Annotated in this window: 46 protein-coding genes (2 of these 46 only partly in view); 24 read left to right on the top strand and 22 right to left on the bottom strand. The window is 72.3% G+C overall.

The annotated features are described in order from the left end of the window. On the bottom strand, positions 1-21 hold the 5' portion of the coding sequence (locus DEJ47_RS16510; RefSeq protein ID WP_150169124.1) for a flavin-containing monooxygenase. Its footprint begins 1,137 nt before the window's first position; the window shows 21 of its 1,158 coding nt (coding positions 1-21); its start codon is at positions 19-21; the stop codon falls past the left edge of the window. A gap of 255 nt (positions 22-276) precedes the next feature. Between DEJ47_RS16510 and DEJ47_RS16505 the strand changes: the two genes are divergently transcribed. Together DEJ47_RS16505 and DEJ47_RS16500 are read left to right on the top strand one after the other, a co-directional pair. Next, positions 277-726 carry a Zn-ribbon domain-containing OB-fold protein gene (locus DEJ47_RS16505; protein WP_150169122.1) on the top strand — a complete coding sequence of 150 codons (450 nt, stop codon included), beginning with the start codon at positions 277-279 and terminating at the stop codon, positions 724-726. Then, positions 717-1,628 (top strand): GNAT family N-acetyltransferase, encoded by a 912-nt coding sequence (locus tag DEJ47_RS16500; protein ID WP_150169120.1) that lies wholly within the window; start codon positions 717-719, stop codon positions 1,626-1,628. The genes DEJ47_RS16505 and DEJ47_RS16500 overlap by 10 nt, the downstream gene beginning before the upstream one ends. Here DEJ47_RS16500 and DEJ47_RS16495 read toward each other — a convergent pair. Both DEJ47_RS16495 and DEJ47_RS16490 read right to left on the bottom strand, forming a co-directional pair. After that, entirely contained in the window at positions 1,606-2,298 is a 693-nt protein-coding gene (locus DEJ47_RS16495) for a pyridoxal 5'-phosphate synthase (protein WP_150169118.1), read from the bottom strand. The genes DEJ47_RS16500 and DEJ47_RS16495 overlap by 23 nt on opposite strands. Positions 2,299-2,350: 52 nt before the next feature. Then, the gene (locus DEJ47_RS16490; protein WP_150169116.1) at positions 2,351-2,758 is read right to left on the bottom strand and encodes a hypothetical protein; all 408 of its coding nucleotides are present in this window, start codon (positions 2,756-2,758) and stop codon (positions 2,351-2,353) included. Between the two features lie 89 nt (positions 2,759-2,847). Between DEJ47_RS16490 and DEJ47_RS16485 the strand changes: the two genes are divergently transcribed. Further along, on the top strand, positions 2,848-3,687 hold the full coding sequence (locus tag DEJ47_RS16485; protein ID WP_202456804.1) for a helix-turn-helix transcriptional regulator: 840 nt from the start codon (positions 2,848-2,850) through the stop codon (positions 3,685-3,687). After that, positions 3,684-3,941: a DUF397 domain-containing protein gene (locus DEJ47_RS16480; RefSeq protein WP_150169114.1), complete on the top strand. Its 258-nt coding sequence runs from the start codon at positions 3,684-3,686 to the stop codon at positions 3,939-3,941. Before DEJ47_RS16485 ends, DEJ47_RS16480 begins: the two co-directional genes overlap by 4 nt. Here DEJ47_RS16480 and DEJ47_RS16475 read toward each other — a convergent pair. Further along, positions 3,915-5,096, bottom strand: coding sequence for a thiolase C-terminal domain-containing protein (locus DEJ47_RS16475; RefSeq protein WP_150169112.1), 1,182 nt, complete (start codon positions 5,094-5,096; stop codon positions 3,915-3,917). The genes DEJ47_RS16480 and DEJ47_RS16475 overlap by 27 nt on opposite strands. Before the next feature lie 151 nt (positions 5,097-5,247). Between DEJ47_RS16475 and DEJ47_RS16470 the strand changes: the two genes are divergently transcribed. Further along, positions 5,248-6,477, top strand: coding sequence for an acyl-CoA dehydrogenase family protein (locus DEJ47_RS16470; protein WP_150169110.1), 1,230 nt, complete (start codon positions 5,248-5,250; stop codon positions 6,475-6,477). After that, positions 6,477-6,956, top strand: coding sequence for a nitroreductase family deazaflavin-dependent oxidoreductase (locus tag DEJ47_RS16465; RefSeq protein ID WP_150169108.1), 480 nt, complete (start codon positions 6,477-6,479; stop codon positions 6,954-6,956). Before DEJ47_RS16470 ends, DEJ47_RS16465 begins: the two co-directional genes overlap by 1 nt. A 91-nt stretch (positions 6,957-7,047) precedes the next feature. Here DEJ47_RS16465 and DEJ47_RS16460 read toward each other — a convergent pair whose 3' ends face one another. Further along, positions 7,048-7,695 (bottom strand): TetR family transcriptional regulator, encoded by a 648-nt coding sequence (locus tag DEJ47_RS16460; protein WP_150169106.1) that lies wholly within the window; start codon positions 7,693-7,695, stop codon positions 7,048-7,050. Between the two features lie 155 nt (positions 7,696-7,850). Between DEJ47_RS16460 and DEJ47_RS16455 the strand changes: the two genes are divergently transcribed. Both DEJ47_RS16455 and DEJ47_RS16450 read left to right on the top strand, forming a co-directional pair. Continuing rightward, positions 7,851-8,675 (top strand): VOC family protein, encoded by an 825-nt coding sequence (locus DEJ47_RS16455; RefSeq protein ID WP_150169104.1) that lies wholly within the window; start codon positions 7,851-7,853, stop codon positions 8,673-8,675. Between the two features lie 182 nt (positions 8,676-8,857). Beyond that, positions 8,858-11,242 carry a PQQ-binding-like beta-propeller repeat protein gene (locus tag DEJ47_RS16450; protein ID WP_150169102.1) on the top strand — a complete coding sequence of 795 codons (2,385 nt, stop codon included), beginning with the start codon at positions 8,858-8,860 and terminating at the stop codon, positions 11,240-11,242. 38 nt (positions 11,243-11,280) lie between these two features. On the opposite strand, the gene DEJ47_RS16445 is transcribed toward DEJ47_RS16450, so the two are convergent. The 3 genes from DEJ47_RS16445 to DEJ47_RS16435 form a co-directional block, all read right to left on the bottom strand. Further along, the gene (locus DEJ47_RS16445) at positions 11,281-12,072 is read right to left on the bottom strand and encodes an enoyl-CoA hydratase/isomerase family protein (RefSeq protein WP_150169100.1); all 792 of its coding nucleotides are present in this window, start codon (positions 12,070-12,072) and stop codon (positions 11,281-11,283) included. Beyond that, positions 12,069-12,524 (bottom strand): Zn-ribbon domain-containing OB-fold protein, encoded by a 456-nt coding sequence (locus DEJ47_RS16440; RefSeq protein ID WP_150169098.1) that lies wholly within the window; start codon positions 12,522-12,524, stop codon positions 12,069-12,071. The genes DEJ47_RS16445 and DEJ47_RS16440 overlap by 4 nt, the downstream gene beginning before the upstream one ends. Positions 12,525-12,612: 88 nt before the next feature. Then, positions 12,613-13,761: a lipid-transfer protein gene (locus DEJ47_RS16435; RefSeq protein WP_150169096.1), complete on the bottom strand. Its 1,149-nt coding sequence runs from the start codon at positions 13,759-13,761 to the stop codon at positions 12,613-12,615. A gap of 104 nt (positions 13,762-13,865) precedes the next feature. Between DEJ47_RS16435 and DEJ47_RS16430 the strand changes: the two genes are divergently transcribed. Continuing rightward, complete coding sequence (locus tag DEJ47_RS16430; protein WP_150169094.1) at positions 13,866-15,473, top strand: FadD3 family acyl-CoA ligase; 1,608 nt, start codon at positions 13,866-13,868, stop codon at positions 15,471-15,473. On the opposite strand, the gene DEJ47_RS16425 is transcribed toward DEJ47_RS16430, so the two are convergent. From DEJ47_RS16425 to DEJ47_RS16410, 4 genes are all read right to left on the bottom strand, one after another. Beyond that, positions 15,470-15,865: a VOC family protein gene (locus DEJ47_RS16425; RefSeq protein WP_150169092.1), complete on the bottom strand. Its 396-nt coding sequence runs from the start codon at positions 15,863-15,865 to the stop codon at positions 15,470-15,472. The genes DEJ47_RS16430 and DEJ47_RS16425 overlap by 4 nt on opposite strands. Before the next feature lie 537 nt (positions 15,866-16,402). Continuing rightward, positions 16,403-16,606: a hypothetical protein gene (locus DEJ47_RS16420; RefSeq protein ID WP_150169090.1), complete on the bottom strand. Its 204-nt coding sequence runs from the start codon at positions 16,604-16,606 to the stop codon at positions 16,403-16,405. A 181-nt stretch (positions 16,607-16,787) separates the two neighbouring features. Next, positions 16,788-16,967, bottom strand: coding sequence for a sigma-like protein (locus tag DEJ47_RS16415; RefSeq protein WP_150169088.1), 180 nt, complete (start codon positions 16,965-16,967; stop codon positions 16,788-16,790). Between the two features lie 203 nt (positions 16,968-17,170). Further along, positions 17,171-20,149, bottom strand: a complete 2,979-nt coding sequence (locus tag DEJ47_RS16410; RefSeq protein ID WP_150169087.1) for an AfsR/SARP family transcriptional regulator — start codon at positions 20,147-20,149, stop codon at positions 17,171-17,173. A 259-nt stretch (positions 20,150-20,408) separates the two neighbouring features. Here DEJ47_RS16410 and DEJ47_RS16405 point away from each other — a divergent pair, with 259 nt between their 5' ends. The 6 genes from DEJ47_RS16405 (at position 20,409) to DEJ47_RS16380 (ending at position 28,369) form a co-directional block, all read left to right on the top strand. Beyond that, positions 20,409-21,647 carry an amidohydrolase family protein gene (locus DEJ47_RS16405; RefSeq protein ID WP_150169085.1) on the top strand — a complete coding sequence of 413 codons (1,239 nt, stop codon included), beginning with the start codon at positions 20,409-20,411 and terminating at the stop codon, positions 21,645-21,647. Positions 21,648-21,949: 302 nt separating this feature from the next. Then, positions 21,950-22,864, top strand: coding sequence for a TIGR03619 family F420-dependent LLM class oxidoreductase (locus DEJ47_RS16400; RefSeq protein WP_150169083.1), 915 nt, complete (start codon positions 21,950-21,952; stop codon positions 22,862-22,864). Between the two features lie 27 nt (positions 22,865-22,891). Further along, positions 22,892-23,677 (top strand): SDR family NAD(P)-dependent oxidoreductase, encoded by a 786-nt coding sequence (locus DEJ47_RS16395; RefSeq protein ID WP_150169081.1) that lies wholly within the window; start codon positions 22,892-22,894, stop codon positions 23,675-23,677. 140 nt (positions 23,678-23,817) lie between these two features. Next, positions 23,818-24,945, top strand: a complete 1,128-nt coding sequence (locus tag DEJ47_RS16390; protein ID WP_150169079.1) for an LLM class flavin-dependent oxidoreductase — start codon at positions 23,818-23,820, stop codon at positions 24,943-24,945. A gap of 209 nt (positions 24,946-25,154) precedes the next feature. After that, positions 25,155-26,894 (top strand): N-acyl-D-amino-acid deacylase family protein, encoded by a 1,740-nt coding sequence (locus tag DEJ47_RS16385; RefSeq protein ID WP_150169077.1) that lies wholly within the window; start codon positions 25,155-25,157, stop codon positions 26,892-26,894. Then, entirely contained in the window at positions 26,891-28,369 is a 1,479-nt protein-coding gene (locus tag DEJ47_RS16380) for an aldehyde dehydrogenase family protein (protein ID WP_150169075.1), read from the top strand. The genes DEJ47_RS16385 and DEJ47_RS16380 overlap by 4 nt, the downstream gene beginning before the upstream one ends. Positions 28,370-28,420: 51 nt before the next feature. Here the strand turns inward: DEJ47_RS16380 and DEJ47_RS16375 are convergent, their stop codons facing one another. Continuing rightward, positions 28,421-29,962, bottom strand: coding sequence for a CehA/McbA family metallohydrolase (locus DEJ47_RS16375; protein WP_150169073.1), 1,542 nt, complete (start codon positions 29,960-29,962; stop codon positions 28,421-28,423). A gap of 134 nt (positions 29,963-30,096) precedes the next feature. Next, entirely contained in the window at positions 30,097-30,549 is a 453-nt protein-coding gene (locus tag DEJ47_RS16370) for an ankyrin repeat domain-containing protein (protein WP_150169071.1), read from the bottom strand. A 112-nt stretch (positions 30,550-30,661) separates the two neighbouring features. On the opposite strand from DEJ47_RS16370, the gene DEJ47_RS16365 reads away from it, so the two are divergent. Beyond that, positions 30,662-31,525 (top strand): TIGR03619 family F420-dependent LLM class oxidoreductase, encoded by an 864-nt coding sequence (locus DEJ47_RS16365; protein WP_150169069.1) that lies wholly within the window; start codon positions 30,662-30,664, stop codon positions 31,523-31,525. An 82-nt stretch (positions 31,526-31,607) separates the two neighbouring features. Further along, entirely contained in the window at positions 31,608-34,202 is a 2,595-nt protein-coding gene (locus DEJ47_RS16360; RefSeq protein ID WP_150169067.1) for a bifunctional FO biosynthesis protein CofGH, read from the top strand. Between the two features lie 63 nt (positions 34,203-34,265). Here DEJ47_RS16360 and DEJ47_RS16355 read toward each other — a convergent pair whose 3' ends face one another. Next, positions 34,266-35,675, bottom strand: a complete 1,410-nt coding sequence (locus DEJ47_RS16355; RefSeq protein ID WP_150169063.1) for an FG-GAP-like repeat-containing protein — start codon at positions 35,673-35,675, stop codon at positions 34,266-34,268. Between the two features lie 202 nt (positions 35,676-35,877). On the opposite strand from DEJ47_RS16355, the gene DEJ47_RS16350 reads away from it, so the two are divergent. From DEJ47_RS16350 to DEJ47_RS16340, 3 genes are all read left to right on the top strand, one after another. Beyond that, positions 35,878-38,283 (top strand): tetratricopeptide repeat protein, encoded by a 2,406-nt coding sequence (locus DEJ47_RS16350; RefSeq protein WP_223828382.1) that lies wholly within the window; start codon positions 35,878-35,880, stop codon positions 38,281-38,283. Positions 38,284-38,303: 20 nt separating this feature from the next. Beyond that, positions 38,304-41,675 (top strand): tetratricopeptide repeat protein, encoded by a 3,372-nt coding sequence (locus tag DEJ47_RS16345; RefSeq protein ID WP_150169061.1) that lies wholly within the window; start codon positions 38,304-38,306, stop codon positions 41,673-41,675. Positions 41,676-41,847: 172 nt separating this feature from the next. Next, complete coding sequence (locus DEJ47_RS16340; protein WP_223828381.1) at positions 41,848-42,966, top strand: ADP-ribosylglycohydrolase family protein; 1,119 nt, start codon at positions 41,848-41,850, stop codon at positions 42,964-42,966. 30 nt (positions 42,967-42,996) lie between these two features. Here DEJ47_RS16340 and DEJ47_RS16335 read toward each other — a convergent pair whose 3' ends face one another. Beyond that, positions 42,997-43,440, bottom strand: coding sequence for a MarR family winged helix-turn-helix transcriptional regulator (locus DEJ47_RS16335; RefSeq protein WP_223828380.1), 444 nt, complete (start codon positions 43,438-43,440; stop codon positions 42,997-42,999). Between the two features lie 139 nt (positions 43,441-43,579). Between DEJ47_RS16335 and DEJ47_RS16330 the strand changes: the two genes are divergently transcribed. After that, positions 43,580-45,067, top strand: a complete 1,488-nt coding sequence (locus DEJ47_RS16330; protein ID WP_150169059.1) for an MFS transporter — start codon at positions 43,580-43,582, stop codon at positions 45,065-45,067. A gap of 21 nt (positions 45,068-45,088) precedes the next feature. On the opposite strand, the gene DEJ47_RS16325 is transcribed toward DEJ47_RS16330, so the two are convergent. Then, positions 45,089-46,648, bottom strand: coding sequence for a sodium:solute symporter family protein (locus DEJ47_RS16325; protein WP_150169058.1), 1,560 nt, complete (start codon positions 46,646-46,648; stop codon positions 45,089-45,091). A gap of 244 nt (positions 46,649-46,892) precedes the next feature. After that, entirely contained in the window at positions 46,893-47,687 is a 795-nt protein-coding gene (locus DEJ47_RS16320; RefSeq protein WP_150169056.1) for an SDR family oxidoreductase, read from the bottom strand. 80 nt (positions 47,688-47,767) lie between these two features. Between DEJ47_RS16320 and DEJ47_RS16315 the strand changes: the two genes are divergently transcribed. Further along, a complete protein-coding gene (locus DEJ47_RS16315; protein ID WP_398337515.1) occupies positions 47,768-48,655 on the top strand; it encodes a hypothetical protein in 888 nt (295 codons plus the stop codon). Positions 48,656-48,784: 129 nt separating this feature from the next. Here the strand turns inward: DEJ47_RS16315 and DEJ47_RS16310 are convergent, their stop codons facing one another. The 3 genes from DEJ47_RS16310 to DEJ47_RS16300 all read right to left on the bottom strand — a co-directional run bounded on the left by DEJ47_RS16310 (position 48,785) and on the right by DEJ47_RS16300 (position 51,129). After that, positions 48,785-48,994: a DUF397 domain-containing protein gene (locus DEJ47_RS16310; RefSeq protein WP_150169054.1), complete on the bottom strand. Its 210-nt coding sequence runs from the start codon at positions 48,992-48,994 to the stop codon at positions 48,785-48,787. A gap of 167 nt (positions 48,995-49,161) precedes the next feature. After that, positions 49,162-50,019 carry a helix-turn-helix domain-containing protein gene (locus DEJ47_RS16305; protein ID WP_150169052.1) on the bottom strand — a complete coding sequence of 286 codons (858 nt, stop codon included), beginning with the start codon at positions 50,017-50,019 and terminating at the stop codon, positions 49,162-49,164. A 345-nt stretch (positions 50,020-50,364) separates the two neighbouring features. Further along, entirely contained in the window at positions 50,365-51,129 is a 765-nt protein-coding gene (locus DEJ47_RS16300) for a GOLPH3/VPS74 family protein (protein ID WP_150169050.1), read from the bottom strand. Positions 51,130-51,349: 220 nt separating this feature from the next. Between DEJ47_RS16300 and DEJ47_RS16295 the strand changes: the two genes are divergently transcribed. Both DEJ47_RS16295 and DEJ47_RS16290 read left to right on the top strand, forming a co-directional pair. After that, positions 51,350-53,968, top strand: a complete 2,619-nt coding sequence (locus DEJ47_RS16295; protein ID WP_202457480.1) for a D-alanyl-D-alanine carboxypeptidase — start codon at positions 51,350-51,352, stop codon at positions 53,966-53,968. A gap of 112 nt (positions 53,969-54,080) precedes the next feature. Then, the gene (locus tag DEJ47_RS16290) at positions 54,081-55,931 is read left to right on the top strand and encodes a DMT family transporter (RefSeq protein WP_150169048.1); all 1,851 of its coding nucleotides are present in this window, start codon (positions 54,081-54,083) and stop codon (positions 55,929-55,931) included. 24 nt (positions 55,932-55,955) lie between these two features. Here the strand turns inward: DEJ47_RS16290 and DEJ47_RS16285 are convergent, their stop codons facing one another. Then, positions 55,956-56,931: the 3' portion of an alpha-glucoside ABC transporter substrate-binding protein gene (locus DEJ47_RS16285; protein WP_150169046.1), read on the bottom strand. The gene runs 275 nt beyond the window's last position; only the last 976 of its 1,251 coding nucleotides appear in the window; the start codon falls outside the window, past its right edge; its stop codon occupies positions 55,956-55,958.

Below are 56,931 nucleotides of genomic sequence, written 5' to 3'. Positions count from 1 at the left end.
CGGAGGGGTCGAGTCGGCCATGACTGGAGAGTAACCGCGTGATTACTTGATGGGTGACGGTCAAGTCCGAAAGCGATTGCGAATTGATCACGGAGGTGCGGGATGTGTGCGCGGGGTGGTGTGCGGCTCTTGCGGACTTGGTGCCCGGTACGTTGAACTGACGTCCCGTCAGTTCGTGTCCCGGGTGTCACCCCTGGCGCCCCCTGGCGCCGGGCACGCCTTTGGCCGATTCTCTTTCCCCGCCCTCTTCCCCCCTTCCGCGATCGGACTCTTCTTATGGGCACGGAGAAGCTGAGTACGCCGCGCTTCGATCTTCCCGAGGTCGACGCCTTCACGCGGCCCTACTGGGACGCCGCAGCCCAGGCGCGGTTGCTGATTCGCCGGTGCGGGGCGTGCGGGTCGGCCCACCACTATCCGCGCGAGTTCTGTCCGCGCTGCTGGAGCGAGGACGTCTCCTGGGAGGAGGCGAGCGGCGACGCCACGCTCTACACGTGGTCGGTCGTGCACCGCAACGACCTCCCGCCGTTCGGCAGCCGCGTCCCGTACGTCGCCGCGGTCGTCGACCTCGCAGAGGGCCCACGGATGATGACGGAGGTGGTCGACTGCGAGGAAGGGGCGCTGCGGATCGGGATGCCGCTGCGCGTGACGTTCCGGGAAGCGTCGGAGGGGGTGGCGGTCGCCCTGTTCCGGCCTGTGGATGCCGTGGATACTGGCGCATGCGCATAGAGAGCACAGGCAGCACCGAGACGACCGGACCCGCCGCCGGCTGGCGGACGACCACCGACCTCGACGGGTTCCGCGCCCGCGCCGAGGGGTTCCTGCACTCCGCGCCCGCCCCGCACACCGTGCTGCTCAGCGTCACGGAGACGCTGCGGGAACGCGGGCTCCAGGCGTACGGCGACGGGGTGCCCCTCTTCGGTACGTACACGGATTCCGACGGCACCGTCCGCGGCGCCTTCCTCCGGACGCCCCCGCACCGCGTCGCCCTCGGCCCCGTCGCCCCCGAGGCCGCCGAAGCCCTGGCCCGGCAGTTCGCCGACGCCGACCCGGATCTGCCCGGCGTCACCTCCGAGAGGGCGGCGGCGGAGGCGTTCGCCCGCGCCTGGGAGAAGCACACCGGGGCCTCCGTCGCCCTCGGCATGCGCCAGCGCCTGTACCGGCTCGGCACCTTCACGCCGCCCGAGCCCGCCCCGCCCGGCCGCGCCCGTGTGGCCACGGCGGCGGACCGGGACCTGCTGGCGCGCTGGTACGAGGAGTACGGCCGGGCCGTCGGCGAACACCCCGCGATGGTGCCGCACGCGTGGGCCGACTCCCGTGTCGCCTACGGGGGCGCCACCCTCTGGGAAACCCCCGACGGCACGCCGGTCGCCATGGCCGGCGCCACTCCCCGCATCGCGGGCCAGGTCCGCGTCGCCCCCGTCTACACCCCCGCCGACCTGCGGGGACGCGGATACGGAGGCGCCGCCGCCGCGGCGGTCACCCGCGCCGCGCTCGACGCGGGCGCGGCGCAGGTCCTGCTCTTCACGGACCTCGCCAACCCGACGAGCAACCGCCTCTACCAGCGTCTCGGGTACCGGCCGGTCGCGGACTTCGCCCAGTGGGACTTCACGGCCACAGCAACTCCTTGATCCAGCCGTCGCCCTCCTCGTCCCTCCGGTACCGCAGCCGGAGGTGGCGGCGGCGCGCGTCGCCCTGGAAGAACTCCGCCTCCACGGGGTCCAGGACGTACAGCGTCCACGTCGGCGCGTCCGCGTCCGGCTCCGCCCGCGCGCGCTCCCACGCGGTGGCGGACGACGCCTTCAGCTCCTCGTACGAGGCGAGGACCTCGCTCTGGCGGCCCACGAGGGCCGCCGCCAGCGCGCCGGTGGACCGGGCGTGCAGGTCGGCGAGGCTCTCGGCGTGCGGCGCCGTCGTGACGCGGCCCCTGACCCGGACCTGCCGTCCCTGCGTCGCCCAGTAGAAGTGCAGGGCGGCCTCCGGGCGGGCCGCGAGCTGGCGGCCCTTCGCGCTGCTCGCGTGCGTGGCGAAGTGCCAGCCGTGCTCGTCCGCGTCGTGCAGCATCACGGTCCGTACGTCGGGGCCGCCGGCCTCCGCGACCGTCGCCAGCTGCATGGTGTGCGGCTCGGGCTGCCCGGCGTCCACCGCCTCGGCGAACCACGTGTGGAAGAGGGGGAGCGGCTCGGCAGGGGCGAGTGACGGGTCGTGTGCCGCGTCGAAGGCCGGGAGTTCGGTGTCCCAGACCTTCTGCGAGCGGAGCAGCGAACGGAAGGTCTCCTGCTGAGGCGCGGGTGAAGTCATGGGTCGATTGTGGCGCGGTCCGCCGACTGTTCCGCTCGCTCCGGTATCTCGTTCACTCCGGTTCTCCGACGAGCTGCGCCATCAGTACGCCGTGCAGCAGCTCGCCGTCCACGAACACCCCCTGCCGTGGCGGCCCGCACCGCCAGCTCAGGGGAAAGGTGTTGCCGTACGGCGCCGGGACGCCGACGTACTGGTCGCGTGCGGCGGGCCCGAAACAGGTGGCCCCCGGTGGCCAGTCGAAGTCCTTGCTCGTCCCCGGCGCGAGGAGGAAGTAGTTCCAGCGGCCTCCGGACAGTTCGCGGATGACGGGGCCGGGGTCGCCCTCCGTGAGCGTGGCGAGGTGGTGCAGGACGGCTTCCCCGCGTACGCCTCTGACCCGGATGGCATCGAAGTGCACGCCGGTGAGACGAAGTTGGAGGCCGAAGGCGGGTACCCAATCAGGGGTGTGTTCGCTCGTCATGACTACGAGATTCGGGGCGACTGCGTAGCGTGACCAGAGGCGCAGGGGACACATCGGTAAGGAGTGGAGAGGGCGGTGGCGTTGTGGTGATGGGTGAGAAGACGACGACCGAGCGGGCGGACACGGCTGTCCCCTCCCCGGCGCGGAGGCTGGTGGGAGGCCTGCTCAGGAACTTCCGCGAGCGGTCCGGGATGTCCCGTAAGGACGTCGCCGCGCGACTGCTGGTGTCGGAGTCCCTGGCGGGCGCGTACGAGCGGGCCGAGCGCATCCCGACGTCCACCTACTTGGACGACGCGGACTCGGTGCTGGATGCGCGGGGCGCGCTGAAGTCCTGCATCCCGCTGATGGAGGAGGAGAAGTATCCGCCTACGTTTGTGGGGTGGGTGCGGCTGGAGAAGTCGGCGGCGAGTATCAGCGCGTACGAGACCATGGTCTTTCCGGGCCTGTTGCAGACGGAGGACTACATCCGCGCGTTGTACGCGGAGCGGGTGCCTCAGCTGACTGAGGAGCGCATCGAGAAGGACGTGATGGGACGTCTGGAACGGCAGACGCTGCTGACCCGCACGCCGCCACCGATGGTCGGATATGTCATCGAGGAGTCGGTGCTCGGGCGGCCCATCGGCGGACGGGAGGTGTGGCGGAAGCAGTTGCTGCATGTGCTGGAGTGTGTGCGTGCAATGCGCCACCTGAGGGTGCAGGTCATGCCGACGGAGACGCGCGAGCATGCGGGGCTGCAAGGGACGACCTATCTGCTGAGCACTGCCGAAGGCCGTAACTTCGCTTACGACGACGGCCAGATCAGCGGTAGGTTGATCTCGAATCCACTAGAGGTCAATCAACTCATCGACCGCTTCGGCGCCTTGCGGGCGCAGGCACTTACACCACGAGCGTCTGCGGAACTGATCGAGAGAATGGCGGGACAGCTATGAATGCCGAGCTGGCGTGGTTCAAGAGCAGCTACAGCGGCAATGAAGGCACCAATTGCGTCGAAGTCGCCTACACCTGGCGCAAGTCGAGCTACAGCAGCAATGTGGGTGACGAGTGCGTAGAGGTAGCCACCTGCCCCCACGCCATCCACATCCGCGACTCCAAGACCGCCCACGACGGCGGCCCCGCCTTCACGGTCTCGCCCACCGCGTGGACCGCGTTCCTCCGGTCAGCGCCCCAGTACGACCGTCCCTGACGAGCAGAACCATCCGCCCGTCCCTGACGCCACCGCCAGCTCAGGCAGGGTGCCGTCAGGGCGGCGGACCTGGCCGTCGCCCGCCTGCCCCCTGAGCTGACGTACCGCCTCGACCAGCAGGAACAGGCCACGCATGCCGGGGTGCTGCGCGGAGAGGCCGCCGCCGTCCGTGTTCGTCGGCAGGCCACCGTCCCGGAGCAGGCGGCCCTTCTCCACGAAGGGACCCCCCTCGCCCTTCTCGCAGAAGCCGAGGTCCTCCAGGGTCACCAAGGTCATGTACGTGAAGGCGTCATAGATCTCGGCCACGTCGATCTCGTCCGGCGTGACCCCCGCCCGCTCGAACGCGAGGCGACCGCTGACCGCCGCCGGGGACACCGTGAAGTCGTCCCACTCGGACATCGTCGTGTGCGAGACGTGCTCGCCCGCGCCGAGTACCCACACGGGCTCGGACGCGCAGTCCGCCACGTACTCCTCGGCCACGAGCAGCACCGCCGCGCCGCCGTCGGACCGAATGCAGCAGTGCAGCTTGGTGAAGGGGTCGGCGATCATCGGTCCTTCCAGGACCTCGTCGACCGTGATCGGGGCGCGGAACATCGCGTCGGGGTTGGTCGCCGCGTTCGCCCGCGCCTGGACGGCGACGGAGGCGAGCTGTTCCAGTGTCGTGCCGTACTCGTGCATGTGGCGGCGCGCGGCCATCGCGTACTTGGCGATCAGGGAGTGCCCGTACGGGACCTCGAACTGGAGCGGGCCGCGCGCGCCGAAGGAGAGGTTCGACGTACGCCGCTTCGCCTTGATGTCGGCGCGGGCCGTCGAGCCGTAGACGAGGAGGACGGCGTTGGCGTGGCCCGCCGCTATCGCGTCCGTCGCGTGCGCGGCCATGACCTCCCAGGTGGCGCCGCCGACCGAGGTCGAGTCCACCCAGCGGGGGCGGAGACCCAGGTACTCGGCGACCTCCACCGGGGCCAGCGTGCCGAGGCCCGCCGACGCGATGCCGTCGATGACGTCGCGGGACAGGCCGGAGTCGGCGAGGGCGCGGCGGGCCGCCTGGGCGTGCAGGGCGTAGGGCGTCGCGTCGTCGACGCGGCCACAGTCCGAGAGGGCGACACCGGCGACGGCGACCTTGCGGGCGGAGCCGGAACGGGTGGCAGAAGACATGGAAACTGACGGTACATCAGATGCCCGTCGCCGGAGGAGGGGTGCGGGCGCGGTCCACACTCTGTGCATATCGTCGCCACCGCCCTAACATGACGGACCGTCAGATCTGGAGCCGGGCCGCTGCGCCTGGGCCCCGGGGAGGAGCCTGCCGATGGACGCCGCCTTCAGCGCTGAGCAGGGCGAGATCCGCCGCACCCTGCGCGAAGTGATCTCCAAGCGGTGCGGTCCCGACGAGGTCAGGGCCGCCGTACGGACGCCGGAGGGCCACGACACCGCCCTGTGGGCCGCCCTCGCCGAACAGCTCGGCCTGCCCGGCCTCGCTCTGCCCGAGGCCTGCGGCGGCGTGGGCTGCACGGCCGCGGAGCTCGCCCTCGGCGTCGAGGAGCTGGGACGCGCCCTGGCGCCGACCCCGCTCCTCGCCACCGCCGTCCTCGCCGCCCCGCTGATCCTCGCCCTCGGCACCGCCGAGCAGCGCGCCGCCCACCTGCCCCGCATCGCCGCGGGTGAGCTGACCGCCGCCCTCGCCGTGCCCGGCACCGCGCTCGCCACGGCCCTCGGGCTCACCGGGGACAACCGCGGCGACTGGGCGGGCGGCGGCCGGGCGGGCGGTATGCAGGCGCGGCCCGCCGACGGGGCGTGGCGGCTGTACGGACAGGCCGAGCAGGTCGTCGACGGGCACAGCGCGGGACTGCTCGTGGTCGCCGCGCACGCGGGCGGCTTCGCCCGGTCCCGTACGCTCCTCTTCCTCGTACGGGAGGGGGCGCCCGGCATGGTGCGGGCGCGGCAGACCTCCCTCGACGAGACCCGTACGCAGGCTCGCGTCGAACTGCGCGATGTGGAGGCCGAGTTGTTGGGCGGCGGCGACGCCGATGTGCCCGCCGCGCTCGCCGCCGTGGGGGACGTCGCGGCCACCGTCGTCGCCGCCGAGGCCGTCGGGGCGGCCGAACGCGCTCTGGAGCGCACCGTCGAGTACGTGCGGCAGCGGGAGCAGTTCGGGCGCGCGATCGGGTCCTTCCAGGCGGTCAAGCACCGTCTCGCCGACGTGTACGTACAGGTGCAGGCGGCGCGGTCCGCCGCCTACTACGCGGCGTGGGCCGCGGGCGCGGAGGCCGCCGGGTTCGGTGGGCAGGGCGCCGAGCGGGCCGGCGGGCTCGCGCTGGCGCAGGCGCTCGACGCGCTGCGGACCGCCGCGTCGGAAGCGGTACAGCTTCACGGCGGCATCGGCTTCACCTGGGAGCACGAGGCGCACCTGTACTTCAAGCGGGCGTCCGGTGACGAGCTGCTCTTCGGTCCCGTGCACCGGCTGCGGGCACGGGCGGCGGAGCGGGCCGGTCTCTTCGAGCCCACCCGAGCCGAAGCCGAAGCCGAGGAGGTCGTGTGATGGCGGGGGCCGGGCTTCGGCTCGTGCAGAAGGTGTCGGCCACCCGCGTCTTCGCCAGAGTCGCGCCGCACTTCATTCCCGCCATGGACCGGGCCGTGCACCGGCTGACCCGCGGCAAGGTGCTGCCCAGCGCGCGGATGCTGCCCGGCGTCATCCTGACCGCGCGCGGCGCGAAGAGCGGGTTGCCGAGACGTACGCCGCTCGCCTGCATGCCGGAGGAGGGCGGGAAGAGCTGGGTGCTGGTCGGGTCCAACTTCGGACGCCCGGGGCATCCCGCGTGGACCGCCAATCTGCTGGCCAACCCCGATGCCGAGGTGAACTGGCGGGGCGCCGACGTGCCCGTGCGGGCGCGGCTGCTCACGGGGGAGGAGCGGGCGGCGGTGTGGGAGGCGGCGCTGGGATTCTGGCCGCCGTACGCCGCGTACCAGGCGCGGGTGGAGCGGGAGATCCGGCTGTTCCGGCTGGAACGCAGGGGGTGAACGCGGGTCCCGACCACAACGGCGGATCACCGAGGTGATCCGCCGTCGGGCTGACAGGACCGGTAGGGGGCTCGGGAAGGAGCCCTTTGGGCTACTTCGTCGGCTTCTTGCCCGTTACGCCCAGATGCACCAACATCGCCAGATTCGGCTTCAATTCGGTCTGCTTCACGCCCCACGTCTGGAAGCCACGCTGGTGGGAGGCGACCGCCGCGAGCATCGCGACCAGGGAGCCCGCCATCGCCGTGGGGCTGATGTCCTTGTCGACCTTGCCCTTGGCCTGGAGCTCCTTGACGGTGTCCGCAAGGGAGTTGTTGACCGAGTTGAGGATCTTCATCCTGATTTTGTAGAAGCGCTTGTCGCCCTCGGCGGCGCCCAGGTCGACGACGCGGAGGATCGCGTCGTTCTTGCGCCAGAAGTCGAGGAAACCCTCGACCAGGTCCTGGGAGGTCTGCCAGCCGGCCTTGCCGACCCATGAGCGCCCGTCCAGGAGCTGGGTCAACTCGGCGCCCTCCGCGGCCATTTGCTCCGCGATCTCCAGAACGGCGCCCTCGACATCCGGGAAGTACTGGTAGAAGGTCGCGGGTGAAGTCCCCGCCTTCCGGGCCACGTCGATGACTTTGACGTCCCGGTAGGGCGAGGAGCTGAGCATCTCGCTGAGGCAGTCGAGCAGCTTTTGACGCGTCGCCTGACCGCGCCGACCGGCCACGCGGCCGTCGACGGTACGTACCTGTCCTGTCATGCCGTCAGCTTACCGAGGGGTGATCGGAGCGCGATTCGGCCGAGTGCAAATGGGGTTGGGGTCAGGCGCGCCCCCACGCCCGCCCCATAAAAAATCAGCCAAACGTTCGAATTCTTGTGCTGCGGGGACCGGGGCGGGCCGTTAGCTTGACTGGCATGGACTACGCGGAGCGGAACACAGGGGGCGGATACGCGGAGGGCGTGCCCTGCTGGGCCGACGCCATGCTGCCCGACGTGGAGGGCGGCAAGCGGTTCTACGGTGAGCTCTTCGGGTGGACTTTCGACACCGGTTCCGGACCGGAGTACGGGCACGGCACGCAGGCGTACAGCGACGGCCTCCCCGTCGCCGCGCTCGCCCCCAAGGCCGACGGCCGCATGCCCACCGTATGGACGGTGTACCTGGCCAGCCCGGACGCCGCCGCGCTCGCCGAGCGGATCAAAGGTGCGGGCGGCTCGATGATCACTGAGGTCATGCCGGTGGAGCCCTTCGGGTCCATGGGCCTCGCCGCCGACCCCGAGGGCGCCGTCTTCGGGCTCTGGCAGGCCGGGACGCACCAGGGCTTCGGGAAGCAGGGGAAGCCGGGCTCGTACTGCTGGACCGAGGTGTACTCCCGGGACAAGAACCTGGTCGACCCGTTCTACGAGCACGTCTTCGGGTACGGCGGCGTCGACCTGGACCTCGACGGCGAGGACTTCCGCATCTGGTCGCCCGCGGGCGCCGAGCCGGGCCCCGACACCGCCGTCGGCGGGCGCAGCCTCCTGGCCGGGCTCACCCCCGCCCCCGTCTCCGACCGGTACGTGCCCGCGCGGATGCCCGCGCACTTCCTCGTCTACTTCAACGTGGCCGACGCCGACGCGAGCGCCGCCGCGGTGACCCGCCTCGGCGGGCGCGTCCAGGCCCCGCCCGCCGACACCCCGTACGGCCGGATCGCGGTGTTCACGGACAATCAAGGGGCGACGTTCGCGGTCCTCCAGGGCTGAGCGGCGCTCCCGGAGGCCCGGAGGCGGGGTTTTGTCCGTAGACACCCCGATCCCGCCCCGGGTTCGCAACCGTCGCCTCGGACAGGAAGAATCAGGGTGCGTGCCGCCGTAGCGGCTCGGTGGTGAGACGCTGCACGGGGCTGTCTTCTTCGGCGGCCGCGTACGGGGAGGTGGCAGGGCAAGTGGTGGATCAGCTGACGCAGCACGATCCGAGGCGGATCGGCCCGTTCGAGGTCCTCGGCAGGCTGGGCGCCGGTGGCATGGGCCTGGTCTATCTCGCGCGCTCCGCGTCGGGACGGCGCGTGGCGATCAAGACGGTGCGGACCGAGCTCGCCGAGGACCAGCTGTTCCGCGTCCGCTTCACGCGCGAGGTCGAGGCGGCCCGCGCCGTGTCCGGTTTCTATACGGCAGCGGTGGTGGACGCCGATCCGCGGGCCGCCGTGCCCTGGCTCGCCACGGCGTACGTCCCCGCGCCCTCCCTCGAAGAAATAGTGAATGAACACGGGCCGCTGCCCACCCAGGCGGTGCGCTGGCTGGCGGCGGGCGTGGCCGAGGCCCTGGAGTCCATCCACGGCGCGGGCCTCGTCCACCGTGACCTCAAGCCGTCCAACGTCCTCGTCGTCGAGGACGGGCCGCGCGTCATCGACTTCGGCATCGCGTCCGGCGTCTCCAACACCCGGCTGACCATGACGAACGTCGCCGTGGGCACGCCCGCGTACATGTCGCCCGAGCAGGCGAAGGACTCGCGCAGCGTCACCGGAGCCAGCGACGTCTTCTCGCTCGGCTCCACCCTCGTCTTCGCCGCCACCGGGCACGCGCCGTTCCACGGCGCCAACCCCGTCGAGACGGTGTTCATGCTGCTCAGGGAAGGCCCCGACCTCGAAGGGCTGCCCGCCGAGCTGCGGCCCCTCATCGAGTCCTGCATGCAGATGGACGCCTCGCTCCGGCCCACCCCCGGCGACCTCCAGTCCCAGCTCGCACCGCACCTCTTCGCCTCCGAGAGCGGCGACAACGACGACAGTGGCACGGCGTCCGCCTGGCTGCCCGAGCGGGCCGTCGCGCTCATCGAGGCCCGCCGGGGCGGGCGCCCGCCCGCCCGCGTCCCCGCCGGTGCGGGCCGCAGCGGTGGCGGCCGGGGTGCCGCGCCCGCCGTGTCCGCGGTGCCCGCGACCGCGCCGCCGCCCCCGCCGCAGCCGCCGCGCCAGCCGTCCCACCCTCTCGCGGTCACGCCCGACGCCGGGCCCGTGCGGCTCGCCGGGGCGAAGGTGCCGATCGGCCCCGGGCCACGGGTGGCCGGCGCGCGCGCCTCCGCCGTGCCCGCCGACCCCGGGCTCGCCGGATCGTGGTCCCGCTCGTCCGCCCACCGCGCCGCGGTCAACGGCGCCGCCCCTGCCGCCCCCGCGGTGCCCCCGCCCGCCCCGGCCCCCGACGCGGGAGCCGGGTGGCGGCCCTGGCGGTTCCGTATGTCCAACGACGTGTGGGGCACCCCCGCCGTCGCGGGCAACCTCGTCTACGTCACGTCCTTCGAAGTTCACGCCCTGGACGTCGGCACCGGCCGCCGCAGCTTCAAGACGCGCGACGTCGCCTGGTCCATGGCGGTGGCCGACGGCCGCATCCACGCGTCCGACGGCCCCACGCTCTACGCGCTCGACGGCGCCGACGGCTCCGACCTGTGGCGGCTGCCCACCGACGCCTGGGTGTACTCCCTCCAGGCCGACCGCGGCACCGTCGTCACCGGCACCCGGGGCGGTGGCGTCCAGGCGTGGGAAGCCGTCAACGGCGAGAAGCTCTGGGAGATCACCGGCGCGCAGACCGACTTCGAGACGCCGGAGGCCGGACCCCGCGTCTTCGACGGCACCGTCTACGTCTGGAAGGACGCCCGGCTCCGCGCCCTGGAGGCACGCACCGGCGAGGAACGCTGGTCGTACCCCGTGGGCGACGCGGCCTCCTGCGGCGGCGTGCCGGTGCGGCTCACCCAGGCACAGGACGGGTACGTGTACGTGGCCGCGGGCAGCCGCGTCCTCGCGATCGACGTCGCCGCGGGTCACGTCCGCTGGCACTTCGAGGCGCCCGCCGCCTTCCTCTGCCCGCCCGCGTTCGCCCCCGGGCCCGCCGTGACGGGCGGCGGCGTGTACCTCGCCGACTACCTCGGCACGGTGTACGCCCTCGACGCGACGGACGGCCGCGACCGCTGGCGCATCGCCACGGAGTCCCGCTCCTCCATCGAGCCGGTCCTGGTCGCCGACGGCCACGTCCACGTGGGCAGCGGCAAGGGGCTCTACACCCTCGACGCGGTCACGGGCACGCCGAAGTGGCGGTTCCAGGCGGGCGGCGAGGTCGTCGGCACGCCCGTCGTCGCCGACCGGCGCATCCACTTCGGCTCCACGGACCACCTCCTGTACACCCTGAAGGCGGACGACGGCCGCCTCCGCTGGAAGCTCGCCACGGGCGGCGAGATCACGGGGGCGCCCGTGGTGCGGGACGGCGTGGTGTACGCGTGCAGCAAGGACCGGTGCGTGTACGCGCTGGACGCGGAGCGGGGGACGGGGACGGCGCCGAGGGCGTAGCGCCCTGGGCGCGCTGTCCCCCCCTCCCGGGGGGGGCGTCACCGCGTACGGAAGTCGCCGCTCCTGCGGTGCGTGAACAGCTCCGCCTGACGGTCCTGCGGCAGATTGCCCAGGGCGATCAGGTGGGGCGCGTGCGCGAGGGCCTGCGTGCGGGCCGCCTCCTTCGCCGACCAGACCGCCCGGACCGTGCCCTGGACGGCCTCCGTGGGATACGAGGCGATGGTCTCGGCGGCACGGACGGCCGCGGCCAGCGCCCCGCCGGACGGGGTCACCTCGGAGACCAGGCCCGTCTCGTACGCCCGCCGGGCCGAGACCCGTTCGGCCGTGCCCATCAGCGCCATCCGCGCGACCTCGCCGAACGGCATGCGCTGCGCCATGTGGATCGTCTCGTACGCGCTGACCATTCCGTACGTGGTGTGCGGGTCGAAGAACGTGGCGTGCTCGTCCGCCACGACGAACTCCGACTCCCCGAGGAGGTAGAAGGCGCCGCCGCACGCCATGCCGTTGACGGCGGCGATCACCGGCTTCCAGTAGTCGTTGGCCTTCGGGCCGATCGCGATGAGCGGGTCGTCGATCGCGTACGGGGAGGTGGGCTGGGGCACGTCCGCGTCCCGGTCGATGCCGGTGCAGAACGCTCTCTCGCCCGCGCCGGTCACGACGACCGCCCGTACCGAGTCGTCGAACCGGAAGCGGCGCCAGGTCGCGGACAGCTCCTCCGCCGTCCCTGCGTCGATGGCGTTGTGGCGCTCCGGACGGTCCAGGGTCAGGACCGCGACGCCCGTGTCCTTGTCGACGTGCGTGCGCAGGGCGCTGCCCGGTGCGGGGGTCATGACCGCTCCAGGACCCAGCGCGGGACGACGGTTCCGGCGACCTCCGCGAAGACGACCTGCACCTTCGCGCCGATACGGAGGCGTTCCGGGGGGATCGAGTTCAGGGGGGCGTCCGGTGCCGCTACAAGGTTGCCGACCAGGCGGATGCGGGGGGCCTCGGCCAGCTCGACGATGATCGCGTTGTAGGGGGCCTGTTCGGCGTAGGCGGGGAGGAGCGGGGGGTGGGGGAAGACGTACGACCAGATGCGGCCTCTTCCGCTCATGCGGCGCCAATCGCTGTCGAAGGACTGGCAGTGGGGGCAGCAGGGTCTCGGGGGAAAGCGGAGTTCGCCGCAGGCGGTGCAGGCTTGTATGCGGAGCTCGCCTCGGGTGGCGTACTCCCAGAAGGGGGCGCCGTCGTCGTCCTGCGTGGGCGTCAGGAGGGGTTCCGTCTTTGCCGTCGCGTCTGCCATGGTCTCTTCTCTCGCGGGTGCGGGGCCGTCGTGGTTGCTCGCGCGGTTCTCCGCGCCCCTTGAAGGGCGCGTCCGCCTGCGCCTCCTTTCACGCCCTCAGGAGCAGCGCCGATGTGGGGACGCCTTCGCCCGCCGTCACCAAGCACGTTTCCGCGTCCGGGACCTGCGCCGTGCTCGTGCCGCGCAGTTGCTTCACGCCTTCGTTGATGAGGTTGAAGCCGTGGACGTATGCCTCGCTGAGGCCGCCGCCGCCCGTGTTGATGGGGAGGCGACCGCCGCTCTCCAGGGCGCCGCCCTCCGTGAACGCGCCGCCCTCGCCGCGGTCGCAGAAGCCGTACCCCTCCAGGGAGAGCGGGATGAGCGGGGTGAACGCGTCGTAGATCTGGGCGACGTCCACGTCCTGGGGGCCGAAGTCCGCCTGTTTCCACAGGTGTCGGGCCGCCGTCCAGGCGGGGCCCGAGAGCGGGTCGTCCGTCCAGTAGTTGACCATGCCGTGGTGCTGGGCGGGCAGGCCCTGGGCGACGGAGTGGACGTACACCGGTTTCCGGCGGCAGTCGCGCGCCCGCTCGGCGGACACGATCACGCAGGCCAGCGCGCCGTCCGTCTCCAGGCAGTTGTCGAAGAGGCAGAGCGGTTCGCTGATCCAGCGGGACGTCATATACATGTCGCGGGTCAGCGGGCGCTCGTACATCATCGCGGCCGGGTTCTGGTTGGCGCGGTTGCGGCAGGCGAGGGCGACGTTGAAGAGGTGGTCACGGGTCGTGCCGTACTCGTGCATGTGGCGGCGGGCCAGCATCGCGATCTCGTCGGCGGGTCGGAGCAGGCCGAAGGGGCGCGTCCACTGGGCGGGCGTGGGGAGTTGGACCGTGGTGTTCTTCCACGGGCGCGGGCCGCTGCCGCGTTTGCGGGAGCGCCAGGCGATGCCGACGCTCGCCTGGCCGGTGGCGATGGCGGACGCGAGGTGTCCGACCGTGGCGCAGGAACCGCCGCCGCCGTAGCCGACCTTGCTGAAGAAGGTGACGTCGCCCGCGCCGACGGCCTTGGCGACCTCGACCTCGTCGGTCTCCTCCATGGTGTACGAGGCGAAGGCGTCGACCTCGGACGGCGCGATGCCGGCGTCGTCGAGTGCGGCGACGATCGCGCGGCACGCCAACTCTTTCTCGCTCGCGACGAGTTGCCTGGCGAACTGCGTCTGACCGATCCCCACTATCGCTGTGGCGTCCTTGAGTGAAGCCATGGACAACGGCACCTCCGCCGGTCGCGAGCATGTCACCACTGCTGACAGCGCGTCAGGCTACAGCTAATCTGACGGATAGTCAGCCAGCGGGAGAGGTGCATGCGATGCGCGGCGACCTGGAGTGGGGCGGCATCCCGGGACTCGTACGGGCGGCCGCCGAGCGGTACGGAACACGGGAGGCGGTCGTGGAGGGCCGGACCCGCGTCTCGTACGCGGAACTGGGCGAGCGCGTCGAGCACGCGGCGGCGGCCTGCATGGCCAACGGCGTCGAACCCGGCGACCGCGTCGCCGTCTGGGCGCCGAACACCCTCGACTGGATCGTCTCCGCGCTCGGCGCGGTCTGCGCGGGCGCGGTCCTCGTCCCGCTCAACACCCGCTTCAAGGGCACGGAGGCGGCGTACGTCCTGGACCGCAGCCGCGCCAGACTCCTCTTCGTCACCGGCACGTTCCTCGGCACGTCGTACGTCGCCTCGCTGCGCCGCGCCGCCGCCGAAGGGACGGGCGACGGACCGCTGCCCGGCCTGCCCCACCTGGAGCAGGTCGTCGTCCTCGCCGAGGACGCCCCGCAGTCCTTCCGCACCTGGAAGGACTTCCTGGCGAGCGGCGACGGGGTCCCGGCGGACGCGGTCCGTACGCGCGCGGCGTCCGTCGAGGGCTCCGCGCCCTCGGACATCGTCTTCACCTCGGGCACGACCGGCCGGCCCAAGGGCGCCGTCATCACCCACGCCCAGACCCTGCGCTGCTACGACGTGTGGAGCGAACTGGCCGGGCTGCGCGAGGGCGACCGCTACCTGATCGTGAACCCGTTCTTCCACACCTTCGGCTACAAGGCCGGGATCATCGCCTGCCTGATGCGGGGCGCGACGATGGTGCCGCAGCCGGTCTTCAACGTGGACACGGTCCTCGCCAACGTCGCCGCCGAACGCATCTCGGTCCTCCCCGGGCCGCCCACCCTGCACCAGTCGATCCTCGACCACCCCTCCCGCGACCAGTACGACCTGTCCGCGCTGCGGCTCGTCGTGACCGGCGCGGCCGTGGTGCCGCTGCGGCTGGTGGAGCGGCTGCGGGCGGAGCTGCGCATCGCCACCGTCCTCACCGCGTACGGCCTCTCGGAGGCGAGCGGCATCGTCACGATGTGCCGGCGCGGCGACCCGGCCGACGTCATCGCGGCGACATCGGGCCGGGCCATTCCCGACACGGAGGTACGGGTGGTGGCACCCGGCGGCGAACCGCTCCCGCCCGGCCACCCGGGCGAGGTGCTCGTCCGCGGCCACCACGTCATGCAGGGCTACTTCGAGGACCCGGAGGAGACGCGGCGGTGCCTGACGCCCGACGGCTGGCTGCGGACGGGTGACGTCGGCGTCCTCGACGCGGCGGGCAACCTGCGCATCACGGACCGCATCAAGGACATGTTCATCGTCGGCGGCTTCAACGCCTACCCCGCCGAGATAGAACAGCTCCTCGGCGTCCACCCGGCCGTCGCCGACGTCGCGGTGATCGGCGTGCCCGACCCGAGGCTCGGCGAGGTGGGGAAGGCGTACGTGGTGCGGCGGCCCGGGTCCGTGGTCACGGCGGACGATCTGATCGCGTGGGCGCGCAGGGAGATGGCGAACTACAAGGTGCCGAGGGCCGTCGAGTTCGTGGCGGAGCTGCCGAGGAACGCGAGCGGGAAGGTGGTCAAGGGGGAGCTGCGGGGGCGGGCCGGCGGCTAGTTGGCGCCGGCGGCGGTCAGTGCCTCCCGCTCCGCGGCGCTGCACTCCACGCAGAACTCGTTGCCCTCCAGGTCGGTGAGGGTGACCCAGCCCCGGCCGTTCGGCCTGCGGTGGTCCTCGTGCAGCTTCGCGCCGAGCGCGAGGAGGCGCTCGACCTCCTCGTCGCGGGTGCGGTCCTGCGGCTGGAGGTCGATGTGCAGCCGGTTCTTGACGGACTTGGCGTCCGGCACGGTCACGAAGAGCAGAGCGACGCCGTCGGCCGTCACCAGGGCCTCCGGATCGCCGGGAAAGTCGTCGTCGGCGAGGCTGCCGCCGAGGACCTCGGCCCAGAAGGCCCCCTGGCGGTAGGCGTCGTGGGCGTCGAACGTGAGGTGGCGCACGAGAGAAGTCATGGGCGGCACTATTCGCTGCGCGGCGTGTGCCTGTCCACGGATATATGCGGCAGGGCCGCGCGCCGCGGGCGGATCAGTGCCCGGTGGTGCGACGCGGGCGTCGTCCCGCACGGCCCCGGGGCGAAGGCGGGTCCGTCGCGCAAGGGACCTCTTTCCTCCGTCGGTTACCGCAGGAAGCCTGGTGCGGCGCCGTGGGTTCCGGCGGGGGCGGGGCGGGTCTAGCCTCACAAGGGAGGAGAGTCCACGGTGGCGCTCCTCGCCGAGTGACCATCGTTCTTCGGTCCCGAGACCCCGGACCAGCAGGGTCGTCCCAGCGACCCGCGGCCGGGGCGGTGCCGCCGACCTCACGCAGCCCCGGCCCACGCCCTTGCGGCCCGTCCGACCGGGGCTCACTCCCGCGCGCCCCGGAGCCGTGGGGGCGCGTGTGCGCGCCGGTACGTGGAGGGGAGCCGCGGCGCCGGAGCGTACGCCCGCGGCCGCCGCCGACACCGGCGCCCCACGCCTCGGCGGCGGCCGCCCGACGTCTCCGCGGAGTGGTCAGCCGACCGGAGCGGTCGGGGAGTGGCCGTCGAACGGAGGAGCCGGCGTGTGACCGTCGCTCTGCGGAGCGGTCGGGGAGTGGCCGTCACCGAGCGGACCGGCGACCTGCTGGTGGCTGTCGGCCAGTGCCGGGCTCGCCGCGCCACCCGCGGCGGACGCCGCGACGGCCAGGGTGACGAGGATCTTCTTGGTGCGCGTCATACCAACTCCAGGGCGAGGTGGGTCATTTCTGCCGCGTGCGACGCTATGTCGATCACAGAAAGCGCTCTACAGTGCGAATGGTTCCCGCCATTCATTGGCCTGAAGCCTGACGGGACACGCGTCGGCCGCGACGGCTCCCCCTCCGCGCCGCCGCGGCCGACCCCCGTGGGAGAAGAAGTCTTCAGGCGCCCTTGACGGGCGGCACGGGGGCGTGGCTGTCCTGCGTGGTGGCCCCGCCGTCCTTCGGCGGGGCCGGGGCGTGGCTGTCGCCCTGCGTCGTCACGCCGCCGTCCTTCGGCGGGGCCGGGGCGTGGCTGTCGCCCATGGTGGTGATGTTCTGGTTCTTCATGGCGTCGCTCATCGGGAACTCCTCTGGGTCGAGACGGTTCGCTGGGGCGAACGCCCGCTCGGCAACTCCCCCGAGGGTCGCCGAACGGGCGTTCCAGGGCCGCTCACCCTATCTGTGGGGCCCGGTGCGACCCGTCTGCCCCCCGACGCGACGGATCGTTGGATTGAGAATGGCAGCCGGTCATAAACGTTCGATGAACGAGCCTGAGGCGGGCGTCAGGCGGCGGCCAGCGGGCTGAGGAGTCCCCGTACCTCGTCGACCTCGGCCGCCCCGGCCCGCTCGTGGATGGCCAGGGCCTCCCGCCAGCAGGCCCGCGCCCGGTCGACCTGACCGAGGCCGTCGAGGCACCTGCCGAGCAGCACGAGGACGTTGGCCCGCATCCAGTCGCCGCCGATGCACCCGGTCGTCAGCGCCTGCTCCGCGTGCTGCGCGGCCTGGGTCGCACGCCGGTCGGCGAGATGCACCTGCGCGATACGGAAGTGCGTGGTGCCCTCCCACAGGCGCTGCCGATTCTCCACGAAGACCTGTAGGGCCTCCGTCAGTTGCGCCAGCGCCTCGCGCGACCGGCCGACGCGGGCGAGTACGACGCCCAGCGCGTACCGGGCGTTGGCCAGGCGGAAGGTGAGGCCGAGCTCGTCGTACACGGCTATGCCCTGCCGCGCGAGATCGATGGCTTCCGCGGTACGGCCCAGCTCCACGAGGGCCCGGGAGAGGTTGCAGAGCGCGCTGGCCTCACCGGGGTGGTTGCCGTCGGCGCGGAAGGCGTCGATCGCCTGCAGCAGGGAGGACTCGCTGACCTGGTACTGACTGGTGCAGATGCCGATGATCCCCAGTTCGTTGGGGGCGTTGCTGCTGATCCAGGGGTCGTCCGCGGCGCCCTCCAGCGAGATGGCGTGCTCCGCCTCGACCCGCGCCTTGTCGAACCACCCCGCGTTGCGGTGCACCTGGGCGAGGGTCACCCGCGCCCGCCCCTCGGCACGCGCGTCGCCCACCGCGGCGGCGGCGTCCCGGGCGGCGCTCGTCGCCGCCTCGTAGCGCAGCGAACTCGCGCCGGACTCCGCCAGGTCCTTGGAAGCGAGCAGCAGGTCGACCGCGCGCCGCAGCATCCCCGCCCCCAGGGACTGCTGCACGCACGCCAGGATGCACGCCGCCTCGGAGTGCAGCCAGTCCAGGGCCTTGGTGTCGTCGGTGAAGTCCTGGCCCGCGTGTTCCGTGGGCTCCAGGTGGTCCACCGTGCGGTCGCCGGGACGTTCGATCGCGTAGACCCGGGCCGCGGAGGCCAGGTAGAAGTCGAGGAGGCGGGACATCGCCGCGTCCCGCTCGCTGGGGGGCTGTTCGTCGCGTTCGGCGCAGGCGCGCGCGTAGAGGCGTACGAGATCGTGGTAGCGGTAGCGGCCCGGTGCCGCCGACTCCACCAGGGACGTGTCGACGAGGGACTCCAGCAGGTCCTCCGTCTCGTCCACCGGCAGGTCCAGGACCGCCGCTGCTGCCGCGAGGGACAGGTCGGGGCCGTCCGCGAGGCCGAGGAGGCGGAACGCGCGGGCCTGGGCCGGCTCCAGCTGGCCGTAACCGAGCTCGAACGTCGCCTTGACCGCGAGGTCGCCCGCCTGGAGCTCGTCCAGACGCCGCCGCTCGTCCGCCAGCTTCGCCGCGAGCGTGGAGACCGTCCACGTGCGGCGCGCCGCGAGCCGGGACGCCGCGATGCGGATGGCGAGCGGCAGGAAACCGCACGCCGCCACCACGTCGAGCGCCGCCTCCCGCTCCGCGGTGACCCGCTCCTCGCCGACGATGCGGGTGAAGAGGAGCAGCGCCTCCTCGGGGGACATCACGTCCAGGTCCACCAGATGCGCGCCCGCCAGGTCGACCATGCGGACGCGGCTCGTGACCAGGGCCGCGCAGCCCTCCATGCCGGGCAGCAGCGGCCGGACCTGTGCCGCGTCGCGCGCGTTGTCGAGGAGGACGAGGACCCGGCGGCCGTCGAGGACCGACCGGTACAGGGCGGCCCGCTCCTCCAGGGAGTCCGGGATCGCCGAGTCGGCCGTGCCGAGTGCGCGCAGGAACGCCCCGAGGACCGTCTCCGGCTCGGCGACCCGGGCGCCCGCCCCCTGGAGGTCCACGTACAGCTGGCCGTCGGGGAAGTGGGCGCGCGCCACGTGCGCGACGTGCACGGCGAGGGTCGTCTTGCCGACACCGCCGATGCCCGCGAGCGCCGAGACCGCCATCACGCGGCCCTCGGCGGTCGACAGGATGTCGCTCAGTTCGTCCACGAAGGACGCGCGGCCCGTGAAGTCGGGGACCGTCGCGGGGAGCTGCGCGGGGCGCACCACCGTCGTCGAAGGTTCCTGCGCGGGCGCCGACGGCTCGGCGAGGCCCGGGTCGGCCTGGAGGATGCGCTGCTGGAGCTCCTTGAGGCCGGGCCTCGGGTCGACGCCGAGCTCGTCGGCGAGCAGGCGGCGCGTGTCCGCGTAGACCGCGAGGGCCTCCGCCTGGCGTCCGCTGCGGTACAGCGCCAGCATCTGCAGCTCGCGCAGCCGCTCCCGCAACGGGTGCGCCGCGGTCAGCGCCGTCAGCTCCGACACCGCCTCCGCATGGCAGCCCTGTTCCAGGTCCATGTCCAGACGGGTCTCCAGGAGCTGGAGGCGCCATTCGTCGAGTCGGGTGCGCTGCGTGTCGGCGTACGGCCCCGGGACGTTGGCGAGGGGCTCGCCGTCCCAGAGGCCGAGCGCCTTGTTCACCAGCGCCCGTGCCCGGCAGAGGTCACCCGCGCCGCGGGCCTTCTCCGCCGCCGCCCACAGGTCCTCCGCCACGGCCAGGTCGAGCGCGCCGTCCGCGACCTGGACCGCGTACCCGCCGGACTCGCTGACGAGGACGCCGGGAGGCAGCACCTTGCGGAGCCGGGACGCGTACGTACGTACCGCCGCCAGCGCCTGCGACGGCGGCTCCTCGCCCCACAGGGCGTCGATCAGCTCCGAGGCAGTGGCCGTGCGGCCGTCCCGCAGCAGCAGGGCCGCGAGCAGCGCCCTCTGCTGGGGCGAGCCGGTGTTGAGCTGGTCCGGGCCGTGCCACGCGCGCACCGGTCCGAGCACGCTGAAGCGCGACGCCGGCACCTCGGGGGGATGCCCCTCGGTCCGCTCCTCGGGGGTGTTCCCCGAGGCCGGACGCCGCTGCTCCGGTACTCGCGGTACATCGACCATCGCTCCCCCTGCCGCCCTGCCGTTCCCAATCCTGCCGGTCGCGGACCTGCCCGCCCGCGGTGGTGCGTAAGCCGCCGTGCGGCCCTTTCCGTCGTGCGTGGTTCTTGCTCCCCGCCAGTTTGCCTTGTTCATGGCGGATGCGTCAGCCGTGGGAGACGGCTCTCACAGGGTCCACGCACGACATTCCGGATCGGTTTCCGGATTGCTTCGCCGCGTCCGGCTAGCTGACGGGTCGTCAGATCGACGCTACCGTGGCCGTATGGAGACCACGGAGAGTCCGCAGACCTTCCCGAAGATCATCTCGGTGGACGACCACACGGTCGAACCCCCGCACGTCTGGCGGGACCGGCTCCCGTCCAAGTACCGGGACCGCGGGCCCCGGATCGTCCGGGCGCCGCTGCGGGACATGTCGTTCCTGGGCGGAAAGTTCGCCCCGGTCATGGGCGAGAAGGGGGAGGACGGCCCCATCGGGGACTGGTGGATCTACGAGGACCTGCACCGCCCCCTCACGCGCCTCGACACGGCGGTCGGCTACGACAGGGACGAGATCAAACTCGAGGTCATCACGTACGAGCAGATGCGGCCGGGGTCGTTCAGCGTGCCGGACCGGCTCGCGGACATGGACGTCAACCATGTCCAGTCCGCGCTCTGCTTCCCCACGTTCCCGCGGTTCTGCGGGCAGACGTTCACCGAGGCCAAGGACCGGGAGCTCGCGCTCCTGTCGGTCCGCGCGTACAACGACTGGATGGTGGAGGAGTGGTGCGGCCCCGAAGCGGCCGGCCGCCTCATACCGCTGACCCTCATCCCGCTCTGGGACGCCGAGCTCGCCGCCGCGGAGGTGCGGCGCAACGCGGCGCGGGGGGTGCGGGCGGTGGCCTTCTCCGAAATCCCCCCGCACCTCGGGCTGCCGTCCATCCACACCGACGCGTGGGACCCCTTCCTGCGCGCCTGCGACGAGACCGGCACGGTCGTCGCCATGCACATCGGGTCCTCCAGCAGGATGCCGTCGACCTCCGCGGACGCGCCGCCCGCCGTCGGGTCCACGATCACCTTCGCCAACTGCTGCTTCTCCATGGTGGACTGGCTGATGAGCGGCAAGTTCGAACGCTTCCCGAACCTGAAGGTGATGTACGCGGAGGGCCAGATCGGCTGGATCCCCTACATCCTGGAGCGGGCGGACGTGGTGTGGGAGGAGAACCGGGGGTGGGGCGGGGTCGCGGACAAGGTGACGCGTCCCCCGTCCGAACTCTTCACGGAACACGTCTTCGGCTGCTTCTTCGACGACGCGTTCGGGCTGCGGAACCTCGACTCCATCGGGGTCGGGAACGTCCTGTACGAGACGGACTACCCGCACTCCGACTCGACCTGGCCAAAGTCCCGTGAGGTCGGGGAGTCCCAGATGGGCCACCTGCCGGTGGAGGTCGTGGAGCGCATCGTGCGGGGCAATGCGGTTGCGCTGCTGGGGTTGACGGAGGGCGGGCTCTGGCCGGGGGCGTGACGCCTCCGGCGCGGTGTGCGGGGCGGGGGCGCCAAGCCCGCCGTTTCGCGGCGGACGGCCCCCACCCGCGCGCCCGCGCGCCTCGCGACGTGCCGCGGGAGTAGGGGCCCACCCCCACCGGGCCGCAGGGATGGCGAGCACGTGCATACCCCCGCGGCCCCGCCCCCAGCCGGACCCGAGGCGCGACCCCGACCCCTTGTCTGACGGCGCGTCAGCTACGAGCATGGGGCCCCCGCACGACCGCAAGTGACGTTACGTCAGAAAGTGGGTGCCCCGTGGGTGGTGGGTCGGTCGCATATGGCATGCAGTTGCCCGTGCAGTCGCAGAGTTCCCTGTACGCCGAGGGGTGGGAGCGGCGTGCCGGCCCCGACGATCTCGTGGAGATCGCCCGCACCGCCGACCGCACCGGCTTCGCCTACATCGCCACGTGCGACCACGTCGCCATCCCCCGCCGCCTCGCCGACGCCATGAGCACCGTCTGGTACGACCCCGTCGCCACCCTCGCCCACCTCGCCGCCGTCACCGAGAACGTCCGCCTGATGAGCCACGTCGCCATCGTCGGCCTGCGGCACCCCCTCCTCTCCGCCAAGCAGTACGCCACCCTCGACCACCTCAGCGGAGGAAGGCTGATCCTCGGCGTGGGGGCCGGGCACGTGCAGGAGGAGTTCGAGGCGCTCGGCGTCGACTTCGCGCGGCGCGGGCCGATCCTCGACGAGACGATCGACGCCCTCAGGGCTGCCCTGGGACCGGAGGAGTACCCCGAGTACGCGGGGGAGACCTTCGCCTTCAGGGATCTGGGGCAGCTGCCACGCCCCGCCCAGGCCCGCGTCCCCCTCTGGGTCGGCGGTTCGTCCCCCGCCGCCATACGCCGTGCGGCGATCCGCGCCGACGGCTGGCTCCCCCAGGGCGACCCGCGCGACAAGCTGCCCGCGCAGATCACGAAGCTGAAGCGGTTGAGGGAGGAAGCCGGGATCGCCGAGCCCGTCACCGTCGGCGCGATCGCCGAGCCGCTGTACGTCGGCGAACCCGGCTGGTCCGTCGGGCGGCGCACACTCGCCGGGAAACCGGAAGCCCTCGCCGAGTCCCTCCGCGCGTACGCCGCGATGGGCGTCGACCAGATCCAGGTCCGCTTCCGCAGCCGGAGCCGTACCGAACTCACCGACCAGATGGCGGCCTTCGCCGCCGACGTCGCCCCGCACCTCGATGGCCCGCACTGAAACGACCACCACCAGGAGGAGTTCTCCATGGGCAAGCTGGACGGCCGCGTCGTCATCGTGACCGGCGCCGCGCGCGGACAGGGCGAGCAGGAGGCGCGCCTCTTCGTGGAGGAGGGGGCCCGCGTCGTCGTCGCCGACGTGCTGGACGAGCAGGGCGAGGCCCTCGCCGAGGAGCTGGGGGCGGAGTCCGCGGCGTACGTCCACCTCGATGTCGGCGTCGAGGAGGACTGGCGCGCCGCCACCGCCGCCGCCAAGGACGCCTTCGGGAAAGTCGACGGGCTCGTCAACAACGCGGGGATCCTGCGGTTCAACGAGCTGCTCGGGACCCCGCTCGAAGAGTTCGAGCAGATCATCCGCGTCAACCAGATCGGGTGCTTCCTCGGGATTCGGACGGTCGCACCCGAGATGGCCGCGGCGGGTGGCGGCACGATCGTGAACACCGCCTCCTACACGGCCCTCACGGGCATGGCGTACGTGGGCGCGTACGCGGCGACGAAACACGCCATCCTCGGGCTCACCCGCGTCGCCGCCCTGGAACTCGCGGGCCGGAACATCCGCGTGAACGCCGTGTGCCCCGGGGCGGTCGACACCCCCATGACCAACCCCGCGCAGCTCGACCCGGGCGCCGACCCGGAAGCGGCGAGGGAGGCGGTCGCCGAGCTGTACAAGAAGCTCGTGCCGCTCGGGCGGATCGGGCAGCCGCAGGAGGTCGCCGCGCTGGCGCTGTTCCTGACCGGGGACGACTCGGCGTACATCACGGGGCAGCCGTTCGTCATCGACGGGGGGTGGCTGGCGGGGGTCAGTGTCGTGTGACCCGTGGCGGCGCGGTTCGGTTGCCTGACGCTGCGTCAGCTATTGACGCTCCGGCGGGGCGGTGGAACAGTCGACCCCATCGCAATCTGACGGAGCGTCAGAAACGCGCCGTCGGACCTCACGAGGACGGTGAACCTCCCTTGGAATTCGGTCTCTTTGTACAGGGATACGTGCCCGCCCAGCGGGCCAAGGTCGACCCCGAAGCGGAGCACAAGGCGCTCATCGAGGAGACCGAGTACGTCATCGAGGCGGACAAGTCCGGGTTCAAGTACGCCTGGGCGTCCGAGCACCACTTCCTGGAGGAGTACTCGCACCTCTCCGCCAACGACGTCTACCTCGGCTACCTCGCCCACGCCACCGACCGCATCCACCTCGGTTCGGGCATCTTCAACCCGCTCGCACCCGTCAACCACCCCGTGAAGGTGGCGGAGAAGGTGACGATGCTCGACCACCTCTCCCGGGGGCGGTTCGAGTTCGGCACGGGCCGCGGTGCCGGTTCGCACGAGATCCTCGGCTTCATGCCGGGCATCACGGACATGAACCACACCAAGGAGATCTGGGAAGAGACCATCGCCGAGTTCCCCAAGATGTGGCTGCAGGACGAGTACGTGGGGTTCCGGGGCAAGCACTGGTCGCTGCCGCCGCGCAAGATCCTCCCGAAGCCGTACGGGAAGTCCCACCCCGCCATGTGGTACGCCGCCGGGTCCCCCTCCTCGTACGCCATGGCGGGCAAGAAGGGCCTCGGGGTCCTCGGCTTCAGCGTGCAGAAGGTCTCCGACATGGAGTGGGTCGTCGAGTCGTACAAGACGGCGGTGAAGGAGGCCCAGGCGATCGGGGACTTCGTCAACGACAACGTCATGGTGACGTCGACGGCGATCTGCGCGGAGACGCACGAGAAAGCGGTCGAGATCGCGGTCGGCGGCGGCCTGAACTACCTCCAGTCGCTGCTGTTCCGCTACCACGACACCTTCCCCCGGCCCGACGGCATCCCCGAGTGGCCCGAGCTGCTCCCCGAGTACACCGAGGAGCTCATCGAGCTGCTCATCGCCGAGGAGCTGATGATCTGCGGCGACCCGGACGAGGTGCTCACGCAGTGCAAGCGGTGGGAGCAGGCCGGGGCGGACCAGCTCAGCTTCGGGCTGCCGATCGGGATCTCGCCCGAGGACACGAAGAACACGATCCGGCTGATCGGCGAGCACGTGATCCCGAAGATCGACACGGATCCGGTGCACCGGACGACGCGATTCCGCCAGGCGGCCGGTCAGTAACCCCTCATTGAGCCACCCCGGCTTCCCCCTCCCGGACGGGAAGCCGGGGTCCTGCCGGACGTGTGGCGGTGTCACGGGGTTGCCGTCACGGGGGGTGCGCGGCCGGACCCCCGTCAGTCGCCCTTCGGGCTCGTCCTCAAACGCCGGACGGGCTGAAAACTTGACCCCGAATCCCCGAATCCCGAACCCTCGAAAGGGGACGTCCCGTCATGCTCGACCATCTGATCAAGGGTGCGACCGTCGTCGACGGGACCGGTGCCCCCGGGCGCGTTGCCGACGTCGGGATACGGGACGGCCGCATCGCCGTCGTCGCCGCGCCGGGCACCGTCGGCGAGGAGGCGCGGACCAGTGAGGACGCGCGGGGGCGTGTCCTCGCGCCGGGGTTCGTCGATCCGCACACGCACTACGACGCGCAGCTGTTCTGGGACCCGTACGCGACGCCGTCCCTCAATCACGGCGTGACCACCGTCGCCGGGGGCAACTGCGGGTTCACGCTCGCTCCGCTCCATCCCGACCGGCCCGGCGACGCCGACTACACGCGGCGGATGATGTCCAAGGTGGAGGGGATGTCCCTCGTGGCCCTGGAGCAGGGTGCGCCCTGGTCGTGGAGTTCCTTCGGGGAGTATCTCGACGCCCTGGAGGGGCGCGTCGCCGTGAACGCGGGGTTCATGGTGGGGCACTGCGCGCTGCGGCGGTACGTCATGGGGGAGGACGCGGTCGGCGGCCAGCCGTCCAATGAGCAGTTGGACGCCATGGTGCGTCTCCTGCACGACGCGATGGACGCCGGGGCGTGGGGTCTTTCCACCACCCAGTCGTCCACGCACTCGGACGGCGACGGGCGGCCCGTCGCCTCGCGGCACGCGAAGCCCGGGGAACTGCTCGCGCTGAGCCGTGCCGTCGGCGAGCACGAGGGGACACAGATCGAGGCCATCGTCGCCGGGTGCCTCGACCAGTTCAGCGATGACGAGGTCGAGCTGTTCGTCGAGATGAGTGCCGCCGCCGGACGGCCACTGAACTGGAACGTGCTCACCATCGACGCCGCCGTCCCCGAGCGCGTGCCCCGCCAGCTCGTGCCCAGTGAGCGCGCCCGCAAGGCGGGCGGCCGCATCGTCGCGCTCACCATGCCGATCCTCACGCCCATGAACATGTCCCTCGGCACGTTCTGCGCCCTCAACCTGATCCCCGGCTGGGGGGACGTCCTCGGGCTGCCCGTGCCCGAGCGGATCGCCGCGCTGCGCGACCCCGCCGTGCGGGAGGAGATGCTGCGGCGGGCCGCGAGCAAGGAGGCCGGAGTCTTCCGGCGGCTCGCGCGGTTCGACCGGTACGTCATCGGCGACACGTACTCCGCCGCCAACGAGGGGCTCACCGGGCGCGTCGTCGGTGACATCGCCGCCGAGCGCGGGCAGGAGCCGTTCCACTGCATCGTCGAGATCTGCGCCAACGACGACATGCGCACCGTGCTGTGGCCCATGCCCACCGACAACGACCCGGACTCGTGGGCGCTGCGCGCCGAGACCTGGCAGCACGAGGACGTCATGCTGGGCGGCTCGGACGCCGGCGCGCATCTGGACCGCATGTGCGGAGCCCCGTACACGACGCGGTTCATCGGGGACTGTCTGCGGGGGAGGAAGCTCGTCGGCCTCGAGCAGGCCGTGAAGATGCTGACCGATGACCCCGCCCGGCTGTTCGGGCTGCGCGAGCGCGGACGGATCGCCGAGGGGTACCACGCCGACCTCGTCCTCTTCGACCCCGAGCGCATCGACGCGGGCAAGGCCACCCTCGTCCACGACCTGCCCGGCGACAGCCCCCGGCTCGACTCGAAGGCGATCGGCATCGACGCGGTGTGGGTCAATGGCGTCGAGGCCATCCGTGATGACGTGGTGACCGGCGCCGTGCCGGGGAAGATCCTCCGGTCCGGGCGTGACACCAGGACGGTGAGCACCAAGTGAGCGGTGGCGCACGGCGGCTGTTCATCGGCGGTGAGTGGGTCGAGCCCGACGGCGGGCACTACGAAGTCGTCAATCCCGCCACCGAAGGCGTCGTCGGGCTCGCGCCCGAGGCCGGCGGCGAACAGGTCCGCGCGGCGGCCGCGGCCGCGCGTGAGGCCTTCGCGGGCTGGTCGCGCACGACGCCGGAGGAGCGCGCAGGGATCCTGTCCCGTGCCGCCGCCGTCCTCCGGCGCGACTTCGCCGCCCACGCCGAGCTCGCCCAGGCCGAGAGCGGCGCCACGACCGCGACGGCACGCGGCATGCAGGTCGCGGTGGCCGTGGCGCGGTTCGAGCGGTACGCGAAGGGGGCGCTGGAGCCGGTCGAGACCGCGCTTCCGCCGCAGATCCACGAGGCCGGGCCCATGGGAGGCGCCGGTGTCGTGGGAGCGGTCGCCGTGCGCAGGCCCGTGGGCGTAGTCACCTGCATCACCTCGTACAACAACCCCTGGGCCAACCCGGCGGGCAAGGTCGCGCCCGCCCTCGCCATGGGCAACACCGTCGTCGTGAAGCCCGCGCCGCAGGACCCGCTGTCCGTCTACGGGATGGCGGCGGCGCTGGAGGAGGCCGGTGTGCCGCCCGGAGTCGTGAACGTCGTCTCCGGGACGGACTCCGCCGTGGGCGAGGCCGCCGTCGCCTCTCCCGACGTCGACATGGTGAGTTTCACCGGCTCCACGGCCGTCGGGCAGCGCATCGGCGAGGTGTGCGGCCGGGACATGAAGCGGCAGCTGATGGAGCTGGGCGGCAAGGGCGCGGCGATCATCCTGGACGACGCCGACCTGGACGCCGCGGTGGCGGGCATCGGCACGACGTTCTCCTTCTACAGCGGGCAGATCTGCACGGCGCCGACCCGCGTCATCGTCCAGCGGGGCGTGTATGAGCAGCTCGTCGACAAACTCGCCGCCTATGCCGCGTACGTGAAGGTGGGGGACCCGGTCGCGCCCGGCACCGTCGTCGGGCCCGTGATCTCCGCCGCGCACCGCGACCGCGTCGAGGCGTACGTCGAGGACGGGCGGAAGGAAGGCGCGCGGGTCGTCGCGGGCGGTGAGCGGCCGGCCCTCGGCAAGGGCTTCTATGTCGCCCCGACCCTCCTCGCCGACTGCACGCACGACATGCGGGTGGTCCGCGAGGAGATCTTCGGGCCCGTGGTGGTCGTGGTGCCCTTCGACGCGGACGGGCCCGAGGACGCCGAGGAGACCGCGATCGCCCTCGCCGCCGACAGCGACTACGGCCTCATCGACTACGTGTGGTCGGGCGACGTCGCCCGCGCCTTCCGCGTCGCCCGGCGGCTGCGGGCGGGCGGCGTCGGCGTCAACACGATCGCCCGGAACATGGAGGCGCCGTTCGGCGGCTTCAAGAAGAGCGGGGTGGGACGGGACGTCGGCTCGTACGCCCTGCACGCGTACAGCGAACTGCAGTCCCTCGTGTGGCCGGGGTGAGCGAGGCGGGCCCTCTCCACCCCGGCACGGAGGCTCAGGCGGTGACGGCTGCTACCGGCCCAGGAAGATCGGGTTCGTGAACGCCGTCAGCGGGCCCGGCAAGCCGGGGGTCACGGGCGCGTGGCGCACCTCCGCCCGCACATAGGCGGCGTACGACGCCGTCGTGCGCCACTCCACCGTCCCCGCGCCCGACTCCGGCAGGGCGGGGCTCGTGTGCAGGACGCCCTGGTCGGTGACGAAGCGGACCGTGCAGCCCGGGGCGCCCTTGACGTCGAGGCGGACCGTGACGGGGTCGTCGCGGCCCACGTCGAGACGGCCGCCGATGCCCGCGTGCCCGCCCCTGCCGCCCGCCGCCGAGAAGGCGAGCTCCACGGCCTTGGACTCGGCGACGTAGGACCGGCCGCGGCGGATGCCGTCCTGGATGGCCTCGCGCGTCAGATCGTCGGCGAGGACGACGGTCTGCGGGCCGCCGATGCGGTCCGGGTCGCGGTGCGCGTCGCTGTTGCCCATGGCCGGAATCCACGGGCGCCCGCCGCGCACGGAGGCGACGAGCCGGCTGTCCCAGTCGGCGAGGGCGATCTCGTCGTCCGGCGTGTACGCGCCGTTCCACGCCTCGATGACGTCCGCGTCGCCGAACCCGAACTTCCAGTTGCAGCCGACACAGGTGGCGTGCGGGTGCGCGGGGACGACGAGGCCGCCCGCGTCCCTGACCTTCCGCGCGTACCTGCCGAAGCGGTTGTCGCGGGCGCGGTAGCGCCAGTCGACGAACGTGCCGGGGTCGACGCCGAGGGCGACGACGTGGCCGTTGCGGGTCGTCACCTCCTCGCCGAGCATGATCAGGAGGTCGTCGCCCGCGAGGTCGGCCCAGTGGGCGTGCGCGGAGTGCGTGTTGTGCTCCGAGCTGTTGATGAAGTCGAGGCCGGCCGCGCGGGCGAGCGCGGCGATCTCGGCGGGGGTGCGCCTGCCGTCGGAGTGGACGGAGTGCAGGTGGCAGTCGCCGCGGTACCAGGCCCGGCCGCGGCCCTTGGCCCGCTCCGGCGGGTAGGACGGCTTCGGGGTCCTGCCGGGTGTCCCGTAGGTGAGGGTGATCGTCACCTCGTAGGGGAGGCCTTGGGGGGCGACGGTGTACGGGCCGAGGGCGATGTACCAGGTGCCCTCGCGGATCCGGCCCGGGATGTAGCCGGGCGTCGCCTCGTCGGCGCGGATGAAGAACTCGGTGCGCGCGCCGCCGGACCAGCCGCGGAACCCCTGGCCGCCGAGCTCCGTGCCGCGCTCGTCGAAGACGCCGATGTCGAGGGCGTTGCCCTGGGTGCCGGGCGGCACGGACGGCTTCTCGTAGGTGTAGGAGGCGCGGAACTCGCGCACACCGTCGGGGACTTCGACGGGCAGGTACACGAAGTCGGGGGACCCGGTGGGCAGGGTCCCGCGCACCGTTCTCGTCTCCGTGCTCCCCGGCTTCCCGCCCCCCGCGGGGGAGCGCCGCTCGGCGCCGCTTGCGAAGCTCACGGTGCCCAACGTAATCGCGGCGGCGGCGCCCGTCACGAACAGTCCGCGCCGGTTCGGGCCGATCGGGTGGTGTACGTCCTCGCACATGCTGCGGCTCCCCAGGGTGTCGTGTCGACGGTGACGTGGGTGGTGCGTGCAACCCTGGTATTGAGCCGTGAACTGTGCGGCAAGGGAAGGCGGTTGGCAGTTTTACGCCCGGTTGCCGGGGCGGGTGGGCCCGGTCAGCCGGTCCGGGGCTCCCGCGCCGGGTCCTCCACCGCCCCCGCCGCGACCAGCACCGCCTCCGTCTCCGGGTGCGGGCCGCCCGCAGCGTCGCGCGCCCACCGCAGCGGCGCACGGCCCGTGCCGAGGTCCTCGCGGAGGTTCGGGTCGGCTCCGTGGGCGAGGAGTTCGCGGACCGTGGCGACGTGCCCCCACGCGGCGGCCCCGCACAGGGGAGTGCCGTCGGTGAGGCCACGGCTCTCCGTGTCGGGCAGCGCCCCAGCCCGCAGCAGCGCCCGCACCGTGGAGGCCGCGCCGTGCACCGACGCCGCGTACAGCGCCGTGGTGCCGTCGGCCTCGGGGAGCTCGGGGTCGACGCCGGTCCGGAGCACGGTGCGGACCGTGTGCGTGTCGCCGACCGCCGCCGCCCACACCAGGCGGTGGGTGAGCTTCTTCTGCTTCCGTCTGTTCACCGACGCCAGGTTAATGAGCGCACGGGCATGGACCAACCGGATTCACGGGGATAGGAAGAGGGGTCCGGACCGACCGACACTCCCGGAACTCCCGGACACGCTCGGAGGAATCGTGCGCATCTCCGCCACGCTCTACATGACCGACGAGACGATCACTCCGGTACGCCTGGCCAAGGAACTGGAGCTGCGCGGCTTCGCGGGGCTCTACCTTCCCGAGCACACCCACATCCCGGTGCCCCGCGAAACCCCCTACCCGGGCGGCGACCTGCCGCCCGAATGTGCCCGCATGCTCAACCCGTTCATCGCCCTCGCCCAGGCCGCGGCCGTCACCGGACGCATCACCCTCGGCACGAACATCGCCCTGGTCGCCCAGCACGACCCCATCGACCTCGCGAAGCAGATCGCGACCCTCGACCACCTCTCCGGCGGTCGCGTCACCCTCGGCATCGGCTTCGGCTGGAACCGCGAGGAGGCCGAGGACCACGGCGTGCCGTGGCCGCGGCGCCGGGAGGTCGTGCGGGAGAGGATGGCGGTCATGCGGGCGCTGTGGGCGGACCGGCCGAAGGCGTACGAGGGGGAGTTCGGCGGCGTACGGGCGAGCGAGGTCCATCCGAAGCCCGCGCGGGCGCCGCGGAAACGGCCGGCCAAGGGGCCGCTGTTCGGGCCGCGCACGCTGATCGGCGGCGCCGCGGGACCGGGTCTCTTCGCGCACGTCGCGGAGTACGCGGACGGCTGGATGCCCGTCGGGGGCAGCGGCCTGCGGGAGGCGCTGCCCGTGCTCAGGTCGGCGTGGGCGGACGCCGGGCGCGGGGCGCGTGACCTGTACGTGGCGGTGACGGCCGTCGCGCCGGTGCCCGGCAAGCTCGCGTACTACGAGGAACTGGGCGTGGACGAGGTGATCGTGCAGCTGCCGCCCGCGGGTGAGGTGGCGGTGTGCGCGGCGCTCGACGGACTCGGGCGGTACGTCATGCCGTGACGAGCGCCCGTCTTTCCCCAGGTGGCGGCCCATGCGGAACTATCTGTAAGAGGCAGGTGTACTCGCTCGTATGCTCGGGGACATGACCAACAGCGCGCAGCCCCCAGAGGCCGGACGACCCACCGCGAACGCCATGCGCCGCGCGCTCAGGAGAGCCAGGGACGGCGTCGCGCTCGACGTGAGCGAGGCCGCGGTCCTGCTGCAGGCGCGCGGCGAGGATCTCGACGACCTCACCGCGTCCGCGGCCCGGGTGCGCGACGCGGGGCTGGCGGCGGCGGGCCGGCCCGGCGTCATCACGTACTCGAAGAGCGTGTTCATCCCGCTCACCCGCCTCTGCCGCGACAAGTGCCACTACTGCACCTTCGCCACCGTGCCCGGCAAGCTGCGCCGGGACGGCCACGGCATGTTCATGTCCCCGGACGAGGTCCTGGACATCGCGCGGCGCGGCGCGGCGATGGGCTGCAAGGAAGCCCTGGTCACCCTCGGCGACAAGCCCGAGGACCGCTGGCCCGAGGCGCGCGAGTGGCTGGAGGCGGAGGGGTACGACGACACCATCGCGTACGTCCGTGCCATCTCGATCCGCATCCTGGAGGAGACGGGCCTCCTGCCGCACCTCAACCCGGGCGTCATGACATGGACGGACTTCCAGCGGCTCAAGCCCGTCGCGCCCAGCATGGGCATGATGCTGGAGACGACGTCGGAGCGGCTGTGGAGCGAGCCGGGACAGCCCCACTACGGCTCGCCCGACAAGGAGCCCGCCGTCCGGCTGCGGGTCCTGGAGGACGCGGGGCGCTCGTCCGTGCCGTTCACGAGCGGGCTGCTGATCGGGATCGGCGAGACGTACGAGGAGCGGGCGGACTCGCTGTTCGCGCTGCGCCGCGTGGCGCGCTCGTACCACGGCATCCAGGAGCTGATCATCCAGAACTTCCGCGCCAAGCCGGACACGGCGATGCGCGGCATGCCCGACGCGGAGATCGACGACCTGGTCGCCACCATCGCCGTCGCCCGGCACATCATGGGCCCCGCGGGGAACATCCAGGCGCCGCCGAACCTCATCGCGGGCGAGTACGAGCGGCTCATCGGCGCGGGCATCGACGACTGGGGCGGCGTCTCGCCGGTCACCATCGACCACGTCAACCCCGAGAAGCCGTGGCCGCAGGTGGAGGAGCTCGCCGAGCGGTCGGCGGCGGCCGGGTTCCGGCTCGCCGAACGGCTCTGCGTCTACCCGGAGTTCGTGCGGCGCGGTGAGCCGTGGCTCGACCCGCGGCTCCTCCCACACCTGCGGGCCCTCGCCGACCCGGAGACCGGCCTCGCCCGCCCCGACGCGGTCGTCGAGGGCCACCCCTGGCAGGAGCCCGACGAGGGGTACGTGGCCTCCTCCGGCCGCACCGACCTGCACGCCACCATCGACACCACCGGCCGCACCTCGGACCGGCGCGACGACTTCGACGAGGTGTACGGCGACTGGGACGCCCTGCGCGAGCAGGCGGCGCCCGGCATGGTGCCGTCCCGCATCGACGGCGACGTGCGCGCGGCCCTGAGGCAGGCCGCCGACGACCCGACGAAGCTCACCGACGACGAGGCACTGGCGCTGCTGCACGCCGACGGGCCCGCGCTCGACGCGCTCTGCGCCGTCGCGGACGACATCCGCAGGACGGTCAACGGCGACGACGTCACGTACATCGTCACCCGCAACATCAACTTCACCAACGTCTGCTACACCGGCTGCCGCTTCTGCGCCTTCGCGCAGCGCAGGACCGACGCCGACGCCTACACGCTCTCCCTCGACCAGGTCGCCGACCGGGCCGCGCAGGCCTGGGACGTCGGCGCCGTCGAGGTGTGCATGCAGGGCGGCATCCACCCCGACCTGCCGGGCAGCGCCTACTTCGACATCGCGCGGGCGGTGAAGGAGCGCGTGCCGGGCATGCACGTGCACGCTTTCTCACCGATGGAGGTCGTCAACGGGGCGACGCGGACGGGCCTGTCGATCCGCGAGTGGCTCACCGCCGCGAAGGAGGCGGGCCTCGACTCCATCCCGGGAACGGCCGCGGAGATCCTCGACGACGAGGTGCGGTGGGTCCTCACCAAGGGCAAGCTGCCGACGGCCACCTGGATCGAGGTCGTCAAGACCGCGCACGAGCTCGGCATCCGGTCGAGCTCGACGATGATGTACGGACACGTGGACCAGCCGCGGCACTGGCTCGGCCACTTCCGCACGCTGGCGGGCATCCAGCAGGAGACCGGCGGCTTCACGGAGTTCGTGACGCTGCCCTTCATCCACACGAACGCGCCCGTCTACCTGGCGGGCATCGCCCGGCCCGGCCCGACCACCCGCGACAACCGCGCGGTGACGGCGATGGCCCGCGTGCTGCTCCACCCGCACATCCCCAACATCCAGACCAGCTGGGTGAAGCTCGGCCAGGAGGGTGCCGCCGAGATGCTCAGGTCCGGCGCGAACGACCTCGGCGGGACGCTGATGGAGGAGACCATCTCCCGCATGGCGGGCTCCAGTTACGGCTCGTACCGGTCCGTCGAGGACCTCGTCGCCATCGCGGAGACCGCGGGACGTCCCGCGAAGCCGCGCACGACGCTGTACGGCGAGGTGCCCGAGGAGCGGCAGCGAGCCGCCGCGGCCTCGGACGGGCATCTGCCGGAGCTGCTGCCGCTGGTGGACTGAGACACGGCACGGGCACCCGGCCGCCGCCGGGTGCCCGTGTGCCGACGCGAGTGCGACAGTGCGTCAGTGCGCAAGGAAGGCGCCGAAGCTCACGCCCGCCTTGTCCGGGGAGCCGACCGCGGCCGGGCCGAACGAGTCGATGCCGGTGGTGGTGACGCCGCTCGCGGAGCCGCGCAGGTGCCAGACGGCGCCGGTGTCGGCGTGGGTGCCGTCCTCGGCGGGCGCGCCCACGGTCAGGTCGGCCTTGCCGTCCTTGTTGGTGTCCGAGAGCAGGACGGTGCTGCCGAACTTGTCGCCCTTCTCGGAGGCGCCCGGGATGCCCGGCTTCGACTGGTCGAAGGCCTGCGCGCCCGTGCCGGAGAGGCCGGTGCGGGCACCCTTGAGGATGACGACGCTGCCGGCGTCGGCGGTCGTCTCGATGTCCTCGCCCGGGACGCCGACGGCGATGTCGGCGAAGCCGTCGCCGTTCACGTCGCCCGCGGTGATCGAGGAGCCGAACTCGTCGCCGTCCTCACCGACGCCGGGGACGCCCGCGCTGTCCTGGGTGATCTTCGCGGAGCGGTCCGAGAGGCCGGACGCCGAGCCGTAGCGGACGAGGACGGTGCCCTTCTGGTACGGCATGTCCTCGAAGTTGGTGCCGATGTCGCGGGTGACGAAGTCGCCGTAGCCGTCGCCGTCGACGTCCGCGACGGCGCCGCCGAGGGAGGGCGCGAGCTTCTGCGAGGTGGTGGCCACCCCGTCCTTGCCGCCCTTCCACAGCTGGCTCTTGTGGGCCATCTCCTCGAAGCCGTGGCTGCTGACGATGTCGTCGATGCCGTCGCCGGTCACGTCACCCGCGACGAAGTCACCGGGGCCGAAGGTCTGGCTGGTGACGACCCGCTGGGTGCTCGCGGCCTTGCCGTCCTTCTGGAACGGGCCGTACGCGATGGTCATGCCCGCGTCGTCGTTGTCCATCGGGTCCTCGGGCTCCGGGTACTCGGCCGTGACCAGGTCGCCCTTGCCGTCCCCGTTGAAGTCACCGGCGGTGACGCGCGCGCCGTTCGAGTCCAGCTCGACGCTGCCCCGGCCGCTGAGACCCTGGGCGGAGCCCCACAGGACGACGGCCTTCTCGCCGCCGTTGACGACGAGGTCGGTGTAGCCGTCGCCGTCCAGGTCGGAGGCGGCGGTCTGGCCGCCGAAGTGCCCGCCGTCCGCGGCGGAGCCGGGTACACCGGCCGTGTCACGGCTGATGGTGACGGCGTGGGCCTTGTCGGGGCCGTTCGCCGAGCCGTACACGACGGAGACGCTGCCGGGCTCGTCGGTGTTGTAGTGGCCGGGGGCCGATATGGCGAGGTCGGCGTACCCGTCGTGGTTGAAGTCGGTGACCGGCGCCTTGGGCGGGGTGGGTGCGGCCGCGGCCGTACCGGCGGTGGCCAGGGCGAGCGGGGCCGCGAGCGAGGCGACTGCGACAGCGGTGATGAGACTGCGGCGCACTGTTCCTCCTGTGGGAATTTGTGTGGTCGTGTAGGGAGACGATCGTTCCGCGGGGAAGGTTGTACACCGCAGAGACTTCTGTGGTGCACACGCACTTATGTCCGAACTCGGTTCCCGTTCACCGGATATCGGCCCCGTGGTGACTCATTCGGAACGCCGGTCGGTGCGTCAGACTGGGGGCTCACGGGACGGGGAGGGACCGATGACGCGGGCGAAAGTGTCGATGCAGGAGCTCATCCGGCGCAGGCGCCGTGCGGCGTTCGTGGGCCGCCGCGACGAACTGCGCCTCTTCAGGGCCAACTTCGAGGTGCCGCCCGAGGACGACCGGCACCGCTTCCTCTTCCATGTGCACGGCCCGGCCGGCGTCGGCAAGACCTCCCTCGTCCGCGAGCTGGGACAACTCGCCACGGAGCGCGGCGCACTTGTCGCCTACGTCGACGACGCTGTCCCCGACCTCCCCGAGGCGCTCGGCGAGATCACGGCGCAGTTCGCGCAGCAGGGGCGGACCATGAAGGCCCTGGACCGCGCCCTCGCCGCGCACCGCCACCGCATCCACGAGGCCGTCGCCGCCGCGGCCCGCGCACCGGAACCCGACGTGCCGTCGGCGGGCAGTGTGGCGCTGGCCCGCGCCGGTGTCGTCGGACTCGGCATGGTGCCCCTCGTCGGCGCGTTCTCCGGAGTCGTCGACACGGAACGGGTCGCCCTGCGCGCCGAACGGCTCAGGGCCCGCTTCCGCACCCCCGAGGACGCCCGCCTCGTCCTGGAACCCGAGCGCGCGCTGACACCCGTGCTCCTGGACGAGCTGGCCGGGGCCGCCGACGCCGCGCCCTGGCTCGTGCTGCTCCTCGACGCGTACGAGCGGACCGCGCCGTTCCTGGACCGCTGGCTGCACGACGTGATGACGACCGACCGCTACGGAGACCTTCCGGCCAACACCGTCGTCGTGACCGCGGGGCAGCGCCCCCTCGACCCCGACCGCTGGGAGGGCGCCGCGGACTTCGCCGCCGAACTGCCGCTGCGCCCCTTCACGGAGAGCGAGGCGCGCGGCCTGCTCGCGGCCAAGGGTGTCACCGAGGAGCCGGTGGTCGCGGAGGTCCTGCGGCTCTCCGGCCGGCTGCCCGTGCTCGTCTCCACGCTCGCCGAGACGGGACCCGCGGCACCGGACGACGTCGGCGACCCGAGCGCCAACGCCGTCGAGCGGTTCCTCAGGGGTGAACAGGACCCGGCCAGGCGCACGGCCGCCCTCGACTGCGCCCTGCCCCGACGCCTCGACGAGGAGATCGCGCGGGCCGCCGTGGGGCCGGGCGCCGACGGCACCGGTGACGACTCCGCGGAGCTGTACGCGTGGCTGCGCACCATGCCGTTCGTCCGCCCCGACCGCAGAGGCACCGCCCGCTACCACGACGTCGTACGCGCCCCCATGCTGCGCCTGCGCCGCAACACGGCGCCCGCCCTGTGGAGCGCGGGCCACACCCGCCTCGCCGAGCTGTACACGCGACGGCGCGAGGCGCTGGACGAGGAGCTCCGGGGCGCGGCGGGCCGCCCCTGGATGCGCCCGGAGTGGCGCGCCCTGCGCGTCGACGAGCTGTACCACTCCCTGTGCGCGGGCCCGCGTGCCGCGCTCCCCGGCGTCCTGCGCGAGGGCATCGAGGCCTGCCGCTTCGACACGGCGGTGGCCCGCGAGTGGGCGCGGGTGGTGGCGGACGCCGCCGAGGACACGGGCGCGGAACACCTGCGGGTCTGGTCCGACGACCTCGGCGACGCGCTCGCCGACGACACGCTCGGCGCGCTGCGCGCCCTCGAACTCCTCCTCGCCCGCGCCGGATTCGACGACGCCGACCGCGTGGCCGCCCACAACGAGCACGGCCTGCGCCTCTTCCACCTCGGCCGGCTGCACGAGGCCATCGAGGATCACGAGCGGGCACTCGCCATCGACCCCGGCGACCCCTGGGGCCACCACGGCCTCGCCGTCACCCGCCGGGCCCTCGGCGACTTCGACGCGGCCCTGCGCCACCTGGCCGCGGCCGAGGAGGCGGCGCCCGGCGCGGAGTGGGTGGCCCGGCAGCGCGGCGAGACGTACCGGCGGATGGGCCGCCCCGACGAAGCCCTGCCCTGGCTCGACCGGGCGCACGCCATCGCCCCGCGGGAACCGCTGACGCTGGGCAGCCGCGGGCAGGCCAAGTTCGCGCTCGGCCGCCCCCGCGAGGCCCTGGACGACCTGGACCGCGCGCTCGACCTGTGGCCCGACTACCCCTGGGCGCTGCTGCGCAGGGCGCGCGTCCGGCAGGCCCTCGGCGATCTGCCGGGAGCCCTCGCCGACCTCGACCGCGCCCACGAACTGGCGCCGGACGCGCCGGGCGCGTACAGCGACCGCGGCGACATCCTGCGCTTCGCGTGCCGCCACGGGGAGGCCGTCGCCGCGTACGACACGGCGCTGGCCATGGACCCCGGCCACACCTGGGCGTGGGGCAGCAGGGCCCTGTCCCTGGAGGCCCTGGGGCGCGTGGAGGAGGCCGTCGCGTCCCTGGACGAGGCGCTGCGGATCGATCCCGGGTACGGGTGGGCGCGGGAACAGCGGCAGCGGATGATGGGGGCGGACACGGTCTGACCGGAGCGGGGGGAGAGGCCATGGCGTCGGCCGACGCGGAAGAGCCGTCGATGCAGGAGCTGATCCGGCGCAGGGGGCGGGCCGGGTTCATCGGCCGGCGCGGTGAACTCGCGGTGTTCAGGGAGAACTTCGACGTGCCGCCCGCGGACCTGCGCCACCGCTTCCTCTTCCACGTCCACGGCAACGCGGGCGTCGGCAAGACGTCCCTGGTGCACGAACTCGAACAACTGGCGCGTGAGCGAGGGGCGTTGACCGCGTACGTCGACGAACGGGTCAGCAGCGTCCCCGAAGCCCTCGCCGCCGTCAGTGCCGAATTCGCCCGCCAGGGACGCCGGTTGAAGGACCTCGACCAGCTCCTCACCACCCACCGCGAACGCCGTCACGAGGCGGAGGCGGTGCCGGTGGTCCCCGCGCAGGCCGCGGGGGAGGCCCCGGTGGCGCCCGCGCCCTCCGCGGGCGCCATGACGGCCGCCCGAGCGAGCCTCGTCGGCCTCGGGCTCGTGCCGGGCGTCGGCGCGCTCGCGGGCGCGGTCGACCCGGCCCAGCTCGCCCAGGGCGCCGACCGGCTGCGGGCCGGACTCAGCGCGCGCTTCCGCAACCAGGAGGACGTCCAGCTGGTCCTCTCCCCGGAACGCGTCCTCACCCCCGTCCTCCTCAAGGAGCTGGCGCAGGCGGCGAAGGCGGTGCCCTGGATCGTCCTCTTCTTCGACACGTACGAGCGGACCGGGCCGTTCCTCGACGGCTGGCTGCACGAGGTGATGACGACGACCCGGCACGGCGCCCTGTCCGCGCACGTCGTCGTGGTCACGGCGGGACAGCAGCCCTTCGACACCGCCCGCTGGGGCGGCTACGCGGACTTCGTCACGGACATCGCCCTCGCTCCCTTCACCGAGGAGGAGTCCCGCAGCCTCCTCGCCGGCAAGGGCGTCGTCGCCGAACCGGTCGTCGAGGAGGTCCTGCGCCTCTCCGGCTGCCTGCCCGTCCTGGTCTCCACCCTCGCCGAGAACCGCCCCGCCGACCCGGGCGACGTCGGCGACCCGAGCGGGACGGCCGTGGAACGGTTCCTGAAATGGGAGCAGGACCCGGTGCGCCGGGCGTCCGCGCTGGCGTGCGCACTGCCCAGGCGCCTCGACGCGGACGTCGTCGCCGCCGCGGTCGACGGCGTGTGCGCCGCCGAGGACGTGCCCGGCATCTTCGCCTGGCTGCGGAGCCTGCCCTTCGTCAGCGACCGCGGCGGCCGCCTGCAGTACCACGACGTGGTGCGGGCCCCGATGCTGCGCCTGCAACGCCACCACTCGCCGCGCGGCTGGGCCGAGCTGCAGGGGGCGCTCGCGGGGGCGTACGCGCAGTGGCGCGCGGAGGTGGAGACCGGGCGGGAACACGACGACCTGTGGGAGGACGAACAGTGGCGCGAACTGCGCCTCGCGGAGTCGTACCACCTGCTGTGCGGGACGCCGCGGACCGCGCTCCCCGTCGTCCTGCGGGACGTCGTCGACGCGTGCGACGTGGGCGCGGCGGTGGCCCGCCGGTGGGCGCAGCTGCTCGTCGACGCGGGCGCGGACACGGAGGCCGCGCAGGCGGCTACGTGGGGCCGCGACCTGCTGTCGGCGCTGGAGGGCGGCGGGTGCGCGGCGGCGCTGCAACTCCTCATCGACCGGGCCGGTTTCGACGTGCCGGGGCTCGCGCTCGCGCGGGTGGTGCGGGGGCGTGAGCTGCGGGAGAGCGGCGCGCACGCGGAGGCGCTGGCGGAGTACGACCGGGCCGTGGCGCTCGACGCGGAGCTGGAGCGGGCGTACTACGGCAGAGGCGTCACGTACTGGTACATGGACGAGGAGGAGACCGCCCTCGTCGCCCTGGACCGGGCGGTGGAGCTGGGTCCCGGGCAGGCCAGGACGTACGGGATGCGGGGCGAGGTCCGCCGGGTCCTGCGGCGTTTCGAGGAGGCGGTCCAGGACCTGGACCGGGCGCTCGAACTGGACCCGTCCGACGCGGAGGCGCTGACGAGCCGGGGCATCGCCCGGTTCGGCCTCGGCAGGAACGAGGAGGCCCTGGCCGATCTGGACCGGGCCCTCGCACTGTCCCCGGACTCCGCGTGGGCGCTCGCGCACCGGGCGAGGGTGCGGGCCTCCCGCGACGAGTACGAGCAGGCCGTCGCCGACAGCGGACGCGCCGCCGAACTGGCCCCCGACTTCAGCTGGGTGGCGTGGAGCCGGAGCGACGTGCTGCGCATGGCGGGCCGGCAGCGGGACTCCCTCGCCGCCTACGACCGGGCGATCGAGATCGACCCCGAGAACTGGGCGGCGTACGCGGGCCGCGGCGTCTCACGGCACTACCTCGACCAGTACCCCGAAGCCCTCGCCGACCTGGACGTGGTCCTCGATCACGACCCGGACTACGCGTGGGTGCGGGGCCGCCGCGCCATGCTCCTGCACGACATGGGGGAGTACGAGCGGGCCCTTGCGGACGCCGACCGGGCCATGGAGCTGTCGCCCGGCGTCGACTGGATCCACTACCACCGCGCCGAGACCCTCTTCTGTCTGCGCCGGTACGAGGAGGCGCTCGCCGACCTCGACCGCGCGCTCGAACTGGACCCCGACTACCTGATGGCGCTCTGCCGCAGGGGCATCACCCGTCGAAGGCTCGGCCGGTACGAGGAGGCGTGGGCCGACCTCGACCGGGCCCTCGCGCTCGAACCCGGCTCCATTTGGGTCCGGTTGTGCCGGATCAGGCTCGCCCTGGCCACCGGCAGGACGGAGCAGGCCCTGACCGAGCTCGCCGCCTACACCGACAACGGCGGGGACGCGGACTGGGCGCGGCGCCAGCACGCCGAACTGCACGTGTGGGGCGGCCGGTGCGAGGAGGCGCTGCGCCTGCTGGCCCCCGACGCGGACGGCACGGGGCCGGACGGCACCGAGGAACTCGCGGAGGTGTACTGCCTGACCGGGCAGTGGGCGCGGGCCCGCGCCACCGCGGAGCGGTTGATCGAGGACGACGACGAGCTCGGCACGCTGCTCCTCGCGCTCGTGACGACCTGCGCCGAGGGGCCGGACGCCGCCGCCGGACTGTGGCACAGGACCGCCGAACTGGTGCGGGCGTCGGAGGAGTTCCCGGTCTGGAGCGACTACGGACTGGCGCTCGGCGCGGCGGCGCTGGGCGACTGGGCCACTGCCGACGGCCACCTCGACCGGCTCCTCGGCCCGGTCCTCGCGGACCTGGAGTGGGACGACCTCGCCGAGATGGTGGTGTTCATGACCGCCCTCATGAGGGCCCCGAGCGTGGACCGCGCCCGCCTCGCCCCGCGCCTGGACCGCCTGACCGCGGCCAGGGACGCGTTCCGGTACCGCCATGCGGCGACGGAGGCCCCCCACACACCGGAACCTACGATTCCGTAGCTCCTGCGAAGCTCCCGTGAACGTCGTTCAAATGCGACCTCCGGGGCGACTCCTCGCATACCTCTTCGGGCCTGAACCGATCGTTCCCGGTCGATTACAGTGCTGCGAAGTCGCAACCGGTCGAGGCGCGACGAGCACGTCGAGGCACGTCACTGCACGGAGGGAGGCCCGCGTGGGTACCGCAGCAGCCACCGGCGTCTGGGGCCGCGCCGAGCAGCAGGACTTCCGGAGCCGGGTGCGCGGCACGCTCCTCGGGGCCGCCGTCGGCGACGCGCTGGGCGCACCCGTCGACGGGCTCACACTCGACGCGATACGCGAGGCCCACGGAGCCGAGGGCCTCACCGAGCCCGCCCCCGCCCACGGCCGCCGCGGCGCCGTCACCGCGGGCACCCAGCTCACCCTCTTCACCGTCGACGGACTCATACGTGCCCAGGTGCGCCGCGACACCGGCGCCTGGCACCCGCCGACCGACCTGCACCGCGCCTACCGCCGCTGGGCGGCGACACAGAGCGACTGGGGCCCGGACGAGCGACGCAAGGAGGACGGCTGGCTGGCCCGCGAGGAGTGGCTGTACTCGCGCCGCAACCCGCCGCGCGCCTGCCTCACGGGGCTCGGCGACGACGTCATGGGCACCCTCGACGCCCCCAAGAACCCGGCGGAGCGCGGCGTCGAGGCCGCCGTCAGGTCCGCGCCGTTCGGTCTCCTCGTCGGCTGGGAGCCGCAGCTCGTCCTGCAGCTCGCCGTCGAGTGCGCCGTCCAGACGCACGGCCACCCCACCGCCCACCTCGCGGCGGGCGCCCACACCGTCATCGTGCACGGCCTGGCCCGCGGGGAGTCCCTGGACGGCGCGATCCAGCGGTGCCTGGCCCTGCTCGCCACGCGTCCGGGACACCCGCCCGTCACGGACGCGCTCCGGCACGCGCTGGGCGCCGTGCGGCAGGGCATGCCGACACCCGCACGTGTGGAGGAGCTCATCGGGGACGGCACGGCCGAGGGCGTCCTGGCCGGGGCCGTGTACTGCGCCCTCGTGTGCGAGGACATCCGGCACGGACTGCGGCTCGCCGTGAACCACGGCGGGGCGTCGGCGGCGTGCGGCGCGCTGTGCGGGGCGCTGCTCGGCGCGCTGCACGGGGAGACCGCGCTGCCGCCGGGGTGGGTGACGGAGCTGGAGGGCCGCCCGACGATCCTGGAGCTCGCGGACGACTTCGCCATGGAGATGACGCAGGGACCCGCACTGCACGGCCCCGCACTCTCGTCGCCGGGCTGGCTGGCCCGCTACCCGCGGGCCTGACCGGCGACGACTGCTCTGCGGTGGCGACTGCTATGCGGTGACCGCCGCCGCCTCGAACGTACGGCTCAGGAGGTCGTGGAGGGTGGCGCGCTCGGCGTCGTCCAGCGCGTCCAGGCCGGCCATCGTGGCGTGCATGTTGGCGCGGATCGCGTCGACGGCCCGCTCGCCCTCGGGGGTGAGCACGACGTTCTTGACGCGGCGGTCGGTGGGGCTCGGCTCCCGGTGGACCAGGCCGCGCTTCTCCAGGCGGTCGATGATCCCGGTGATGTTGGAGGCGTCGCAGGACAGGGTCCGGGCGAGGACCCGCATCGCGGCAGGACCCTGGCGCAGGACGCTCAGCGTCTTGCCCTGGCTCGCGGTGAGGTTCTCGGCCGCCGCGGCCTCGGTGAAGTCCGCGTAGTAGGCACGGAGCGAGACCGCGAGGAGCTCCATGAGCCGGGCCTTGTCGCCGTCGCCGCTCGGTGATCCAGACATGTGAGACACCTTACGCCATAAAACTTGACGATCTCAAATATTGAGGCTTACCGTCGGACGAGTTACTTGAAGTACTCAAGTATCGAGGTCTTCAAGTATCGGGGCCTCAGACAGTTGAGCAGCTGGAGAAGAATCCACCGTGTCCCACGCACAGCCGCACGCGGCCCCGCCGAAACCCACCGGACAGACCGTCCTCGTCCTGGTGCTCGGGCTCGCCGCCATGGTCGTCTCGATGATGCAGACCCTGGTCGTGCCGATCCTGTCGATCATCCAGAAGGACCTGGACGCCACGACCGCGGGCGTCAGCTGGGTGACCACGGCCACCCTGCTCTCGGCCGCCGTCTTCACCCCGCTCCTCGGCCGCTTCGGCGACCAGCACGGCAAGAAGCCCACGCTCATCGGCGTCCTGCTCGTGATGATCGCGGGCTCCGTGCTGGCCGCGACCACGACCTCTCTCACCTGGCTGATCGTCGGCCGGATCATGCAGGGCGCCGCCACCGCGATCTTCCCCCTCGCGCTCTCCGTGCTGCGTGAGGAGATCAGGCCCGCCAAGCTCCACGGCGCCATGGCGCTGGTCAGCGGCACCCTCGCGTTCGGCAGCGGCCTCGCGCTCGTCGGCGCGGGTCTGCTGACGCAGGGCTCCGACCCCGACTACCACCGGGTGTTCTGGCTCGCCGTCGTCCTCGCCGTGGTCGCCCTCGTGGGTGTCGTCCTCGCCGTCCCCGCCTCGCGCGCCAAGACCGGCGGCCGCACCGACTGGCTCGGCGCCGGCACGCTCGCGCTGCTCCTCGTCCTGCTCCTCCTGCCGATCTCGCAGGGCCACGAGTGGGGCTGGACCTCGGGGCGCACCCTCGGCTCCTTCGCGGGCGCCGTCGTCATGGCGGGCGTGTGGGTCCTGACCGAACTGAGGGTCAAGGAGCCGATGGTCGACATGAAGATGTTCGCCCACCGCCCGGTCCTCTTCACCAACCTGGCCGGGCTGCTCCTCGGCTTCGCCATGTTCGCCCAGTTCATCGGCGTCTCGTACCTCGTGCAGATGCCCGAGGACGTCGCCGGGTACGGCTTCGGCGCGTCGGTGCTCGGTGCCTCCGTCGTCTACCTGCTGCCCACCACGATCGTTTCGCTCCTCGCCGCCCAGTTCGGCGGCATCCTGGTCCGCCGGATCGGCGCGCGCGTCACGCTCGCGGCCGGCGCGGCGTTCGGCGTGGTCGGCTTCGCGTGGCTGACCCTGGCGCACGACACGAGCGCGTCCGTCATCGGCGCGGGCATGGTCATCGGCCTCGCCATCAGCTTCGGGTACGCGTCGATGCCGGCGCTCATCGTCGCCAGCGTCCCCGCCCACCAGACGGGCATCGCCAACGGCATCAACTCGATCTCGCGCTCGGTGGGCAGCGCGGTCGCCAGCGCGATGATCACGTCGCTGCTCGCGTCGAAGACGATCGCGCTTCCCGCGGGCATGCCCGCCCTCCCCCGGGAGAGCCAGTTCACCCTGAGCTTCGCCATCGCGGGCGGCGCATTCGTCCTCGTCGTAGCGGTGGCCTTCCTCGGCCTCAGGCCCCACCACGCCCCGCGCACGCCGAGTCTCCCGGCCCCCGCGCCGGCGCCGGAGCGGGTGGGGGCCCCGTAAGGGGCGCGGAGCGCCCGTCCCCTACGGGGCCACCGCGTCCCCCCGCCGCGGCGAAGGAGCGGGCGCGACGGCTCCCTCGGAGCCGTCGTCGTCCGTGTTGATGCGCTCGATGAGCGCATCCCTCTCCGGCGTGTCCTCCGGCTTCACGTAGCCGACGACGACGTAGAGGACGAGCGAGACCGCCAGCGGGATCGACACCTGGTACTGGAGGGCGACCCCGCCCGAGATCGCGTCGTCGATCGGGTAGTTGACCAGGTAGAAGGCGAAGAGCCCGGCCGCCCAGCTCGTCAGCGCCGCCGTCGGCCCGGACTTCCGGAACGCGCGCAGCAGCCCCAGCATCATCGGGATCGCGATCGGCCCCATCAGTCCGGCGACCCACTTGATGACGACCGTGATGATGTCCTTGAACGTGGGGGAGTCGACCTGCGTCGCCACCGCCATGGACAGACCGAGGAAGACCACCGTGGTGAGGCGGGCCGCGATGAGGCCCTTGCGCTCGGTCCAGGCCCGCGCCCGCGCGGAGAACGCGGGCGCCACGTCCCGCGTGAAGACCGCCGCGATCGCGTTGGCGTCGGAGGAGCACATGGCCATGGTGTGCGAGAAGAAGCCGACGATGACCAGGCCCAACAGTCCGTGCGGGAGAAGCTGTTCGGTCATCAGGGCGTACGCGTCCGAGCCGTCCGGCTTCTTCGCGTCGACGAGGAGCGGCGACATCCACATGGGAAAGAAGAGGACGACGGGCCAGACCAGCCACAGGACCGCGGAGAGCTTCGCGGACCGCGCCGCCTCCTTCGCGTCGGCGGTCGCCATGTAGCGCTGCGCCTGGTTGAGCATGCCGCCGTTGTACTCGAAGAGCTTGATGAACAGGAACGCGAGCAGGAAGACCGTGCCGTAGGGGCCGACCAGCGGCTTGCCGTGGCCCGCGAGCTCGGGCTCGTCCCAGACGCCGAAGAACCCGCCGTGCGGCCCGAGCTCGACGACGACCGCGACGAACATGGCGATGCCCGCGAGGAGTTGGATGACGAACTGCCCCAGCTCGGTCAGCGCGTCGGCCCAGAGGCCGCCGATCGTGCAGTAGATCGCCGTGATGACGCCGGTGACGAGGATGCCCTGGTTGAGGGAGACACCCGTGAAGACGGCGAGCAGCGTGGCGATCGCCGCCCACTTGGCACCCACGTCCACGATCTTCAGGAGCATGCCGGACCAGGCGAGCGCCTGCTGGGTCGGCAGGTTGTAGCGGTTCTTCAGGTACTCCAGGGGTGAGGCCACGTGCAGGCGCGAGCGCAGCCTGTTGATGCGGGGGGCGAAGAGCCGCGCGCCGATGGCGATGCCGAGGGCGATGGGGAAGGACCAGGTGACGAAGGACGTCACGCCGTACGTGTAGGCGATGCCCGCGTACCCGGTGAACATCACCGCGCTGTAGCCCGACATGTGGTGCGAGATGCCGGAGAGCCACCACGGCATCTTTCCGCCGGCCGTGAAGAAGTCGCTGACGTTGTCGACCCGCTTGTGGGACCACACGCCGATCGCGACCATCACGCCGAAGTAGCCGATGAGCACCGCCCAGTCGAGACTGTTCATATGGCCCTCCAGGGGTCCGCCTGGTGAACGGGCCGATGGGGACGAGAGCGGCCCAGAAGTGCCCGCTCATCGTGGGTTCGGGCGGTCAGCGGCGACAACCTGTCGCTAGGTCAAGAGGAAGTAAAATCGTTCGGTTTGCTGACCTGTGTTCACGTATATGATCGACCGGCAAAGGTCTCCCCACGCACGAAGGCCGTACGGAAGTCACCTCCCGTACGGCCTTCGCGCACCCGCGCAGCAGCGGTTACCGCATGATCTCCCCCGCGTTGACCAGCAGTGACTGACCCGTGATCGACCGCGCCCGGTCCGACGCGAGGAACACCACCGCGTCCGCCACGTCCCCGTCCGTGGCCAGGTCCGGCAGCGCCATGCGCGCCGCGAGCCGGTCCCGCACCTCGTCCTCCGGCACGCCCTCGGTGTGCGCGGTGAACTGGACGTACGCCTCGACCGGCGGGCCCCACATCCAGCCCGGCAGCACGGTGTTGACCCGGATCCGGTCAGGGCCGAGCTCGTGCGCCAGCGAGTACATCGCCGAGGTCAGTGCCCCCTTCGACGCCCCGTACGCCGCCTGGCGCACCTGCGAGGGCGCCGCGATCGCCGACTGTGTCCCGATGAACACCACCGAACCGCCCGCCCGCTGCCTGAGCGCCGGCAGACAGGCGCGGGTCATGCGCAGGGTGCCGAGGAGATTGACGTCGATGACCTGCTCCCAGGTGGCGAAGTCCGCGTCCTCCAACCCGCCGAAGTAGCTGTCCCACGCGGCGACATGGACGACCGCGTCGATTCCGCCGAAGCGTTCCACGGCCAGCTCCGCGAGGGCCTCGCACTGCCGCTCGTCGGTGATGTCGGTGGCCTTGTGGGCGGCCCGGGTGCCCTCGGGGTCGATCTCGGCTGCCGTCTTCGCGAGGTTCGCCTCCGTGCGCGCCCCGAGCACGGCGTGGCCGCCGTCGCGCACCACGGCCGCCGCGACCTGGTGGCCGAGCCCGGCGCCGACACCCGAGACGACGACGGTCTTTCCCTCGAGGAGCGACGACTGCATGGGGCGCCTCCCGGCTCTGGCAGTTTTGCTGACGGGGCGTCAGAGTATGGGCGTGCATCGGAGGAAGGAAGGGGAGAGACGTGAGCGATGACCCCGGCGCAGACGCCGGTGAGGACACCCGCCGGAACGCCCGCACGGACACCCGGAGCGACGTCTACGCCGAGCTGGCCGCCGTCGGCCCCTACGGCGTCCACCCGGGCCACGCCCTGATCACCATGGTCGAGCCGCACCCGGGGCACGAGTTCGCGTACAACCGCTGGTACGAGGACGACCACTACTACGCGGGCGCGATGGCCATGCCCTGGATGTACGCGGGCCGCCGCTGGGTGGCCACCCGAGACCTCCAGCTCCTGCGCTACCCCGACAAGTCCGCGATCGCCGAGCCCGTCACCGCGGGGTGCTACCTCTCCACGTACTGGGTGACGGAAGGGCGCTACGACGAGCACATGAAGTGGACCGTCGGCATCAACAAGCGCCTCAACCGCGACGGCCGCGTCCACCAGGCCCGCACCCACGTCTTCACCGCCTTCCAGGACCACGAGGCGACCGTCTACCGCGACGGCGCCGCAGGCCCCCGCGACTTCCACGCCCTCGACCACCCGTACAAGGGCCTGGTCCTCGAGGTCATCGACGCCGAGGGGCCACGACAGCGCGGCGAGCTGCTCGAATGGCTGCGGTCCCGGCACCTGCCGCGAGCACTCGCGGGATCACCCGCCGCCATGGTCACGCTGTTCCGGCCGACACCGCTGCCGGGGGACCGCATGACGTACGTGAAACAGGTCGAGGGCGTGGACACCCGGCTGACGCTGCTGTGGTTCCTCCAGGAGGACCCGCGGGACTGCTGGGCGGCGTACTTCACCGGGCGGGACCAGGCGGTCGCGGAGTCCGGGCTCGGACGCGTGGAACTGGTGGCACCGTTCATCCCCACGGTCCCGGGGACGGACCTGTACGTCGACGCCCTCAGGTGACGCCCGTGGGCGACGGGCACGGCCGAGCCCCCTCGGCCGGGACGGCGGGCCAGTCGAGAGGGCTCATGAAAGTGGTGCCTATGCGGTTGTTCTGCTGCGGTGGTCCTTCTGCTGATGTGCGCTGCGTTCTCACGCGAGGTCGGCAGCCCCCCTGCCCACCTCGCTGACGAACGCGTTCCACGACTCGGCGGGGAAGGCGAGGACCGGGCCTTCCACGACCTTCGAGTCGCGCACGGAGATGCCGTGCCGCACCGGTGATTTGACCTCGACACACGCACCGTTTCCGGTGGAATAGGAAGACTTGACCCACGTGTGCGAAGTACCCTGCTGAATCGCCATGTCCGCTCCGGTCTATGAGTTGCTGCTCGATGGCGTGAATGACGCTACTCGCCAACAACGTGGCGTGAAGGGACCGTTCACTCGACCGGATGGCATATTCCAGGTGGGACTTACGCGGCGGTGTGACAAGGGTGTACCGTGCGGCGCTTTCACTCGGGAGCCGTCGATCAGCGGGCGTAGTCCTTCGCGATGTCCGCGATCAGCTGCCTCGACTGCTCGACGTTCAGCGCCTGCGCCCGCAGGTGTTCGTACATGACGCTGTACTGCTGCACGTCGTTCGCCTTCTCCAGGTACAGGTCGCTGGTGACGCCCTCGATGTAGACCACGCTGGAGTCGGCGGCGTCGGGGAACTCCAGGATCGCGTACTGCCCGTTGAGCCCCGGGTGCGCGCCCATCTCGAAGGGGATCACCTGAACCGTCACGTGCGGCAGCTGGGACTGCTCGACGAGGTGCTCCAACTGGTCGCGCATCAGATGCCGGGAGCCGACGACGCGGCGCAGCGCGGACTCGTCGAGGACGGTCCACAGCCGCAGCGGCATGTCGGGGGCCGAGATCCGGTCCTGTCTGCGCATGCGCACCTGGACGCGCTTCTCGATGTCCGTCGGCGTGGTCTCCGGGAGCGCGCCGGTGATCAGCGCCTCCGCGTACGCCCGGGTCTGCAGGAGACCGGGGACGACCTGCGGGTCGTACACGCGCAAGGAGGCGGCGTCCGTCTCCAGGCCGATGTACACGCTGTAGGGGATGTCGCCGAAGGAGTGCCACCAGCCCTGCTGGCGCGAGTCCTTGGCCATCTGCATCAGCGAGTCGACGACGCGGTGGTCCTCGACCTCGTAGACGCCGCACAGGTCGCGGACGTCGCGCTGGCTGATCGAACGCCGGCCGTTCTCCAGGCGGCTGATCTTCGACTGCGAGACGAGCAGCCGCTCGGCGACCTCCTCGGCCGTCATGCCCTTGAGCTCACGGAGCCGGCGGAGCTCCTGGCCCAACCGGCGCCGCCTGACGGTGGGATTGACATTGGACGCCACGGGACGTGCACCTCCGGCTTGCATTCCTCTACTTTGCGTATCTACTGCTCAGCAGAGTGCCACCAACGTGGTCGGCACCGCTGGGAAACAGCGGATGTGCGAACGTGAGGCGGCCGCGCGGGGCGGTGGGACCGGGTGTCGTCGTCCGGACGGTCCGGTCCCACGCCCCACGCGGCCCAGCGGCTCCCGAACCGGGTCTGGGGACTGCGGCGCGGCGCTGGTGCGGTGGTGCTGAGCGGTCGCGCGACGGTGGTGCGCGGTCGCGCGGTGATGGTGCGCGTTCACGAGCTGGTGCGCGTTGACGAGGTGGTGCTTGGCCGTGCCCGGTGCGAGCGGTGTGCGTGCTCAGTGGGCGACGGCGCGTGCCATGGATCCGCGGCGTGGCTGCATCGGCACCCCGCCGGGGTCCGCTGTCGCCCTCGCCGGCTGCCTGCCGCCGCCCGGTCCTGTGGGACCCGCGGGTGCGGCGCTGCGTCGCGGCTGGGCCGCCACGCCGTTCTGGACGTCCATCACGGCGTGCGCCACGAGGCCGCCCATGGGGTCGTGCCTGATCAGGTCCCGGAGCCGGGAGCGCGATGAACGCCCCTCGTTCCCGGGGTACAGATGCTTGCCGAGACCGACCGCGTGGGCCAGGGCGGCGAGCGCGGCGGTCCGCGGGTCCGGCGGTACACCGGTGCGGATCGCCGAATCGAGCCGGGACCTGATCTCCCGGCTGATGGCCGTGTCCGTCGCTTGGTAGCGAGTCGTCGGCAGCACCCCGCACATCTGGCCCGCCACGGCATGAACCATGCCGCACCGCTCCAGGTGCGAGAGGTACGTCTGGCGGAGCCCCAGTCGGGGTCCGCCGATCCAGTGGACCGCCCGGACCGGACTGCCGCGCCTGCGCAGCAGTTCCAGTGCGGAGTCCAGAGTCGGATCTCCGGTCGGCCGTGGCATCACCACGGCGATACGATCCCCGTCTGGGGCTATCCGTCCGGCCAGCGCCAGCTCCACTAGCTGTGCTCCGGCCAGACCGAGGTCGAGCGACTGCGGCTGCGCTGTGGTACCCGTGGCCGGGTCCAAAGCGAGCAGCAGAAGCTCCTCCGGAATTGTTCTGCGGCTCCTGCCCATCCATGCCTCCCCGCGTGGATGAATGACAGGGTGACCCCTCTCACATTGGTCTGTCGAGAGCGCGTGGTCGGGATGTACGGGAACCAGTAGGTATGTCGTTCTCGTCTACCACGGGGGTTAAGCCCTCACACAGGACACTGGTACACGGTTCGGACAGTGGTTGTCCGGCCGGATTTGGCGCACGGTCAGCACACGGCAAGCATCAGTATCGGCAAACGGCATGGCGTACGAGGAGGCATCGGTGGCGGGCGAGACCCCCGACAGATCGAAGCAGCGGAAGTCGTCGGGGAATCCGACCCCGGAGGAGACCTCCGGGCCGGCGCCGGAGGAACGCGACCCGCGTCTCGCGATCACGCGCGAGACGCCGCAGGTGCGGGACGAGATCCCGGCGGACCGGGCGACCGCCGTCTTCTCGACGAAGGACGTCGCCGAGGCGGCGACCGGTTCCGACGGCGCCGACGGTTCCGGCGATGCGGACGACTCCGAGGAGACGGGTTCCGGGGCGGCGGAAGCGCCCGGGACCGAGACCAACGGGGACGCGCGGCTGCGGAACGCGGTGGCGGCGTGGGTCGCGACGTCCGACGACGAGCCGGAGTCAGCGTCCGAGGCGGACTCGGACGCTGACCCGGAGGGGGAGAACGCCGCCGCGGCGAAGTCGGGAACGACGGCCGAGCCCGAGGTGTCGGACAAGTCCGGGACGTCGGACAAGTCCAGGGCATCGGACAAGGCCGAAACCGCCGGTGCGGCCGACCTCGCGGCCGGGGCCGGGGCGGCCGATGCCGGGCCCGCGGCTTCCGCGAAGCCGGAGCCGAGCCCGGAGGCGAAGCCCGAGCCGAAGGCCGAAACCGAGCCCGAGGCGGAGCCGAAGCCCGAGGCGGAGCCGAAGCCCGCGGGGAAGGCTGAGGCCACGTCGAGGACCGAAAGCGCGTCGAACGCCGAGCCCGCGTCGAAGGCCGAGGCGGAGCCGGAGTCCGCGGCGAAGGCCGAGTCCGTGGCGAGGCGCGGGGCTCCCTCGTGGGCCGAGGGCGCGTCGAAGTCCGAGGCTCCCGCCTGGCCCGAGGCCGCGTCGAAGGCTGATGCCGAGCCGGAGTCCGATCCCGCGCCCGAGCTCGACGCCGCCGCCGAGGACGATCCGGCCGAGGCCGACGCCGCCGACGCGAAGTCCACCGGCGTCGACCAGGCCACCGCCGTCTTCAAGGCGCCGAAGGTCCCGAAGGCCGGGGGCAAGGACGTCGACCAGCCCACCACCATGCTCAAGCTGGGCGAAGGCGCAAAGGGAACTGCAAAGAAGGAAACCGCGAAGCCCGAGGGCGACGCCGAGCGGACCAGCAAGTTCGTCGCGCTGAAGCCGCTCGACGGGCCGAAGGCGAAGCCCGCGCCGCAGCCGGGCCCGAAGCAGGCCCCGAAGCAGGGGCAGGCGCAGGGCCCGAAGGGTGCGGTCACCGCGGAGCCCAAGACGCCCGCGCCCAGGGCCGGCACCGCCCCCGCGGGCCCCGCCGTCCCGCCCCCGGTCGAGCGCACCACGCAGCAGCCGCTGCCGCCCAAGCCGCCGATCGACCTGCTCGCCGAGCTGACCAACACCCCGCCGCCGCCCGAGACGCCGGTGCGCACGGCCGTGCGCAGGGTCAAGATCTGGACGCCGCTCGTCCTGCTCCTGCTGGTCGTCTTTGCAGTCGTACAGGTCGTGCGACCGCTCCCGACACCCACCCTGCAGCTCACCGCGCAGGAGACCGTGAAGTTCGAGGGCGGCAAGCCGGACGTGCCGTGGCCGGCCGACGGCCAGGCCGCGATGGACGTCAACGGCATCGGCACCTTCGGCACGTCGGGCGAGCAGAAGCCCGTGCCGATCGCGAGCATCGCGAAGGTCATGACGGTCTACCTGATCCTGCGGGACCACCCGCTGGAGAAGGGCCAGGACGGCCCGAAGATCCCCGTCGACGCCGCCGCGCAGAAGCACTACGAGACCGGCAAGCCGGCCAACGAGTCGGTCGTCAAGGTCACCGAGGGCCAGAAGATCACCGAGTACGAGGCGCTGCAGGCGGTCATGCTCCCGTCGGCGAACAACATCGCCAAGCTGCTCGCCCGCTGGGACAGCAAGAGCGGCTCCGAGGACGCGTTCGTCGAGAAGATGAACAAGACCGCCAAGGAGCTGGGGATGAAGAACACCCACTACACGGACCCCAGCGGCCTGGACAAGACGACCGTGTCGACCGCCGAGGACCTGGTGAAGCTGGGCCGCGCGGCCATGGAGAACCCCGTCTTCAACGAGATCTCCCGCCAGCCGAGCTACATGGACCTCAACAACGAGAAGCAGACCAACTTCTTCAAGCTGGTCCCGACCGTCGCGATCGGCATCAAGACCGGTACGACCACCGCGGCCGGCGGCAACATCCTCTTCGCCGCGGAGAAGGTGATCGACGGCAAGAAGCAGACGATCATCGGCGCCGCCCTCGGCCAGTACGGCAGCAACGGCGTCGCCAACATCGACAAGGTCACCGACGTCACCAAGAACCTGATCGCGGCCGGACAGGACGCCCTCAAGGCCAAGACGATCGTGAAGAAGGGTGAGGTCGTCGGGCAGGTCGACGACGGTCTCGGCGGGACGACCCCGCTCGTCGCCACCAAGGACGTCTCCGCCGTCGGCTGGTCGGGCCTGACCGTCAAGCTGGAGCTCGACGACATGAAGGGCAAGACCGTCCCGAACACGGCGAAGGCGGGCACCGAGGTCGGTGTGCTGCACGTCGGCGACGGCAAGGGTGATGCCGTCGAGGTGCCGGTGGCACTGCAGAAGGACCTGAGCGAACCGGGCTTCGGCGCCAAGCTGACCCGGGTCGGCTGAGCCCCGCGAGGGGAGGCCCGCCCCGGGCCTCCCCTCGCGCGTGCGTGCTAGCGTCACAAGCTCGGGGACCCGGGGTACTCCGGAAACATGGACGACACGGGGAGAGCCTCCAGTGGCAACAGCGGAGCCGACGCGCGCCGACGACGCCGCCGCACCTGACACGGGCGACGGCCCCCGCACCGGTGGGCGGGTCAAGCTGCCGGCCCAGCGCAGTGCGCCCGGCGGCGGGCCCGCGCAACCGTGGCAGAAGCGCTTCCTGCGCCACCCGGTGACGATCACGACGGCGGTCGCCGCCGTGCTGCACGTCGTCTGGTTCCTCGTCTTCGCCAACAGCGGCGGCGACCTCGCGGCACAGGACGCCTGGGCCGAGTTCGTCGGGCGGCACCCGGCGTCGGCGTACAACCTGGGCTGGTACGGCGGCATGCATCCGGTGTCGTACAGCGTGATCTCGCCGTACCTCATGTCGGTGCTCGGCGTGCGGACCACGATGATGATCGCGGGCACCGTCTCGGCGGGGCTGCTCACCATGATCCTCATGCGCAGCCGCGCGGTGAAGGGCAGGCTGCTGTGGCCGGTCGCCGCGGGTGTCTTCGCGCTGCTCGCCAACGCGGTGTCGGGCCGCGTGACCTACGGCCTCGGCCAGATGTTCGCGCTCGCGGCCGTCGCCGCCGTCTTCTGCTGGCCGCACCGCTGGCGCTACAAGCGGTGGGCGAAGGCCCTGGTCGCCGCTCCGTTCGCGGCGCTCGCGACGATGGGCAGCCCCGTCGCCGGTCTCTTCGTGGGGCTCGTCGCCGTCGCGCTGTTCCTCAGCAAGCGGTACCCGGGCGCGTACGCGCTGGGCATCGCACCCGCCGTCGTCGTGGGCCTCTCCGCGTGGCTCTTCCCGTTCTCCGGCACGCAGCCGATGTCGTTCGGCTCGGCGTCGCTGCCGCTGATCGCCTCGATCATCGTCTACTTCGTCGTGCCGAAGCAGTGGAAGACCGTACGGATCACCACCGCCGTGTACGCGGCGTTCGTGCTCGGCGTCTGGCTGATCAGCTCGCAGATCGGCTCCAACATCTCGCGTCTCGCGATGTCCTTCGCGGGCGTCGCGCTGATCGCCGCGCTGCCGTACGCGGTCCCGAAGTCCCGTACCTGGTACGTGATCATCGTGGCGTTCGTCGGCTTCACCGGGTGGATCGGCTTCAAGGCCGTCGACGACATCGTGCACACCCGCTCCGACGCCTCCTGGACGCGTGAGGTCGCGCCGCTGGTCAACGAGCTGAAGGAGAAGGGCGCCGCGAAGGGCCGCCTCGAAGTGGTGCCGGCCCGCAGCCACCGCGAGGCGTCCGCGCTCCCCGCGTACGTCCAGCTCGCGCGCGGCTGGAACCGGCAGGCCGACATGGAGCGCAACCCGCTCTTCTACGACGACACCCTGAACTCGGCGAACTACCACGAGTGGCTGCAGCGCTGGTCCGTGCATTACGTGGCGCTCCCCAAGGGCGAGCCCGACGGCGACGGCGGCAAGCGCGAGGCGCAGCTCATCAGGGACGGCCTGCCGTACCTGAAGAAGGTGTGGGTCGACGACAACTGGCAGCTGTACGAGGTCACCGATCCGCGCCCGCTCGCCGAGCCGAACGCCGTGGTGACCCGCGCCGAGCAGGGCCAGATGACGCTGCGCGTCGACAAGCCGGGCCGCGTCCTGATCCGCATCCCGTACTCGCCGTGGCTGAGCATCGTCGACGAGCACGGCAAGGGCGTGAAGGCGCCGCAGGAGACCGAGGCGTCGAAGCGGCAGCGCGAGCTGAACGAGAGGCGGCCCAAGGTGTACGAGAACATCAACGGCTGCCTGTCCGAGGCGCGGGAGGACCGGGCGGGCGACAAGTGGGTCGAGCTGCTCGCCCCGAAGGCCGGCGTCTACCGGCTCGGCTCGCCCTACCAGCTGCCGCGCGGCACACCCTGCCCGGAGGAGCTCAGCCGCTGACGCGGGTGCGACGGCCACAGGATCTCAGCCGCCGGGCGGGGCGCAGACCTCCGACTCCGGCAGGTGGCCGGGGGCCGCGTCCTTCGCGGCTTCGGTGCGGACCGTGTCCAGCCGGCCGAGGAGTTCGTCGAGGCGTTTCTCCGTCGGGTCGCCGAAGTACTGCAGGACGGCCCGGTGGAACGCGTCGCGCACGCCCGGCGGCATCACGTCCGACGCGTCGAAGCAGAGCGTCCGCGCCTTCGCCGTGAGGATGTCCGCGATGCGCCGGCCCGTCGCGTCGGTCGGCTGGGGGTCGCTCGCGTCGGGGAAGAACGGCTGCAGCCCGTCCGAGGCCCGTTCCCGCCAGAGCGCGCGGGCCCGCTCGCCGGAGAGGCGGTCGACGAGGGCGCGCGCCGCCGGGTCGCCGCTGAACACGGCGGCCATGTCGCCCGCCACCTCATACGCGCCGTCGTGCTCGGGCCGCCCGCCCAGGTAGCCCGCCGCGGGTTCGACGCGGACCCGGTCGTGCGCGTACACGTACCGGATGAAGGCACCCTGGTGCTCGTGCGTGCAGCGGGGCCGCTGGGAGTCGAGCAGACCGCGCGGACCGACGTACGGCGTCGTCAGGGACCGGTCCACGGCCGCCCGCGTGCGCCTGCCGAGGAGTTCGGCCCAGGTCGTCCACGCCCTGCGGACCCGCGGGTCGCGCCAGCGGACGTCCCCGGTGGCCCACCGCGTGTACGTGGCGGGGCCCGCCTGGTGCAGGAGGATGTCCTCGATCCAGTCGGTGCCGGGCCACCCGGACGTGGCCTGCGAGGCGAGCCCCACGCACCATGCGGGACGGTCACGGGCGCTGCCCTCCTTGCTCCACACCAGGCTCTTCAGGTCGACCTTCAGCGGCACCCAGTAGGTGCGGCGCCCGCCGTCGACGTCGAGGCGGGGCGCCCAGGGCGGGTAGGCGCGGGCGGTGGCGGCGCGGTCGAGCGGGGTGAGGTGTCCCGCGCGGGCGTGCTCCACGAGT

It is taken from the genome of Streptomyces venezuelae (genome assembly GCF_008642355.1).
GTDB classification, from domain to species: domain Bacteria; phylum Actinomycetota; class Actinomycetes; order Streptomycetales; family Streptomycetaceae; genus Streptomyces; species Streptomyces venezuelae_B.
The sequence above is the reverse complement of the archived record's forward strand: the minus strand, read 5'-3'. Positions and strand labels throughout refer to the sequence as shown.

What these genes read in the sequence shown, in the direction of transcription:
- DEJ47_RS16505 (WP_150169122.1), top strand. Translation starts at nt 277, where the DNA reads ATGGGCACGGAGAAGCTGAGTACGCCGCGCTTCGATCTTCCCGAGGTC.
- DEJ47_RS16500 (WP_150169120.1), top strand. Translation starts at nt 717, where the DNA reads ATGCGCATAGAGAGCACAGGCAGCACCGAGACGACCGGACCCGCCGCC.
- DEJ47_RS16495 (WP_150169118.1), bottom strand. Translation starts at nt 2,298, where the DNA reads ATGACTTCACCCGCGCCTCAGCAGGAGACCTTCCGTTCGCTGCTCCGC.
- DEJ47_RS16490 (WP_150169116.1), bottom strand. Translation starts at nt 2,758, where the DNA reads ATGACGAGCGAACACACCCCTGATTGGGTACCCGCCTTCGGCCTCCAA.
- DEJ47_RS16485 (WP_202456804.1), top strand. Translation starts at nt 2,848, where the DNA reads ATGGGTGAGAAGACGACGACCGAGCGGGCGGACACGGCTGTCCCCTCC.
- DEJ47_RS16480 (WP_150169114.1), top strand. Translation starts at nt 3,684, where the DNA reads ATGAATGCCGAGCTGGCGTGGTTCAAGAGCAGCTACAGCGGCAATGAA.
- DEJ47_RS16475 (WP_150169112.1), bottom strand. Translation starts at nt 5,096, where the DNA reads ATGTCTTCTGCCACCCGTTCCGGCTCCGCCCGCAAGGTCGCCGTCGCC.
- DEJ47_RS16470 (WP_150169110.1), top strand. Translation starts at nt 5,248, where the DNA reads ATGGACGCCGCCTTCAGCGCTGAGCAGGGCGAGATCCGCCGCACCCTG.
- DEJ47_RS16465 (WP_150169108.1), top strand. Translation starts at nt 6,477, where the DNA reads ATGGCGGGGGCCGGGCTTCGGCTCGTGCAGAAGGTGTCGGCCACCCGC.
- DEJ47_RS16460 (WP_150169106.1), bottom strand. Translation starts at nt 7,695, where the DNA reads ATGACAGGACAGGTACGTACCGTCGACGGCCGCGTGGCCGGTCGGCGC.
- DEJ47_RS16455 (WP_150169104.1), top strand. Translation starts at nt 7,851, where the DNA reads ATGGACTACGCGGAGCGGAACACAGGGGGCGGATACGCGGAGGGCGTG.
- DEJ47_RS16445 (WP_150169100.1), bottom strand. Translation starts at nt 12,072, where the DNA reads ATGACCCCCGCACCGGGCAGCGCCCTGCGCACGCACGTCGACAAGGAC.
- DEJ47_RS16440 (WP_150169098.1), bottom strand. Translation starts at nt 12,524, where the DNA reads ATGGCAGACGCGACGGCAAAGACGGAACCCCTCCTGACGCCCACGCAG.
- DEJ47_RS16435 (WP_150169096.1), bottom strand. Translation starts at nt 13,761, where the DNA reads ATGGCTTCACTCAAGGACGCCACAGCGATAGTGGGGATCGGTCAGACG.
- DEJ47_RS16430 (WP_150169094.1), top strand. Translation starts at nt 13,866, where the DNA reads ATGCGCGGCGACCTGGAGTGGGGCGGCATCCCGGGACTCGTACGGGCG.
- DEJ47_RS16425 (WP_150169092.1), bottom strand. Translation starts at nt 15,865, where the DNA reads ATGACTTCTCTCGTGCGCCACCTCACGTTCGACGCCCACGACGCCTAC.
- DEJ47_RS16420 (WP_150169090.1), bottom strand. Translation starts at nt 16,606, where the DNA reads ATGACGCGCACCAAGAAGATCCTCGTCACCCTGGCCGTCGCGGCGTCC.
- DEJ47_RS16415 (WP_150169088.1), bottom strand. Translation starts at nt 16,967, where the DNA reads ATGAGCGACGCCATGAAGAACCAGAACATCACCACCATGGGCGACAGC.
- DEJ47_RS16410 (WP_150169087.1), bottom strand. Translation starts at nt 20,149, where the DNA reads ATGGTCGATGTACCGCGAGTACCGGAGCAGCGGCGTCCGGCCTCGGGG.
- DEJ47_RS16405 (WP_150169085.1), top strand. Translation starts at nt 20,409, where the DNA reads ATGGAGACCACGGAGAGTCCGCAGACCTTCCCGAAGATCATCTCGGTG.
- DEJ47_RS16400 (WP_150169083.1), top strand. Translation starts at nt 21,950, where the DNA reads ATGCAGTTGCCCGTGCAGTCGCAGAGTTCCCTGTACGCCGAGGGGTGG.
- DEJ47_RS16395 (WP_150169081.1), top strand. Translation starts at nt 22,892, where the DNA reads ATGGGCAAGCTGGACGGCCGCGTCGTCATCGTGACCGGCGCCGCGCGC.
- DEJ47_RS16385 (WP_150169077.1), top strand. Translation starts at nt 25,155, where the DNA reads ATGCTCGACCATCTGATCAAGGGTGCGACCGTCGTCGACGGGACCGGT.
- DEJ47_RS16375 (WP_150169073.1), bottom strand. Translation starts at nt 29,962, where the DNA reads ATGTGCGAGGACGTACACCACCCGATCGGCCCGAACCGGCGCGGACTG.
- DEJ47_RS16360 (WP_150169067.1), top strand. Translation starts at nt 31,608, where the DNA reads ATGACCAACAGCGCGCAGCCCCCAGAGGCCGGACGACCCACCGCGAAC.
- DEJ47_RS16350 (WP_223828382.1), top strand. Translation starts at nt 35,878, where the DNA reads ATGACGCGGGCGAAAGTGTCGATGCAGGAGCTCATCCGGCGCAGGCGC.
- DEJ47_RS16345 (WP_150169061.1), top strand. Translation starts at nt 38,304, where the DNA reads ATGGCGTCGGCCGACGCGGAAGAGCCGTCGATGCAGGAGCTGATCCGG.
- DEJ47_RS16335 (WP_223828380.1), bottom strand. Translation starts at nt 43,440, where the DNA reads ATGTCTGGATCACCGAGCGGCGACGGCGACAAGGCCCGGCTCATGGAG.
- DEJ47_RS16325 (WP_150169058.1), bottom strand. Translation starts at nt 46,648, where the DNA reads ATGAACAGTCTCGACTGGGCGGTGCTCATCGGCTACTTCGGCGTGATG.
- DEJ47_RS16320 (WP_150169056.1), bottom strand. Translation starts at nt 47,687, where the DNA reads ATGCAGTCGTCGCTCCTCGAGGGAAAGACCGTCGTCGTCTCGGGTGTC.
- DEJ47_RS16310 (WP_150169054.1), bottom strand. Translation starts at nt 48,994, where the DNA reads ATGGCGATTCAGCAGGGTACTTCGCACACGTGGGTCAAGTCTTCCTAT.
- DEJ47_RS16300 (WP_150169050.1), bottom strand. Translation starts at nt 51,129, where the DNA reads ATGGGCAGGAGCCGCAGAACAATTCCGGAGGAGCTTCTGCTGCTCGCT.
- DEJ47_RS16295 (WP_202457480.1), top strand. Translation starts at nt 51,350, where the DNA reads ATGGCGTACGAGGAGGCATCGGTGGCGGGCGAGACCCCCGACAGATCG.